53 protein-coding genes are annotated in these 57,671 nt (G+C 43.0%); 36 read left to right on the top strand and 17 right to left on the bottom strand.

Features of this window, described 5'->3' with window-relative positions:
* The first annotated feature begins 67 nt into the window (after positions 1–67).
* The 8 genes from D6V41_RS03710 (at position 68) to D6V41_RS03675 (ending at position 7,894) form a co-directional block, all read left to right on the top strand.
* Positions 68–1,231, top strand: coding sequence for a MucB/RseB C-terminal domain-containing protein (locus D6V41_RS03710; RefSeq protein WP_168710960.1), 1,164 nt, complete (start codon positions 68–70; stop codon positions 1,229–1,231).
* Complete coding sequence (locus D6V41_RS03705) at positions 1,228–1,710, top strand: SoxR reducing system RseC family protein (protein WP_136250142.1); 483 nt, start codon at positions 1,228–1,230, stop codon at positions 1,708–1,710. The genes D6V41_RS03710 and D6V41_RS03705 overlap by 4 nt, the downstream gene beginning before the upstream one ends.
* 288 nt (positions 1,711–1,998) lie before the next feature.
* Positions 1,999–3,795 carry a translation elongation factor 4 gene (gene lepA / locus D6V41_RS03700; RefSeq protein ID WP_136250141.1) on the top strand — a complete coding sequence of 599 codons (1,797 nt, stop codon included), beginning with the start codon at positions 1,999–2,001 and terminating at the stop codon, positions 3,793–3,795.
* On the top strand, positions 3,795–4,697 hold the full coding sequence (gene lepB / locus D6V41_RS03695; protein WP_136250140.1) for a signal peptidase I: 903 nt from the start codon (positions 3,795–3,797) through the stop codon (positions 4,695–4,697). Before lepA ends, lepB begins: the two co-directional genes overlap by 1 nt.
* Positions 4,697–5,404, top strand: a complete 708-nt coding sequence (gene rnc / locus D6V41_RS03690; RefSeq protein WP_421907498.1) for a ribonuclease III — start codon at positions 4,697–4,699, stop codon at positions 5,402–5,404. The genes lepB and rnc overlap by 1 nt, the downstream gene beginning before the upstream one ends.
* A complete protein-coding gene (gene era, locus D6V41_RS03685; RefSeq protein WP_136250139.1) occupies positions 5,401–6,306 on the top strand; it encodes a GTPase Era in 906 nt (301 codons plus the stop codon). The genes rnc and era overlap by 4 nt, the downstream gene beginning before the upstream one ends.
* A 38-nt stretch (positions 6,307–6,344) precedes the next feature.
* A complete protein-coding gene (gene pdxH, locus D6V41_RS03680; protein WP_136250138.1) occupies positions 6,345–6,986 on the top strand; it encodes a pyridoxamine 5'-phosphate oxidase in 642 nt (213 codons plus the stop codon).
* Between the two features lie 71 nt (positions 6,987–7,057).
* Positions 7,058–7,894 (top strand): TatD family hydrolase, encoded by an 837-nt coding sequence (locus D6V41_RS03675; protein WP_136250137.1) that lies wholly within the window; start codon positions 7,058–7,060, stop codon positions 7,892–7,894.
* Positions 7,895–7,921: 27 nt separating this feature from the next.
* Here the strand turns inward: D6V41_RS03675 and D6V41_RS03670 are convergent, their stop codons facing one another.
* The gene (locus tag D6V41_RS03670) at positions 7,922–8,761 is read right to left on the bottom strand and encodes a formate/nitrite transporter family protein (protein ID WP_136250136.1); all 840 of its coding nucleotides are present in this window, start codon (positions 8,759–8,761) and stop codon (positions 7,922–7,924) included.
* Positions 8,762–8,889: 128 nt separating this feature from the next.
* A complete protein-coding gene (locus D6V41_RS03665) occupies positions 8,890–9,696 on the bottom strand; it encodes a bacteriorhodopsin (protein WP_168710959.1) in 807 nt (268 codons plus the stop codon).
* A gap of 279 nt (positions 9,697–9,975) precedes the next feature.
* Between D6V41_RS03665 and D6V41_RS03660 the strand changes: the two genes are divergently transcribed.
* From D6V41_RS03660 to D6V41_RS03630, 7 genes are all read left to right on the top strand, one after another.
* A complete protein-coding gene (locus tag D6V41_RS03660; protein WP_241664417.1) occupies positions 9,976–11,310 on the top strand; it encodes a TrkH family potassium uptake protein in 1,335 nt (444 codons plus the stop codon).
* Positions 11,311–11,492: 182 nt separating this feature from the next.
* On the top strand, positions 11,493–12,245 hold the full coding sequence (locus tag D6V41_RS03655; protein WP_241664416.1) for a bacteriorhodopsin-like: 753 nt from the start codon (positions 11,493–11,495) through the stop codon (positions 12,243–12,245).
* 67 nt (positions 12,246–12,312) lie between these two features.
* Positions 12,313–13,164, top strand: coding sequence for a polyprenyl synthetase family protein (locus tag D6V41_RS03650; protein WP_168710958.1), 852 nt, complete (start codon positions 12,313–12,315; stop codon positions 13,162–13,164).
* Complete coding sequence (gene crtI / locus D6V41_RS03645) at positions 13,145–14,632, top strand: phytoene desaturase family protein (protein ID WP_241664415.1); 1,488 nt, start codon at positions 13,145–13,147, stop codon at positions 14,630–14,632. The genes D6V41_RS03650 and crtI overlap by 20 nt, the downstream gene beginning before the upstream one ends.
* A gap of 15 nt (positions 14,633–14,647) precedes the next feature.
* Positions 14,648–15,550 (top strand): phytoene/squalene synthase family protein, encoded by a 903-nt coding sequence (locus tag D6V41_RS03640; protein ID WP_168710957.1) that lies wholly within the window; start codon positions 14,648–14,650, stop codon positions 15,548–15,550.
* Positions 15,547–16,749, top strand: a complete 1,203-nt coding sequence (locus D6V41_RS03635; RefSeq protein WP_136250131.1) for a lycopene cyclase family protein — start codon at positions 15,547–15,549, stop codon at positions 16,747–16,749. The genes D6V41_RS03640 and D6V41_RS03635 overlap by 4 nt, the downstream gene beginning before the upstream one ends.
* Before the next feature lie 30 nt (positions 16,750–16,779).
* Complete coding sequence (locus D6V41_RS03630; protein ID WP_136250130.1) at positions 16,780–17,685, top strand: Brp/Blh family beta-carotene 15,15'-dioxygenase; 906 nt, start codon at positions 16,780–16,782, stop codon at positions 17,683–17,685.
* Here D6V41_RS03630 and idi read toward each other — a convergent pair.
* Both idi and D6V41_RS03620 read right to left on the bottom strand, forming a co-directional pair.
* Positions 17,618–18,241 (bottom strand): isopentenyl-diphosphate Delta-isomerase, encoded by a 624-nt coding sequence (gene idi, locus D6V41_RS03625; RefSeq protein ID WP_136250129.1) that lies wholly within the window; start codon positions 18,239–18,241, stop codon positions 17,618–17,620. The two genes, D6V41_RS03630 and idi, sit on opposite strands and share 68 nt — an antisense overlap.
* A gap of 114 nt (positions 18,242–18,355) precedes the next feature.
* The gene (locus tag D6V41_RS03620; RefSeq protein WP_136250128.1) at positions 18,356–18,940 is read right to left on the bottom strand and encodes an AhpA/YtjB family protein; all 585 of its coding nucleotides are present in this window, start codon (positions 18,938–18,940) and stop codon (positions 18,356–18,358) included.
* Positions 18,941–19,129: 189 nt separating this feature from the next.
* Here D6V41_RS03620 and serB point away from each other — a divergent pair, with 189 nt between their 5' ends.
* Complete coding sequence (serB, locus tag D6V41_RS03615) at positions 19,130–20,272, top strand: phosphoserine phosphatase SerB (protein ID WP_206663233.1); 1,143 nt, start codon at positions 19,130–19,132, stop codon at positions 20,270–20,272.
* A 15-nt stretch (positions 20,273–20,287) separates the two neighbouring features.
* On the opposite strand, the gene D6V41_RS03610 is transcribed toward serB, so the two are convergent.
* Positions 20,288–22,801, bottom strand: a complete 2,514-nt coding sequence (locus D6V41_RS03610; protein WP_241664442.1) for a PilZ domain-containing protein — start codon at positions 22,799–22,801, stop codon at positions 20,288–20,290.
* A 79-nt stretch (positions 22,802–22,880) separates the two neighbouring features.
* Between D6V41_RS03610 and radA the strand changes: the two genes are divergently transcribed.
* Positions 22,881–24,245 carry a DNA repair protein RadA gene (radA, locus tag D6V41_RS03605; protein ID WP_136250125.1) on the top strand — a complete coding sequence of 455 codons (1,365 nt, stop codon included), beginning with the start codon at positions 22,881–22,883 and terminating at the stop codon, positions 24,243–24,245.
* A 56-nt stretch (positions 24,246–24,301) separates the two neighbouring features.
* Here the strand turns inward: radA and ettA are convergent, their stop codons facing one another.
* A complete protein-coding gene (gene ettA / locus D6V41_RS03600; protein WP_136250124.1) occupies positions 24,302–25,966 on the bottom strand; it encodes an energy-dependent translational throttle protein EttA in 1,665 nt (554 codons plus the stop codon).
* Positions 25,967–26,269: 303 nt separating this feature from the next.
* Between ettA and lpxD the strand changes: the two genes are divergently transcribed.
* From lpxD to D6V41_RS03550, 10 genes are all read left to right on the top strand, one after another.
* Positions 26,270–27,328, top strand: coding sequence for a UDP-3-O-(3-hydroxymyristoyl)glucosamine N-acyltransferase (lpxD, locus tag D6V41_RS03595; protein ID WP_136250123.1), 1,059 nt, complete (start codon positions 26,270–26,272; stop codon positions 27,326–27,328).
* Between the two features lie 110 nt (positions 27,329–27,438).
* On the top strand, positions 27,439–28,695 hold the full coding sequence (gene glyA, locus D6V41_RS03590) for a serine hydroxymethyltransferase (RefSeq protein WP_136250122.1): 1,257 nt from the start codon (positions 27,439–27,441) through the stop codon (positions 28,693–28,695).
* 253 nt (positions 28,696–28,948) lie between these two features.
* Positions 28,949–29,407 carry a transcriptional regulator NrdR gene (nrdR, locus tag D6V41_RS03585; RefSeq protein WP_136250121.1) on the top strand — a complete coding sequence of 153 codons (459 nt, stop codon included), beginning with the start codon at positions 28,949–28,951 and terminating at the stop codon, positions 29,405–29,407.
* Positions 29,408–29,416: 9 nt separating this feature from the next.
* A complete protein-coding gene (gene ribD / locus D6V41_RS03580; RefSeq protein WP_136250120.1) occupies positions 29,417–30,616 on the top strand; it encodes a bifunctional diaminohydroxyphosphoribosylaminopyrimidine deaminase/5-amino-6-(5-phosphoribosylamino)uracil reductase RibD in 1,200 nt (399 codons plus the stop codon).
* Between the two features lie 57 nt (positions 30,617–30,673).
* The gene (locus tag D6V41_RS03575; protein WP_136250119.1) at positions 30,674–31,333 is read left to right on the top strand and encodes a riboflavin synthase; all 660 of its coding nucleotides are present in this window, start codon (positions 30,674–30,676) and stop codon (positions 31,331–31,333) included.
* Between the two features lie 91 nt (positions 31,334–31,424).
* Positions 31,425–32,531, top strand: coding sequence for a bifunctional 3,4-dihydroxy-2-butanone-4-phosphate synthase/GTP cyclohydrolase II (gene ribBA, locus D6V41_RS03570; protein ID WP_136250118.1), 1,107 nt, complete (start codon positions 31,425–31,427; stop codon positions 32,529–32,531).
* A 79-nt stretch (positions 32,532–32,610) separates the two neighbouring features.
* A complete protein-coding gene (ribH, locus tag D6V41_RS03565) occupies positions 32,611–33,084 on the top strand; it encodes a 6,7-dimethyl-8-ribityllumazine synthase (protein ID WP_136250117.1) in 474 nt (157 codons plus the stop codon).
* Positions 33,085–33,086: 2 nt separating this feature from the next.
* Positions 33,087–33,509, top strand: a complete 423-nt coding sequence (gene nusB, locus D6V41_RS03560) for a transcription antitermination factor NusB (protein WP_136250116.1) — start codon at positions 33,087–33,089, stop codon at positions 33,507–33,509.
* Between the two features lie 2 nt (positions 33,510–33,511).
* On the top strand, positions 33,512–34,486 hold the full coding sequence (gene thiL / locus D6V41_RS03555; RefSeq protein WP_136250115.1) for a thiamine-phosphate kinase: 975 nt from the start codon (positions 33,512–33,514) through the stop codon (positions 34,484–34,486).
* A gap of 50 nt (positions 34,487–34,536) precedes the next feature.
* Positions 34,537–35,031 carry a phosphatidylglycerophosphatase A family protein gene (locus D6V41_RS03550; RefSeq protein WP_136250114.1) on the top strand — a complete coding sequence of 165 codons (495 nt, stop codon included), beginning with the start codon at positions 34,537–34,539 and terminating at the stop codon, positions 35,029–35,031.
* 12 nt (positions 35,032–35,043) lie between these two features.
* Here the strand turns inward: D6V41_RS03550 and dxs are convergent, their stop codons facing one another.
* From dxs to D6V41_RS03535, 3 genes are read right to left on the bottom strand one after another with little or no spacing between them, the layout of a single operon-like run.
* Complete coding sequence (gene dxs, locus D6V41_RS03545; RefSeq protein ID WP_136250113.1) at positions 35,044–36,912, bottom strand: 1-deoxy-D-xylulose-5-phosphate synthase; 1,869 nt, start codon at positions 36,910–36,912, stop codon at positions 35,044–35,046.
* Between the two features lie 45 nt (positions 36,913–36,957).
* Positions 36,958–37,917, bottom strand: a complete 960-nt coding sequence (locus D6V41_RS03540) for a polyprenyl synthetase family protein (RefSeq protein ID WP_241664414.1) — start codon at positions 37,915–37,917, stop codon at positions 36,958–36,960.
* Positions 37,892–38,152 (bottom strand): exodeoxyribonuclease VII small subunit, encoded by a 261-nt coding sequence (locus D6V41_RS03535; protein ID WP_241664441.1) that lies wholly within the window; start codon positions 38,150–38,152, stop codon positions 37,892–37,894. Before D6V41_RS03535 ends, D6V41_RS03540 begins: the two co-directional genes overlap by 26 nt.
* A 272-nt stretch (positions 38,153–38,424) precedes the next feature.
* Between D6V41_RS03535 and pomA the strand changes: the two genes are divergently transcribed.
* Together pomA and D6V41_RS03525 are read left to right on the top strand one after the other, a co-directional pair.
* Positions 38,425–39,189, top strand: a complete 765-nt coding sequence (pomA, locus tag D6V41_RS03530; RefSeq protein ID WP_136250112.1) for a flagellar motor protein PomA — start codon at positions 38,425–38,427, stop codon at positions 39,187–39,189.
* The gene (locus D6V41_RS03525; protein ID WP_136250111.1) at positions 39,189–40,133 is read left to right on the top strand and encodes a flagellar motor protein MotB; all 945 of its coding nucleotides are present in this window, start codon (positions 39,189–39,191) and stop codon (positions 40,131–40,133) included. The genes pomA and D6V41_RS03525 overlap by 1 nt, the downstream gene beginning before the upstream one ends.
* Before the next feature lie 89 nt (positions 40,134–40,222).
* On the opposite strand, the gene D6V41_RS03520 is transcribed toward D6V41_RS03525, so the two are convergent.
* From D6V41_RS03520 to D6V41_RS03500, 5 genes are read right to left on the bottom strand one after another with little or no spacing between them, the layout of a single operon-like run.
* A complete protein-coding gene (locus D6V41_RS03520; protein ID WP_136250110.1) occupies positions 40,223–41,479 on the bottom strand; it encodes an SAM-dependent methyltransferase in 1,257 nt (418 codons plus the stop codon).
* Between the two features lie 16 nt (positions 41,480–41,495).
* A complete protein-coding gene (locus D6V41_RS03515) occupies positions 41,496–42,215 on the bottom strand; it encodes a DUF1365 domain-containing protein (protein WP_136250623.1) in 720 nt (239 codons plus the stop codon).
* A gap of 11 nt (positions 42,216–42,226) precedes the next feature.
* On the bottom strand, positions 42,227–43,507 hold the full coding sequence (locus D6V41_RS03510; protein ID WP_136250109.1) for an NAD(P)/FAD-dependent oxidoreductase: 1,281 nt from the start codon (positions 43,505–43,507) through the stop codon (positions 42,227–42,229).
* Positions 43,500–44,240 (bottom strand): SDR family NAD(P)-dependent oxidoreductase, encoded by a 741-nt coding sequence (locus tag D6V41_RS03505; protein ID WP_136250108.1) that lies wholly within the window; start codon positions 44,238–44,240, stop codon positions 43,500–43,502. The genes D6V41_RS03510 and D6V41_RS03505 overlap by 8 nt, the downstream gene beginning before the upstream one ends.
* Complete coding sequence (locus tag D6V41_RS03500; RefSeq protein WP_136250107.1) at positions 44,240–44,662, bottom strand: nuclear transport factor 2 family protein; 423 nt, start codon at positions 44,660–44,662, stop codon at positions 44,240–44,242. The genes D6V41_RS03505 and D6V41_RS03500 overlap by 1 nt, the downstream gene beginning before the upstream one ends.
* Positions 44,663–44,819: 157 nt before the next feature.
* On the opposite strand from D6V41_RS03500, the gene D6V41_RS03495 reads away from it, so the two are divergent.
* The 3 genes from D6V41_RS03495 (at position 44,820) to D6V41_RS03485 (ending at position 46,898) form a co-directional block, all read left to right on the top strand.
* A complete protein-coding gene (locus D6V41_RS03495) occupies positions 44,820–45,386 on the top strand; it encodes an LON peptidase substrate-binding domain-containing protein (protein WP_136250106.1) in 567 nt (188 codons plus the stop codon).
* Positions 45,387–45,592: 206 nt separating this feature from the next.
* Positions 45,593–46,207, top strand: coding sequence for a sigma-70 family RNA polymerase sigma factor (locus tag D6V41_RS03490; RefSeq protein WP_136250105.1), 615 nt, complete (start codon positions 45,593–45,595; stop codon positions 46,205–46,207).
* Positions 46,200–46,898, top strand: a complete 699-nt coding sequence (locus D6V41_RS03485; protein ID WP_136250104.1) for a ChrR family anti-sigma-E factor — start codon at positions 46,200–46,202, stop codon at positions 46,896–46,898. The genes D6V41_RS03490 and D6V41_RS03485 overlap by 8 nt, the downstream gene beginning before the upstream one ends.
* A gap of 57 nt (positions 46,899–46,955) precedes the next feature.
* Here the strand turns inward: D6V41_RS03485 and D6V41_RS03480 are convergent, their stop codons facing one another.
* Positions 46,956–47,723 carry an outer membrane protein assembly factor BamD gene (locus D6V41_RS03480; protein WP_136250103.1) on the bottom strand — a complete coding sequence of 256 codons (768 nt, stop codon included), beginning with the start codon at positions 47,721–47,723 and terminating at the stop codon, positions 46,956–46,958.
* A gap of 135 nt (positions 47,724–47,858) precedes the next feature.
* Here D6V41_RS03480 and rluD point away from each other — a divergent pair, with 135 nt between their 5' ends.
* The 3 genes from rluD (at position 47,859) to clpB (ending at position 52,325) form a co-directional block, all read left to right on the top strand.
* Positions 47,859–48,845, top strand: coding sequence for a 23S rRNA pseudouridine(1911/1915/1917) synthase RluD (rluD, locus tag D6V41_RS03475; protein ID WP_136250102.1), 987 nt, complete (start codon positions 47,859–47,861; stop codon positions 48,843–48,845).
* Positions 48,845–49,669, top strand: a complete 825-nt coding sequence (gene pgeF, locus D6V41_RS03470; protein ID WP_136250101.1) for a peptidoglycan editing factor PgeF — start codon at positions 48,845–48,847, stop codon at positions 49,667–49,669. The genes rluD and pgeF overlap by 1 nt, the downstream gene beginning before the upstream one ends.
* An 85-nt stretch (positions 49,670–49,754) precedes the next feature.
* A complete protein-coding gene (gene clpB, locus D6V41_RS03465) occupies positions 49,755–52,325 on the top strand; it encodes an ATP-dependent chaperone ClpB (RefSeq protein WP_136250100.1) in 2,571 nt (856 codons plus the stop codon).
* 89 nt (positions 52,326–52,414) lie between these two features.
* Here the strand turns inward: clpB and prsT are convergent, their stop codons facing one another.
* Both prsT and xdp1 read right to left on the bottom strand, forming a co-directional pair.
* A complete protein-coding gene (prsT, locus tag D6V41_RS03460; protein WP_136250099.1) occupies positions 52,415–55,192 on the bottom strand; it encodes an XrtA/PEP-CTERM system TPR-repeat protein PrsT in 2,778 nt (925 codons plus the stop codon).
* An 86-nt stretch (positions 55,193–55,278) separates the two neighbouring features.
* Positions 55,279–56,139, bottom strand: coding sequence for an exosortase-dependent surface protein XDP1 (xdp1, locus tag D6V41_RS03455; protein WP_136250098.1), 861 nt, complete (start codon positions 56,137–56,139; stop codon positions 55,279–55,281).
* 343 nt (positions 56,140–56,482) lie between these two features.
* On the opposite strand from xdp1, the gene pssA reads away from it, so the two are divergent.
* Entirely contained in the window at positions 56,483–57,319 is an 837-nt protein-coding gene (gene pssA / locus D6V41_RS03450; protein WP_136250097.1) for a CDP-diacylglycerol--serine O-phosphatidyltransferase, read from the top strand.
* Positions 57,320–57,671 lie beyond the last annotated feature (352 nt).

Below are 57,671 nucleotides of genomic sequence, written 5' to 3'. Positions count from 1 at the left end.
GAGTGATAAGTTAAAACGACTACTATGTTCTTTCGTGTAATGTTTTTTTAATATGAAGGTAAGCGCATTGAAAAACCGGATTAATCATACAGTTGCAGTGATATCCGGTTTTTTTGCATCTAAAGCACTGGTAAGCATGTGCTTGCTTTTTGCCTCTTTGAGTTTTGCACAAGTTCCCCCGAACGAAACAGCCGAGGCTCTTGAACAAGAGCCGAAAGAGAGTCAGGTCAATGATCTCGACTCATCATCACAGATGCTTGAAAATGAAGGCGAGAACAACGCAGTCAGGAATTTTGATCCCCTTTCTGCTGAATCGTGGATGCGTCGGCTGATAAACAATGTTGAAAGCTCAGCTTTTGAGATTATTTACGTTGTTACTGCGAACAAGCGCGAGACTTTGCCTTACATGTGGCGCAAAGGAAAAATGCCGGACGCCAGTCAGATTGAGCAATTAAGCTTACTTAACGGCCCGGGCTTTGAGCAAATTGCGCACCAGGGTAAAGTCAGTATATTTGAGCCTGGCTTCGCACCCTACAGCGTGCAGGGTAATAATGTTCAAGGCCCTATTCCTCAAGCTTTTATATATGAAGGGATTGATTTTACCAACGCTTATGATGTTTTATTGATGGGACGCAATCGGATAGCGGGCAGAATGGCCCAGCAAATTCGAGTAATCAGCAAAGATAAAACACGCTTTAATTATCATCTTTGGCTAGATGAACAAACGGGTTTTTTGCTCAAACTCGACATGTACAATCTGGAAGGTGACTTGCTTGAACAAATACAAATCACTCAACTTAATATCTCCGAAAACGTGAATCAAATATTTAGCCAGTTTTCCGTTGACCAACTGCCACAGGTTAATGTAAAGCAAAATGCGGCACCGCGTGAATTGATATGGCAGGTCAGCTATTTACCTGAAGGCATGAAAGTGATTAGACAGGATATTCACCGGATTGAGCGAACCGGCCAGGTAACCGAATACATGTTACTTTCAGACGGTCTCGTTGATGTATCGGTGTATGTTATGAATGCAAACAGCGCGTTTGAAGAGGACGTATCTGTGGCATCCAATAGCCATGCGGTGGTATCTAAAACTGATGGGCGTGTTCAGGTTACCGTGGTCGGTGAAGTGCCAGTTGCAACGGCAGATCGCATTGCCAATTCAATCGTTATTACCGAGCAAGCGCAAAATAACGCTGATGCAATACAAAATGGGCAGCCGCAATGATTGAAGAAATGGGGATCGTGGTTTCCGCTGAAGCGGATCATGCCTGGATTGAAACCAAGGTTAAAACAACCTGCGGTAGCTGCGCGACTAACGACAATTGCGGTACGGGACTTGTGGCAAAAGCGTTTAGCCCAAAACCAGAGCATATTCGCATAGAGACGCCTTCACCTCTAAGGGTAGGGCAGACGGTTAAAATTGGCATACCGGAACAACATTTGTTAAGTGCATCGCTATGGATGTACATCCTTCCTCTTGCTGTGCTGTTAGCAAGTGCATCTGTGCTACAAGGTTTGAGCAATCTGGCAGAGCCTCTTGTGATTGTAATTAGTTTTGTTTGCACCTTTTTATCGTACTGGGGTGTGTCGCGTCATCTTAAATCAGAGCGATTTAAGCACATGTATCATCCGGTGTTTTTAGGCGCAACAACAGACAATGGTGTATTTAAAAAGCATGAAATACCGCTCAAACGACTTGAGTAGGTTGGTCTATGTAGTTGCTTGCCAGATCGTAGGATATTGTCTTTAAAATATGGTTTGATTTACCGATTTACTGGCAGTACACACCTTGTAACACTTCGTCCACAACTAAATTGCATCTTTTTAGTCGAAATTAGGCAGTTAGACACGAGATTTGTCGCAATTTAAGCCCAAAATCGGTAATATCCGCGTACTTAAAATTATGTCTCTTTTTCCTGATTACTTGTGTGTTTTCGTTAAGTATTTTCGTTAAGTACAAGGCTCAGACTTATTTTGGATGTTTAGTCATTTATGCAGCTAAAAAATATTCGTAACTTCAGTATCATTGCTCACATCGACCATGGCAAATCAACCTTGTCCGATCGATTGATTCAGCATTGTGGCGGTTTAACCCAACGCGAAATGGCAGAGCAGGTGCTAGACTCCATGGATATTGAGCGCGAGCGCGGGATAACCATCAAAGCGCAGTCGGTTACCTTGTACTACGATGCGAAAAACGGTGAGCGTTATCAGTTGAACTTTATCGATACGCCCGGACACGTAGATTTTACATATGAAGTATCACGTTCTTTAGCTGCATGTGAAGGAGCCTTATTAGTTGTAGACGCCGGGCAGGGCGTTGAGGCCCAAACACTGGCGAATTGCTATACTGCAATTGACATGAATATGGAAGTTGTGCCAATCCTGAACAAAATTGATTTGCCACAGGCAGAGCCTGACAGGGTAGCTGAGGAAATTGAGGATATTGTTGGAATAGATGCTATTGATGCTGTGCGTTGCTCAGCTAAAACAGGACTTGGTATTGAGGATGTGCTTGAAGTAATCGTCAATCGCATTCCACCTCCTGAAGGTGATAGCGAAGCGCCGCTTGAAGCGCTGATTATCGATTCGTGGTTTGATAATTACCAGGGGGTTGTTTCCTTGGTGCGAATAGTTAATGGCGAACTGCATGCTAAAGATAAAATCCAGATCATGTCGAAAGGTGCTGTGCATCAGGCTGACAAAATCGGTGTTTTTACGCCTAAACAAACCGAAACCAAAGTGCTTAGAACGGGTGAAGTCGGGTTTATTATTGCTGGTATCAAAGAAATTCACGGTGCGCCGGTAGGAGATACCATCACGCTGGCAAAACGCCCAACCGCCAAACCTTTACCCGGCTTTAAAAAAATTAAGCCTCAAGTTTACGCTGGCTTGTTTCCAGTAAGCTCAGATGATTACGAAGACTTTCGTGATGCCCTTTCGAAACTTTCCTTAAACGATGCTTCTCTGTTTTACGAGCCTGAAAGCTCCGCAGCACTTGGTTTTGGGTTTCGAATCGGCTTTTTAGGCATGCTCCACATGGAAATCATCCAAGAGCGTCTAGAGCGTGAGTATGATCTTGATTTGATTACGACTGCACCAACGGTTGTATACGAGGTGATCACAACAAAAGGCGATACCTTGCAGGTCGATAATCCGTCTAAACTTCCTCCTATTAACGACATCGAAGAGATTAGAGAACCTATTGTTACCGCCAATATTCTCGTGCCACAGGAGTATTTGGGAAATGTGATCACACTGTGTGTTGAAAAACGCGGTGTGCAAACGCATATGTCCTATCATGGCAAGCAAGTTGCAGTGACTTATGATATGCCTATGGCAGAGGTTGTCTTAGACTTTTTTGACAGATTAAAGTCAACCAGTCGCGGATTTGCTTCATTAGACTATAATTTCACTCGCTTTCAAGCCGCAGACATGGTGCGTTTAGATATTCTAATTAACGGCGAGCGCGTAGATGCACTTGCCTTGATTACTCATAAAGATAACGCCCAATATCGCGGTCGTGATTTGGTTGAAAAGCTAAGAGAGCTTATCCCTCGGCAAATGTTTGATATTGCCATACAAGCGGCAATAGGTAACCATATTGTGGCAAGAAGCACGGTTAAGCAGCTTCGTAAAAACGTAATTGCTAAATGTTACGGTGGTGATGTGAGTCGTAAGAAAAAGCTTTTGCAGAAACAAAAAGAAGGTAAAAAACGCATGAAGCAAGTAGGTAATGTAGAATTACCGCAGGACGCGTTTTTGGCAATTTTAAAGGTTGATAATTAATGGCGAATTACTTCTCGATATTTTTAGTCGCAGCAAGCGCATTTACAGGGATGGTTTGGTTAGTTTATGCGTGGTTCATAGCGCCTAAAAAAGAAGAAGCAACTTCTACCGTTAGTGCAAATACAGCTCAAACGGGCAACTCAAGCTTTAGCTCTACAAAGCATGCGCAAGGCGTTGATGACGAGCTGCCTTGGCTGGTGGACATCAGCAAACAGTTTTTTCCTATATTTTTTGGCGTCATGATATTTCGTTCTTTCATTTATGAGCCTTTTCAAATTCCCTCTGGCTCTATGATGCCAACCCTGTTGGAAGGTGATTTTATTCTGGTTGAAAAATTCGCTTATGGATTAAAAGACCCGGTTACTCGCACGGAGTTTTTTGAAACAGGAGAAGTAAAACGCGGTGATATCGTGGTATTTAAGTATCCGCTGGATACTAACGTTGATTACATAAAACGCGTTGTCGGCTTGCCAGGCGAGACAATTATCTACAGCAATAAACAAGTGTTTATTCAAGCGCCTTGCGAGCCAGGTCAGCTTTGTGAGCGTCCTCAGCCGGTGGACCTTAAATCCTTAGGGGATTCTGAATTTAAACAACGCGGTGCCTTTTTAGATAAATTTGTTGAAACACTCGGTGAAAAGGAGCATGAGATCCTGCATTCACCTTTAACAGCCTCTGCTGCCTATAAATATGATGTGCCTGAGGGACATTACTTCGTGCTTGGCGATAATCGTGACAACAGCCAAGACAGTCGTTATTGGGGCTTCGTACCGGAAGAGAACTTAGTAGGTAAAGCTACTTTTATATGGATAAGCTTTGACTTTGACCGTAGTGAAGAGGATTTCTTACCCACTTGGTTACCAAGCGGTGTTCGTTTTGAGCGTATCGGATCTATTCATTAGTGGTTAGTAAAGAGAAACAAATAGCGAGTTTACAGCCTAAGCCACAAGCTTCATTAAACAAGCGGATAGGCTACGAGTTTGCTGATCAAATATTACTGACACAGGCACTCACTCATCGAAGTGCTGCTAAAACGCATAATGAGCGACTGGAGTTTTTAGGTGATGCCGTGCTGGGACTGTGCATCGCTGAAATTCTTTATAAGAAGTATCCCAAGCAGCCTGAAGGAAAGTTGACGCGTATGCGCTCTAATTTGGTCAAAGGTGATACGCTTGCCGGTATTGCCCGCGAGCTTGAGTTAGGTGATATGCTTCGTTTGGGATCAGGCGAGTTAAAAAGTGGCGGTCACAGGCGTGATTCAATTCTTGCCGATGCCGTTGAAGCTATACTAGGGGCGATTTATTTAGAGTCTGGCCTCGAAGCGGTTAAACAAAGCATTGAAACGCTTTTTGCAAGCCGCATAGAAAAGCTAGACCCAAACGTTCAAATAAAAGACAGCAAAACGCAGTTGCAAGAATATTTACAATCACGCCAATTGCCCTTACCTAATTATGAGGTGCTGCAAATTAGCGGCAAAGATCATGCACAAATATTTGAAGTAGCATGTGAAGTTGAAGCGTTAAATATCAGTAAAAACGCTTCAGGTAAAAGCCGACGCATAGCTGAACAAAAAGCAGCTAAATCTGTACTAGAGACAATTCATAAATGACACAAACACACTGCGGCATGGTCGCGATAGTTGGTAGGCCAAATGTAGGGAAATCTACCATCTTAAATCGGATACTTGGTCAAAAAGTGAGCATTACCTCACGGAAACCTCAGACGACCCGTCATCGGATAATGGGAATCGATACTTTAGACAATCGTCAGGCGATTTATGTCGACACGCCAGGTCTTCATGCCGATGAAAAGCGTGCGATCAACCGCTTTATGAATCGCGCTGCAGCAAGCTCCCTGGGTGAAGTATATTTGGTTCTGTTTGTTGTGGAAGGTACTCGCTGGACGGATGATGATGAGTTGGTGCTAAACAAAATTAAAGCCTCAAAGCTACCTTGCTGGCTGGTAGTGAATAAAATCGACAAAGTTGCTGAAAAAGGAGATTTGCTTGATACCCTAAGCGCGCTTAACAAAAAGCACGATTTTGCAAACATTCTTCCTGTATCTGCCAGGCAGGGAAAACAAATAGAGAATTTGCGAAAGCTAATTCTGGAATCACTTCCGGTAAGCGAATTCTATTTTCCTGAGGATTATATTACCGACCGCTCAAGCCGTTTCATGGCTGCCGAAATCATTCGCGAGAAGCTTATGCGCTTCACTGGAGACGAATTGCCTTATTCTGTTACGGTAGAGATTGAGCAATTTAAATTAACTGCAAATGGGGTGTATCACATCCATGGCTTAATATTGGTGGAGCGAGAAAGTCAAAAACGCATGGTGATTGGTAAAGGCGGTAGTCATCTTAAAACCATGGGAGCAGAAGCGCGTAAGGATATGGAAGCACTCTTTGATAATAAAGTGTTTCTGGAACTTTGGGTGAAAGTAAAATCGGGATGGGCCGATGATGAGCGCGCCTTGCGCTCTTTAGGCTATGACGGCGATCATCAAATATAGCTGGATTTTTGATTAAACAGCTTGAAAATGGAGGCGAAGTGAAAGCACTGCATGAATTTCGTAAAGAGTATACTTTAGGACGGCTTACTGAAGATTCACTCACTGAGCATCCCATTGATTTGTTTGAAGTTTGGCTAAAGGATGCTATAGATGCAAATCTTCCAGATCCGAATGCAATGACTGTTGCTACGGTCAATAGTGAAGGCCAGCCCTCACAGCGTATTGTTTTATTAAAAGACTTGTCTAAAGATGGCTTTGTTTTTTACACCAATCTCGGTAGCAATAAAGCAAAAGATCTTAAGCATAACGAAAAGGTTTCTTTACATTTTCCCTGGTATTTTTTAGAGCGACAGGTAAGTGTGCAGGGGCGGGCGGTAAAATTAAGTCGAAAAGAAGACGCCGCTTATTTTCTATCTCGCCCGAAAGAGAGTCAATTAGGAGCCTGGGCGTCACAGCAAAGTAAACCCATCTCCACTCGCGAAATGTTAATGACCCAGTTTCATCAAATGAAAGAGAAATTTGCGAAAGGGGAAATCCCGCTTCCCGACTTTTGGGGCGGTTTTCGTATTGAGCCTCAGCGAATAGAATTCTGGCAAGGTGGAGAGCATCGCCTGCACGACCGCTTTGAGTACTGCAAACAAGACGATGCAAGCTGGAAAATTCAGCGTTTAATGCCTTAACTTAATGCCTTAACTTAATTTCTTAACTTAGCGCCCTAAGATAGTAAATTAACTCAATAGAGGCTATGAATATGATAGATAGCCATTGTCATTTTGACCTTGCAGCGTTTGATGCGGACCGCAATCAAGTCATTCAAAACTGCGAAAAACAGGGATTAAGCGCGCTTTTAGTTCCTGGTTTAGGTCTTAATCAAAGCCAGGATTTAAGGTCTTTCGCGACCCAATATTCTACAGACAAGCTTCAGCTTGATATTGCCGCGGGTTTTCACCCTTATTTTTTAAAAGAAATATTCCCTGAAAGCGGCTCTTCTGAAAAATGGGAAACGGTGTGGCAAGCTCAACTCGACGGTATGTATGAGCATTTGGCGAAGTATCATGATGAATATGTAGCCGTTGGCGAATTTGGTATTGATGGCACATTAAGTACCGATCTTGAGCTTCAAATGCAGGTTTTCAGAGACCAGCTATCTTTGGCAAAGCACTTTAAAAAGCCCGTCATTTTGCACCATCGCAAGTCTCACAACGAACTCATACGCCTTTTGAAAGAAGAAGCATTTACCGGCGGCGGCGTTGTACATGCCTTTTCCGGAAGTGCGGAAATTGCTCACACCTACGTTGAACTTGGCCTGTGCCTGGGAATAGGTGGAACTATCACCTATCCTCGCGGCGCAAAAACGCGCAGAGCAATTGCAGATATCTCCTTTGATTCAATGCTGCTGGAAACGGATGCGCCAGATATGCCGATGCATGGTTATCAGGGGATGCGCAATACACCAGAGCGTTTGCATTTAGTGGCTCAAGCGCTTGCTGAGACGAAAGGTGTGTCTTTAAAAGATGTCATAAAAAATACGACGCAAACTTATCAGCGCCTATTTTACAGACAGGAAAGATTGCCAAAAACAGTATGAAATTTGATTAATTGCTATGCAACTGAGTCAGTCAATTTCGTCTTTTACCTGTCCCCAGACTAAAAATGAAAAAATAAGCGTTCCGCCAACAACGTTACCTGCCAAAACCGGAAGAAAAAATCCAAATATGGCATCGTATATTTGCAAGTTTCCAAGCCATATCAGATAGGCCATTTCGACCGAGCCAGCAACAATATGCGTGAAATCTCCAGCGGCAATTAACCAGGTGAATACCAAAACAATCAGAAAAACAGAAGACTGATATTGGGGAATCATCCACACAATGGCGGCAATAAGTATGCCCGCAGGAATGGCCCTGAAAAACCCATCTATGGGAGGCATTTTTACGGCATGCTCGCTAAGGCTTATCATTGCAGGCGTTAAGTCCGATGGGATCGCTGGTGTTAGCGCATACAATGCTGTGATCAGAAAAGCGCCAACCACGTTAGCTAGCAAAACGATTGTCCATAACCTCGCAACTCTATAAATCATATTGCGTTTGAACTCGACTATGAGTGGCAATATTGTTGTAATTGTGTTTTCAGTAAATAATTGCATTCGGCCAAGTATTACAAGCAAAAAGCCTAAGCTATAGCCGAGATTCTCTATGAGAAACGAGCCAGAGCTTTTAGGTAAATAAGTTCTGAAAATTGCTTCTCCTAACACCGAAAATGAAATGAGCACTCCTGCAGCAATACCAGACCATATCAGACTTGGAGTTGGTCGGTTTAATTCCTCTTCACCATCACGCCGTATTACTTCATAAATCATACAGGTGTTCGGTGCACTTAATTCGTCCAACACATCTTCTTTTTGTGACTGCTCAGTAGCAGGTGGCTTTGATGAAGCTTCACTTTCGTCATTCATTACGCATTTCCGAATATGAAATGCAAAACGCAGTCAACTTATATCGCACTGCGTTTTACATAGAGGCTGTTAGCAAATAGCTTTGAACAAGTAGCTCTGTTCAAGTAGCGCTGATCAACTAGCTTTGATTATGCCTGAGACTCAGCCATACCTTCCTGCTTGCTAAGCATCGTCGCTGTGACGGTTAGCATCACCCCATAAACCACCTTGGAAGATATATCTGCTATCGTGTAGATAACTTGCTGGCTAACAATGGTCGTTTCGTAGGAATATCCCATCGTCATGAAATATGGTGCGAGATACGCAATCGGATATAGCCACCAGGAAATTAAAAATAAAGGCAATATTGCGCTGAAAACACTTTTAGCGCCTCCAGACATTTTGCTTGAGCCTTCTTTTATCACGCGAGTAATGAGCACTAGAACATGTAAGAAAAATGCAGTCGAAATCAGTCCCCAAACTGCCCATAATGTAACGTCCTCATTAATTCGGCCTGGCTCATAAAACTGACCAATGTATCCGGTCAGGATCATTAAACAACCTGAGAAAGAAAACTTAAACATGTAACTGGTGCGTTGAGAACCCGTAATCTGCGCTACCCATAAGATTTGGATAAGCAGCATTGGAACGTCGATTAACCAATTAAGATACCGGTAACCGTTTGTGAATAAATCTGCACCTTCCCTCACGGTATATTCATTGCCATCAAAAGCATAGGCCTCTGTCCAACTTATTTTCTGGGTATATAGTAAAAGAAGCGCAGAAACCATCACGACTACCGACAAAATAGACGACATTTGATATTTAGGAAGGCTATCTTTGCGAGTAAGTATAAAAAATAATAAAGCGGCTGCCATGGTTGCATAACCAAGGGTAAGTATGTGATTTACAATTTCAAATCCTTCGACTGAAATTGAAGACATAGCGTTTTCCATAATCATTGCTCCTGGTGAAATTTTCCCATTTGCTACAACGATTGACTACACGTTAAATGGAGTGGATGAGTAACTGAGTCAGCATTGCTACGTTTTGGCTTTTAAAATTAGATCAGAACCTTGGTGATTTAATGAAAATAGATTCCAGTCTAATGTGAACTTTTATTCACTCTCGCACTTTTAAGCTCTAGGTACGTTTGTACTTCCATTCAAAATCCCTTCTGCTGACAGCGGCTTTTGTGGGTGACGACATATTTACGCCTTTGAGAGGAAATATGAGTGAAAACATTAATCAAGTATTTTAAAGAGGCCTCACCTTCAGTCATTTTAGTCAATGGGTATCTGTTTTTTTTATTCATCGCTTGGGGATTGCTATCTTTACCTGTCTCACAACAAGTGCCTTTAAACTGGGAGGATGTTTTTTTTATCGCAGCGTCGGCTGTGTCTACTACCGGACTTATCAGTATCGATCCAGGTAGCAGTTTTTCTTTCTTTGGTGAACTGGTCATATTAATAATTATTCAGGTTGGCGGGATTGGTTATATGACTTTCGGTTCACTTATCCTCGTTTCACTTAAAAATAAAATGTCTAAAGAATCGCTTAAATCAAGCTTGGAAATCAACCGACGTGAATTTGCCTTACCTGCAGATTTTAAAACCAGTAGTTTTGTTAAGCATGTTGTTGTGTTTAAGCTAGCGATAGAGGCGATTGGCGCATGTGTGTTGTATATATTTTTCTTTCAGTCGAATATTGAAAACCCGGCCTGGTCTGCAATTTTTCACTCTATCAGTGCTTTTTGCACGGCAGGCTTTAGCCTGATGTCTACAAATTTCGTTGCGTTTCAAAGTCACATTGGTGTCAATGTAGCAATCTCAATTTTGTCGATACTGGGTTGTATCGGATTTATCGTTTTCGTGGATCTTTGGTCAATTCTGCGTGACAGAAGCAAGGAACTGCACTTTACCAGCAAGATTATTTTGAAGGTGACTTTTTTTACTCTGATTGTAGGCACAGTATTTCTGGCCTTTGCAGACGAAAAATTGTCTGTACTGCCCGCTAAAGAGCAATGGTTAATCGCTTTTTTTCAGGTGATGACGGCTAGCACAACGGTTGGATTTAATACTTATGCCGTAGCAGATTTTAATTTAGCGATAATTTTTGTTTTGTATTTCCTAATGTTATTCGGAGCGGCTCCATCGGGTACAGGGGGAGGACTTAAGTCTACTACTCTTGCTGCTCTGATTGGGATTGTGCGAAGCACCTTAAAACGCAGAGATAAAGTCAGCATAGACAATAAAAATTTGCCCTTACAAAAATTACAGATTGCTACCAGTAGTTTTATATTTGCTCTGTTTATCTTTTTTATCGCGGTGGTTTCGTTGCTGATAACTGAAACAGCTCCTATAGAGTGGATTATGTTTGAGGTTTTATCTGCCTTGGGAACCGTCGGCCTAAGCATGGGGCTCACGTCTGAATTAAGTTTGATTGGCAAACTAATCATCGTACTTCTCATGTTTGTTGGTCGAGTCGGAATTCTTACATTCGGAATTGTTTTAAGCCTCCAGGAAGAACGTCATGAACAGGCAGATGAGGAAGATGATATCGCTGTATAAAGTACACTTAGCGAAAAGATATATTTGAGCCATTATGATCCTATCTTGACAAAACAAGCGTAAGGCAAATGTACGTCCACAAGACGCGCTCAACTCGCGTCATACCATAAGAGAGAATTGTTATGTCATTGATTACACGCTTCTCATCGCTTCAAAAGATCTTTGTCTCTAAGCATCTTTTCATGATTTCAAGCCTTCTTTTTATTGCGCTGATGCCTAGTAAAGCTCTTGCCGCCAATCTTCAGCCTGATGATTTTGTCGGTATTTCATTTTGGCTTATTTCGATGGCGTTAATGGCAGCAACGGTGTTTTTTCTATGGGAAACGCAAAGCGTGACCGCAAAGTGGAAAACATCTTTGGTGGTTTCAGCGTTGGTCACGTTTATTGCAGCAGTCCATTATTTTTACATGCGTGATGTTTGGGTTCAGACTGGAACCTCTCCAACCGTATTCAGATATATAGACTGGTTATTAACGGTTCCGCTATTAATGATTGAGTTTTATCTTATCTTACGCGCTATTGGGGCTGCCTCAGCAGGTATTTTCTGGCGCCTCTTGATAGGTACTTTGGTGATGCTTATTCCAGGCTATCTGGCAGAGGCTGGCTACATCAACATCACGATAGGTTTTGTCATTGGTATGCTTGGTTGGGCATATATTTTGTGGGAAATTTTTGCTGGAGAAGCTGGCAAAGCAGCTAAAAATAAAGCCAGTGACGCTGTTAAATATGCATACAATGCGATGCGCTGGATAGTCACCATCGGCTGGTCCATCTATCCAATTGGCTACGTTTTGGGATACATGCTAGGTGCTGCGTCACCGGAAGCGCTGAACATCGTTTACAACCTTGCAGACCTCGTTAATAAAGTCGCATTCGGCTTATTGATTTGGTATGCCGCTACGAGCGAAAGTGACAAGGAACGAACAATGAACTAGGGGTGTGGCTATCAAGCGCCGATTGCGCACACATTGATGAATGTTGGATTAAATGAGACCGAACTCAATGAAGACACGATTATCAGCTTCTAATTCTGTTTGTGACCTTATGCTTGGTGAATGTGAGCAGAATATGCAAAGAAAAGTTCACCACGATGAAGCATGTCTTTTGCATCTGAAAAATGGTGGCTCAAGAACTCGCGCTAAGATTTGTATTTCAGTTGGACAAAAGTTGCAACTGAATAAAAGTGATATTGTGAGCTTGAGTTCTTTGGTCGAATTGCTTCATAACGCATCTTTAATTCATGATGATGTACAGGATGATGATGGGCAGCGGCGCGGAAAAGCATCGATTTGGAAAGTTTTTGGAAAGTCTCGCGCCATTTGCAGTGGTGACACTATGATTACAGCGGCATTTGGTGAAATTGCAGATATAAGCAGTAGTGCCAAGTTGCCAATTGTAATTCGTGAAACCAATCGAGCCGTGCAGGAAACAATTGAAGGTCAAAATCTGGATCTAATGTGCTCCAGTGCGATCAGTTCCTCACAATATGAACTAATTGCAGCAAAAAAGTCAGGCCCATTATTCCGATTGGCGTTATCGCTTCCGCTTATCCTGGCTAATCGGCATGATTTACTGGAAAAAGTTGAGTTTGTCGCTTCTACGTTTGCTATCGCTTATCAAATTAATGATGACTTGGACGATTGGAAAGAGGATTCCTCAAGCGGTGATTTAAATCTGGTGAATATTCTGGCGGAAACACGCAACACAAAAGATGCCATATTTATAGCCAAAAATAGAGCGAGATATTTACTAAGAAAATGTAAGCAAGAGTTATCTAACTTTCCCAATGATGCCGCATCCATTGTCGTAGACTACGCAGAGACATTGATGAATCATGTTGAGGCACACCATTAACAAACATGCGGTAGTAATCGGTGCCGGCTTTGGAGGCATAGCCAGTGCCTTGAGACTTAGAGCGAAAGGCTATGAAGTGACAATAGTCGACCAGTGCTCGCGCCTGGGAGGGCGCTCTCAACAATTTGTCAAAGATGGATTTGTATACGACGCAGGCCCCACTGTGGTAACTGCACCGTTCCTTTTTGAAGAATTATTTGCGCTTTTTAATGAGCAAATGAGTGATTATTTTACGCTTATTCCGGTGGAGCCTTGGTATCGATTTGTTTATCCCGACGGCACTAAATTTGATTATGGCGGAACGGTTGAAAATACGCTTGCAGAGATCGACAAGATAAACCCTGCTGATAAAGCGGGATATTTATCGCTCCTCAAACAATCGCAAGCAATTTTTGATATTGGATTTACCGAACTCTCCGATACGCCTTTTCACAAACTCAGCACCATGCTATCGCAAGTTCCTGCTCTCATTCGTTTAAAATGTTACCGCACGGTTTGGCAAATGGTGTGCAGTTTTCTTAAACACGATAAATTAAGACAAGCCTTCTCAATTCAACCTTTACTTGTTGGCGGTAATCCTTTTGCGACGACCAGTATTTATAGTCTTATTCATTATTTAGAGCGAAAATGGGGCGTTCATTTTGCCATGGGCGGTACAGCTTCTATTGTCAACGGACTTGAAAAGTTAATGGTAAAACAGGGGATCAAGATTCAACTCAATACCGCAGTAGATTCATTGATTACTGACAACAATAAGATACATCAGGTCAAAACAGTAAACAGTACACTAAATGCTGACTTAGTTGTTTCAAATATTGACCCCAAGTTTCTGTATACCAAACTTTTAAATAAGCAAGAACAAAAATTTAGCGCGCGTGTAAAAACAAAATATGCCAGTCTCTCTATGGGGCTTTTTGTACTGTACTTTGGCACAGACAAACAATATTCTGATATCGTCCATCACACAATTTGGCTTGGAAAGCGCTATGAATCTCTTTTAAGTGATATCTTCGACAAGCACACACTCGCTGAAGACTTTTCGCTGTATCTTCATCGTCCAACTGCCAGCGATCCCTCATTGGCACCTGAAAATTGCGATTCATTTTATGTGCTCTCGCCTGTACCTAATAATCTTTCTGGAATCGATTGGACTTCGGAGAAAGACCGCTATGCACAAAAAATTCTAAGGGCGCTGGAGCGTTCAATTATGCCAGGATTATCTCAACACTTAGTGCATTACTTTGCTAAAACGCCACAAGATTTTGAAAAAGATTATTCCAGTGTCCAAGGCAGCGGTTTTTCTATTGCGCCAAGTTTTCAGCAGTCGGCCTGGTTTCGATTCCACAATCGCGCAGAAGGACCCGATAATTTATATCTATGTGGCGCCGGCACGCACCCGGGAGCAGGCATCCCTGGCGTATTATCTTCTGCAAAAGTTGTTGATAAACTTATCCCAAGTCTCACTTAAATGGATGCGTCGTCAATGACCGTTCAGAATACACAAAAGCAGGCTCTGGTTGCGCTTAAGCAATACGGCAAAACCTTTAATTTTGCAAAGCTTTTTCTCGAAAAAGAAACCGGAGATGATGCAGCTGTGTTATACCGATTTTGCAGAATCGTCGACGATATCGTTGACGAAAAAAGCTGTGAAAAAGAGGCAGGCTTGCAATTAGAGAACATTATAAAAGCGATTAAAATGCGTGACATTCACCATGAAATAGCAGGGCCTTTTTTGCAGCTTTGTAGCAAACACAAAATAGACCCTGTCTACGGGCTTCAATTAATAAAAGGCGTGTCAAAAGATTTAAACAGTGTCGCCATAGAATCTCAAGATGAACTGATTGAATATTCGTACTATGTTGCCGGAACAGTGGGATTGATGATGGCTCCAATCCTGCGTTCGCAATCTGATGGCTACCTGTTTGCCATAGATTTAGGTATTGCTATGCAGCTGACAAATATTGCCAGAGATGTTCAGGAAGATGCACAAACAAGCAGGTGTTATTTACCTAAACCGTGGATACAAAATGCAGACTGTAAAGACGTTTTTAGTACTCATCCCAAAACCAGAAAAACCTTTCAAAACGCGATAAGCAAAACGCTCGGGCTGGCAGAGTTGTATTATAATAGTGGTTTGAAGGGTTTGCATTTTTTGCCTTCAAAAAACCGTCGAGCCATTGGAATAGCAGCCTGTTTATACCGACAAATAGGTCGCAAGCTAATGAACAATAATTGCGAATACTGGAATGGCAGGACAGTAGTCTCGCCCTTCGAAAAAACGAAACTCGCCTGTTTATATCTTTATAATGAAATCACGCAAGAAGCACCTTCTGAACCGTCAGCTCACGATGCCAGACTGCATACTGCCTTAAAGTCGATAATATGACTCGCGTTAAAGATAAAGAACACTTTGACTTGATCATTGTTGGCGCCGGTGCGGCTGGGTTATCTTTACTTTTAGCACTTGCTCATAAGCGCTACAAGGGACGAATTTTAATAGTAGAGCAAAGAGAATCTTTTCAAAATGATCGGATTTGGAGTTTTTGGAAGACTAGCCATATTCCAGATTACATTAGTGATAAGCTCAACTACAAATGGAATACCTGGTCGATTGAAGCAGATAAGATATGTAACGAGCAACGTCACCCAGAATATCCGTATTGCAGTTTGCCTGCCGAAACACTGCAACAGTTAGCTCTAAATGTGATACACAAACATCCTGATTATTTGCTGGTATTTGGCCAAACCGTTGGCGAAATTACGTGCGAGAATAACCAATGGTCAATTCCCCTTAATCATGCTTGTGTGCTTGCTAATAATGTTGTGGATACTCGAATAGACAAGATTTTGAAAAACTCTGCAAATCAGGGAAATCGATTATGCATGCACCAGTGTTTTTATGGGTTTGAGGTGGAAGTAAGTCGGTCAGACGATATCTCTGAAAGAACGGTTTTACCCTTGCAAAACAAAGTCTATTTGATGCATGACATTCAAATTGTGAAAGAAGGCCTCGAATTTGTATATATCTTGCCATTTTCCAGTAAAAAAGCCTTAGTTGAGTTTACTGGATTTTATAAATACCCTGTTTCTGCACAATATTTAAAAGATAAAGCGAGCAAATACGTAAGGACGTTTTTGGGAGATATTTCCCTTAATATAGTTAGAACAGAATTTGCTTGTTTGCCGATGCAAAACGTCAAAAACAGCAGAATGGAAACTCACTATATATTTGGCGGAATAGCTGGCGGTGCAATGCGCGCTGCAAGTGGTTATAGCTTTGCCTCTATTCAAAAGTGGGCAAATGAATTGTCGAAACAAATGATTAAATATGACGCGATTAAGCCATATGACCCAATCAGTCCCTGGTATAGATGGATGGATAATATTTTTTTAAGTGCTATTTTGAATGATACAGCCTTGTCAAAAACGATATTTTTGTCTTTATCAAAAAAAGTAAAAGCGGGTACATTTGCAAGATTCATGAGTTCAGAAGCGAATTTACGTGACCTTCTTGCTATTATTTTGGCTATGCCGCTATGGCCGTTTATAAAAGCTATGTTCAGGGTAATTGTGCACTCAAAGTAGGGCCGTTAGCCCTTATAAGGCAAATTTTCCATGCAGAGAAATATCCCTACAATCCTGTCTCAGAGTTATCTTTCGCTAACGTTTCTAGTAAGTATCGTTGTCTTTTTATCCATATCCCTTCCCACATTTTTAATTATCACTGTGTTTGCCGTTCTTATATGTTTTGTTGGTATTCCTCATGGTGCTTTTGATGTGATTATTGCTTCTCGATTAGCAAAATATGGCGGTATAGGATTTGGCACTCTTTTCCTCTCTCTATATTTATTGCTTGCCCTTGTTTGCGTATTTGCCTGGCTTCAATTTCCCACCTTTTGCTTGGTCGCTTTCCTTGTGATTTCAATTTACCACTTTAGTCAAGACTGGAGAGCGCAGCTTTCGCTTTCTGCCCGGATATCGGTGGCAACGTGGTTAATTACAGCGCCGGCCATTGTATTTCAGACAGAAGTCGCTCAGATATTTGCTTTTTTGCTGCTTGAGAGTGCATCAATAAAGCTGATTGTTATAATAATGCAGGTCAGCGCCTTGATATCCATTTTGTTATTATTTTTTAATTTACGCAGTGTTTATCAACTATCGAAATGGCAAAAACTGGAAATAGTCACAATTTTTCTTAGTGCGCTAATTCTTCCGCCACTGATTCACTTTTTACTGTATTTCTGTTTTCTGCATTCTTTAAAGCATCTGAATGATATTTTTCAGTCCGAGCACTTCTCGCACGCCTCGCTGATCAAATCCGGGGTGCCGATAGCGTTAGCCACTATTGCGGCAATGGCAGCAACATTTATTTATCTGCAAAATCCGACGGAATTGACCAGTTTGAGAGAGCTTTATAATGACCGTACGTTTGAACACCTGCTTCAAGTATTGTTTATCGGCTTGTTTGCTTTAACTGTGCCCCATATGTTGTTGGTTGCGTACTGGCATCGCTGTCAATAAGGTGTGTATTTTCTCTTAAGTATGCGTTCGCTCTGTGAAAAACTTCTGGAAACCAAACAGTAAACATAGAGGGGCTATCCTTAAGGTGTATCTCAATTTTACGCGTATTCCACCACTTGGTTTGACTTACCTCATCCGGATTAATAGCAAGCCTTGCTGATTGCGCGCGACCCAATAAAATATGGTCGTACTCATGCTCTATCATATTTTTATCCAGTTTAGAAAAATAAATAAAGGGCTTTAAGCGCACAAAATCAAGCGCTGACGCAAATCCTATCTCTTCCAGGAGCCGTCGCTGCGCTGCGTCCTCAATTTTTTCTTTAGGCATTGGATGCGAGCAGCAGGTATTTGTCCATAGACCGCCGCTATGATATTTGTCGAGTGCGCGTTTTTGAAGCAGAAACTCCACCTCATTGTTTATGACACGGAAAATCAACACCGAAAACGCAAGGTGCAATTGACCGCTTTGATGAGCCCTGAGTTTATCGGAGTAACCGATGCACTTTCCGTCGGTATCTACCAACTGAACCAGAGGATTGCTAAATTTTTCATTCATGCCGTTTAAACGACCTTGCATCGGCAAAGATCAAGAAGCCTCTGTAGTCAATTGTTCACTTTGCTTTACTGTCATTGAAGCTGACCGAAGGGCACTAATAAGTCACTGACTGTTTTATTTGAACGTGCTTTGCTCCATCACATAACTGCGCTTAAATTTATAAAATAAACGCGTAGCGAGCATTGCAATAATCATCGCTAAGACAATAATAAGAATGCTTTGGGTAAACTGAGTTTGATTGAAGGCTTTGTGATGACGGATTATTTCATCACGATTTAATATAAGTTTGATATATCCGAGGGTTTCACCCTCAAACAAAATATCCTCAACAAAAACCAAGGGTTCGTAATCCTGGCTTATCAGCTCCACAATCGACAGACGATTATCTTCTCCGGTAAGGCGAACGCCCAAATCGTCGAATACAACCGCGCCCTCAATGAACATACCCTGATTAATCATTTTGATATAACTACTTATGACTTCGCTATTTTCATCGGCCATTGGCTGCGACAGCAACTTTGCCGCTTGGATTGTCAGGCTTCTGCCGAGTTGCTCAGATTCGGTTTCATACCATGCCTGAGCATTGTGAGCATGCATAACATACAAATTAATGGCAATCGCAACAGAGCAAATCAATAAAATCAAACTCGAAATACGTTTGAATATTGAGCTGTTTTGCTGATTAATTAGCTTGCTCATTAAAAAAGCTGACTCCCTTGGGCATTAGCTAAAGCCAAATTTATTGAGCAGACCTTAGATGAAAATAGAATATTTGCCAAGACTTAGTTTACTCATGTCTGTGATTGGGTATTATGGAGCACACCGCTTTTTCCAATTGTTTTAACTTATATGTACTTTGCCTATCGCTTTTCGCAAGATGATCTCAACATGCCCGCTAACCCTTTGCATTCTAACGAAAACTTGTTGCAGATGCTTAAAAATAATCAAGGCCTCAGCTGCGTAGTTGAGATAAAGCAAGCGTCAATCATCTTATATTCAAGCATGGAATTTACGCAATGCGAGCGTTTTTTAGACAAAAACGCAGCCAAGGTTTTTTCGGCAAGTGCTTTAAGTGAGCACATTAAAGCGGCTGGTGCATTGGAAAATGCACAAGGTTCATCCGTCTCGCAGCAAAGCCACAAGCAAAATCAGAAAAAACAAAGTCAGCTTTGTATCGCCAAGCATGGACTAAATATAGTCGACTTACTGCAAGCTTTACATGCGTTAGATTTAAGCGACGTATTAATTGAATTTGCCTTAAATCCTTATGCATCACATTTCGCGCTTACCGCAATAGATCTTACAATGCCAGCAAATGTCAAAGTAGAAAAGGCGAAAATACAGGAAGCATGCGCAAAGCATCGGCTAGATATTTATCAAAAGCGTGATCTTCACTTAAGCGACGCTGGTCTTCTAGTGATGGATATGGACAGTACGGTAATTGCGATGGAATGTATTGATGAAATTGCGGGTTTGGCTGGCGTTAAAGATAAAGTTTCTCAGGTGACTGAAGCGGCAATGCGCGGAGACATTCCCTTTACACAAAGCCTGCATGAACGAGTCGCCTGCCTAGAAGGAATAGATGCACAGCAACTGTACGATATTCGAAAGCGTCTTCCGTTTATGCCGAATTTTATTAGTGTAATGAAGCTGCTAAAAGCGGCAGGTTGGCGTTTAGCTATCGCATCGGGTGGTTTTACCTTTTTTGCCGACTTTGTCAAAGAAGTTGCCAGCCTGGATTATGCAATGAGCAATCAACTTGAAATTGTGAACGGCAAGCTCACGGGAAAAGTGTTAGGTGAGGTAGTGGATGCTAATAAAAAAGCGAGTATCTTACTTGAGCTGACGCAGACGCTAGGCCTAGACAGAGACAAGACCATCGCGATGGGGGACGGTGCAAATGATTTAGTAATGATGCAACAGGCCGGGCACTCCCTTGCGTATCACGCAAAACGTAAAGTAGCTGAAGCAGCCGACAATGCGGTTTATGTCGGGGGGTTTGAAGGGCTGATATTTACGATGCGTGCTTGAAGCAAGCCACTTTAATTAACCCGCATACCGCGCCATCACTTCCTCTGTAATGTCGTTTAAAAAGATACAGCCTGCTATTTCCCACATGCGCTCTTCAAAATGCGTTGCTTTGTGAATGGCATGCTGACCTAAATAAAAGAGCTCTTGCTCCAGCTTTTCTAGGTCAGGCTTCAAGCCTTTATTAATAGTGACATTAAAGGCATAAAACTCGCCATGAGCATGCGCTTGTGCAATAAACTGTTTAACGGCGTGATGACTTGCTAGCTGATATTGCCAATTAGCTACTACTCGCAGCTCCGGCAAGCTTTGCTCATGGTTAATGGCAACGTATATTTCAGTGCAAATCGGTTTTGGGTCAATACGCAGCATCCGTAGCGACTGACTGATAAAAGGGGCTTTAAGCTCTAGGTCTTGATACAGCCATTGCAAATTAACCGATGCCAGGCTGGCATCCTGATGCAAAACGCCCATCCACGGTGCTCTAACCTGATTCATGGTTGCCATAGCAGGCAAAAAGCCTTGTGGTTTCTTTTCAACGTAGGCACAAAACTGTGGTGTGGTTTTTGAATGGAGCGCACGCAGGGCGTGGCTTAAGCCTTCAATGCTTTCTTCTGCCGTAAGTGCAGGCAGCTTGTCGGTGTTATTGGCAATTAATTCGGCGAAAAACTGCTCTGCTTCACTTGTTTCGTCTTCAGAAACGGCTTCAAGATGCAAAACCTGTTTGTCATAATTGATGTGCTTAACGCGGTACTGCAAATCGTTTAAATCAAAACTGTCGGTAATATCTTGTAGCTTGGTAAAGCTAATATGTACCTTTGAGTTTAAACGATGAACAAAAGGCTCTGACAGCTCCAGTTTTAAACCACTTACAGAAATATCTTCTGAATACGCCTCAATGGTTTGTGTTGCGGTTTTAAGTATTACAGGCGTTCGCAGCACGTAACGGGTTTGTCGGCGTAACTCTGAATTTTTATGCCGACACACTTCAATATCATGCGGTGGTTTGTTCCGCGCGTGCCCAAACGCTTTTAAGTGTTTAATATGCTCGCGTTTTAGCTCTCTGCGCTGATAGCACTCTTGGCCGGCCTCGTTACTAATGTCGATAACGGAAATCATATTGCTAATTTCATTCAAACGGCCTTGTAGTCTCGGTGAAGGCGGCTTGTTAAGTTTATCAATTTCACGGCTAACGTCATTTGGCACAGAAGTGGGCGAATAAGCATCTGATGCTTGCACATCAGAGCACACAAGCTTAAACACTCGCCAACTGACCTTTCTGGAGCCATAGCTTAAAAACGTATCAGCAAGCTCGGGATATTTGGCTAATTCGGCTTCGGTGGCGGAATAAAAATAGATTTTTTCGTCTTTAACATGGTGAAAGCAATAAACAACCATGCTGGGGTAGCTGCCATTATCGTTTGCCAGTGTCGCAATCCGCTCAGGATTGAGTAAATAACCGAGGCGAAGTACTTTATCTTCATCTGTCCAATAATCGATGATGCGTTTACCGCAGCTGTTAACACTGGCGTATTTTGCAACAAACTTCGCTGAAGCTTCTGCATGCATTGTTGCATCTTTATCAATTTTAGCTGTTTTGGCTTTGAGGGCTTTTTCATTGTCTCTGACATTATGCCTAACAATAAACACTGGCAAACTTGGCGTATTGTTCGCAAAACTTTGCTCGTAGATTTTCGTACCTACGGCCATTTCCACATTGTCTAGATTAACCTTGTAACGGCGCTTGTGCAGTTTAAACAAGGTATCGATGAATTGGTCGAAAGCGTCTATATTTTCATTCGGGTCACGAGCAAGGTGTATGCTGATTTTGCCGCTGTGCCCGCTTATACCAAGCACTTTATAGGGAATAGAGGTACGGGTAATACCGCTTGCTCTGTCTACCCCTCTAAAAAGAATGCTTACCGGTTCGAAAGTCTTGATCAAGCCTTGTTGCTGCTCGTCTTTAAGTCGAATGCGCAGACCATACTTCGAGATATCGAGTGTCGTGGCATGAAGACTCTGTTTATTCGGCAAGAAGATTTCAATTTGAGTGACATAGTTTAAGCGCTCTTCTTTTCGAATGGGAAAATTTAATAGTTCCTGGCAGGGCGCCACATAGTTATCTTCCGGCTCGCTTAAGTCATAGTGTTGCAAACTGGCATTTTCTTGAATCTGAAGTTCATATTGCTGGCGCTCAGCGAGAGCGAACTCATGCATGCACTCATACACCCCAAAAGTATACTGGCCGAATTCCTTAACTAAGGTTTCAAACTCTAATATGCCATTAATATGCAAATAATGTTCAATACCTTGAAAGTTATATAGGCGGCACTCATCTTTGACTTTTGCGCGCAAATCGATAGAGCGGATGCAGGGTTTAGCCAGTCTTTTGACTTCCATTTTTACTAAAAAGCGCATATCTGAACTCAAGTCTGGTGTAAGTCGCTCAAATTCCTGGCTAAAATTAGGCTTGTTTACCAAAGGTGATAGCTTACGAATAATATCGCTATAGGGCGCTAAGTCGGGTGTCATTGTCAATTAGATAACCGCTGCTAATAGTAAAATGATATAGTTCTTACACTATCGGAAATATCTATAAAAACTAAAATAAATGGCAAAGAAAAAAACAGCGTACGTATGCAGTGACTGCGGTAGTGAACATGCAAGATGGCAAGGTCAATGCAAAGACTGTGGAGCATGGAACACCCTTTCTGAAATCGTCCTGCAAAGTGCAAAAGCAGTAAATACGCAAACAAGAAGCGGTTTTGCAGGGGTAACGGCTGCAAAAGTTGAAGTATTAAAAGACATAGACCTCACCGCATTACCGCGTTTTAGCTCTGGCTTTAAAGAGTTAGATCGCGTTTTAGGCGGCGGCATTGTGCCAGGCTCTGCGATTTTGATTGGCGGCTCGCCAGGGGCAGGTAAAAGTACTTTGCTGCTTCAGGTAATGTGTTATCTGGCGGGTAAAGGCAGTGTTTTATATGTCACCGGCGAAGAGTCTTTGCAGCAGGTAGCCATGCGGGCAAAACGTCTTCAACTCCCCGATGACCAGCTCAAACTGCTTGCAGAAACCAACGTTGAAACTATCTGTCATCTTGCGCTTGAGCATAAACCCAGTGTCATGGTTATTGATTCAATCCAAGTCATGCATATGGCTGATATCGCTTCTGCGCCCGGCGGAGTATCGCAAGTAAGAGAGAGCGCTGCGGCCTTGACCCGTTTTGCCAAACAGCATCATATTGCCATGTTTATTGTCGGCCATGTCACTAAAGACGGCAGTCTGGCCGGGCCTAAGGTACTAGAGCACTGTATTGATTGTTCTATGATGTTGGAAGGGGAGTCTGATGGACGATTCAGAACCTTACGCGGCACTAAAAACCGATTTGGGGCAATTAACGAGCTTGGTGTATTTGGGATGACAGAGCGCGGAATGAAAGAAGTCTCCAATCCCTCTGCAATTTTTTTAAATCGACAGCAAGAGCAAAGCTCAGGCAGTATCGTCATGTCGGTTTGGGAAGGCACCAGGCCGCTCTTGGTAGAGATTCAAGCGCTGGTAGACTACAGTCAAATTTCCAATCCTCGACGTGTGGCAGTGGGGCTTGATCACAATCGTCTTGCCATGCTTTTAGCCATTATGCATCGACATGGCAACGTGCAAATGCACGATCAGGATGTATTTGTGAATGTGGTAGGCGGCGTCAAAGTTAGCGAAACCAGTGCAGACTTGGCGGTGTTGCTTGCCATGCTTTCTAGCTTTAGAAACAAAATATTGCCTCAGGGACTGATTGCCTTTGGAGAGGTTGGATTGTCGGGTGAAATAAGACCTGTTCCAAATGGAACAGATCGCCTGACAGAAGCAGCTAAACATGGTTTTACGCGAGCCATTGTGCCAAAAGCGAATAAACCTAAACAAGCCATTGCGGGCATCGAGGTGATTGCCGTAGCACGACTTGCTGAAGCATTAGAGGCGCTTTAGAGAGGCCCTATAAATAGCGCCTCTAACAACTTGCTACTAATCCAGATTTACCGGATTTAGCTGATTTTTTTGTATTTCAATCGATGCGGTTCAACCACATCCTGGCCATATGTTGCTTTTAGCCAGGTTTCGTAATCATTGTAATTACCTTCGTAGAAGTTTATTTTTCCTTCATCGCGGTAATCCATGATGTGTGTAGCAACGCGATCCAAAAACCAGCGATCGTGCGAAATGACCATAACGCAGCCCGGAAATTCCAGAATGGCATTCTCAAGGGCTCGCAAGGTTTCGACGTCTAAATCGTTGGTGGGTTCGTCGAGTAATAGTACGTTTCCGCCCGCTTTTAATAACTTGGCTAAATGGACACGGTTTCGCTCACCACCCGATAAATCCTTGATGAATTTTTGCTGGTCAGTACCTTTAAAATTAAACCGCGAGCAGTAAGCGCGACTGTTAATCTCAAAGTTTCCTATTTTAATAATGTCCTGGCCATTTGAAATTTCATTAAATACCGTTGCGCTTTCGTTCATGTGGTCTCTAAACTGGTCAACGCTTGCGATTTGCACAGTATCACCAATATCGATTTTACCGGCGTCTGGAGCTTCTTTGCCTGTAAGCATTTTAAACAGGGTCGATTTACCGGCGCCGTTCGGGCCAATAATGCCAACGATTGCGCCTTTAGGTACCTTAAAGCTTAAGTTATCAATAAGCACTCTATCGCCATAGGACTTGCGCAGATTCTCGACTTCAATTACCTTGTCGCCCAGACGCTCTCCTGGCGGAATAAAGAGTTCGTTGGTTTCATTACGCTTTTGATAATCGTTCGTGCTGAGCTCTTCAAACTTGGCCATGCGCGCTTTACTTTTGGCCTGTCGACCTTTAGGGTTGCTGCGTACCCACTCAAGCTCCTGTTTGATAGATTTTTGTCTCGCATTTTCGCTACGTTCTTCTTGCTGTAAACGCGCTTCTTTTTGCTCTAGCCAGCTTGAATAATTGCCTTCCCACGGAATACCTTCACCCCGGTCAAGCTCTAAGATCCAACCTGCAACATTATCAAGGAAGTATCTATCGTGGGTAATGGCTACAACGGTACCTTCATAGTCGTGTAAAAAGCGTTCTAGCCAAGCGACAGATTCAGCATCCAAATGGTTGGTTGGCTCATCCAAAAGCAACATTTCAGGTTTTTCAAGCAAGAGCTTGCAAAGGGCTACACGGCGTTTTTCACCGCCCGATAATTTTGTGACATTCGCATCCCAGGGTGGAAGGCGAAGGGCATCTGCTGCTCTTTCAAGAGCATTATCCAGATTGTGACCGTCTTTACTTTGTATGATCGCTTCCAGTTCGCCCTGTTCTTTTGCCAGCGCATCAAAATCAGCGCCTTCTTCGGCATATTCCGCGTACACTTCGTCCAAGCGTTTGAGGGCGTAAACGACATCTTCAACGGCTTCTTCAATGTTACCGCGCACGTCTTTGTTTTCGTTGAGTTTAGGCTCTTGAGGTAAGTAGCCAATCTTAAGGCCCGGCTGAGGGCGAGCTTCACCTTCTATGTCGGTATCAATGCCTGCCATAATGCGAAGCAGGGTAGATTTACCTGCACCGTTTAAGCCCAATACGCCAATTTTAGCGCCGGGGAAAAAGCTAAGTGAAATGTTTTTAAGTATGTGGCGATTAGGTGGTACCACCTTGCCGACACGATGCATGCTATATACAAATTGCGCCATGTGTTTCTCTGTCAACGTTTTTAAAAGTGAATGGCGCGTATTGTAATCGACTTGCACAGATGATTACACCATTTGGATCTGTTTATCTGTGTTGATGCTACAAATTTTATTGACTGGCATTAAAATGCCGGCCTAAAAGCTCAGGCCTTATCCCGTCAAAGCAAAAACGAGTTGCAAAAACATGGATTAACTAAGGCAAACACACCATTAATTTGTGCTAATATCTGGCGTCTTGGACTTTCTTAAATCTAAATGCATATATTCGAATATAAACATGCGAACACATAAAGGACGACAATTAGCATGAGCGATTTATCAAAAGGCTCTCAGTCAAGCAATAGCTTCACACTGGCAGAAATCGCCAGCCATATTGGAGGTGAAGTCTCAGGCGATGCACAGCATAAAATATCGAGCATGGGCACCTTGGCCAGTGCAGACGCAAGTCAGCTATCTTTTTTATCTAACCCCAAATATACCAGCGAGCTTAAAACGAGCAAAGCTGGCGCGGTTATCCTCGCTCAGGCCCAGGCTGATGAGTACAAGGGTAACGCCATTATTCATAGCAATCCGTATGTGGGTTTTGCTTTAGCTTCGCAATTGCTGGATAGCACTCCATCACAATCCGCCGGCATCTCTGTAAACGCCAGCATTTCCCAAAGCGCATCTATCGGAAAAAATGTATCCATTGAAGCGGGCGCTGTGATTGGTAAAAACGTTGTCATTGGCGATGGCTGTCAAATTGGTGCAGGTGTTTATATTGGTGAAAACGCCCGTTTAGGCAATGATTGCATCATTCGCGCTAACGTTACTATTTATCACGGTGTTGTATTAGGAAATGAGGTATCTGTCCACAGTGGCACGGTAATTGGCGCAGATGGCTTTGGCTATGCTAACAATAAGGGAACGTGGATTAAGATACCGCAAACTGGCGCCGTTCAAATTGGTGATGGTACCGAAGTGGGTGCAAATAGCTGTATAGACAGAGGCGCGCTTGATGATACGCAAATTGGCAAAAATTGTATAATCGACAATATGGTGCAAATTGGTCATAACTGTATCATTGGCGATCACAGTTGTATTTGTGGCAGCACTGGAATTGCGGGGAGTGTCACCATAGGCAAACACGTTATTATAGCGGGTGGCGTTGGTATTAATGGTCACATCACTATTTGCGACAATGTTCAGGTAACCGGCTTTTCGATGGTGACAAAAAATATCACCGAGTCGGGCGTTTATTCATCGGGTATGCCAGCCGTGCCAACAAGAGAGTGGCAAAAGAACACTGTAAAGCTTCGTAGTATCGACAAACTTTACGAGCGTGTAAAAATCCTGGAACAGCAGCAAAGCAGTAGCGAGGCATAATTGTCGATTTTGGGTATACAAAACGCGCAAAATCGCTAAACTATCGCATATTTTTTGGAATGCAGGCATTCAGGTAGCGCTCAGTTGCGCTCACATACACAGGAGAGAACATGTTATCCAGCAATATGACCATCGCTGAATTTGACCCGGAATTAGCAGATGCAATGGCAAAAGAAAAGCAGCGCCAAGAACATCACATCGAATTAATTGCGTCAGAAAACTACTGTAGCCCGCGTGTATTAGAGGCGCAAGGCTCGCAGTTAACTAACAAATACGCAGAAGGTTATCCGGGCAAACGTTATTACGGCGGATGCGAATATGTTGATATTGCTGAAGAACTGGCCATCGAAAGAGCGAAACAGTTGTTTAGTTGCGACTACGCAAATGTGCAGCCTCACTCAGGCTCTCAGGCAAATACCGCTGTGTTTATGGCCTTGCTTGAAGCTAATGATACAGTGCTAGGCATGAGCTTGGCAGATGGTGGCCACTTAACTCATGGTTCTCATGTTAATTTCTCCGGTAAAACGTATAACGCCGTGCAGTATGGCTTGCATCCAGATACTGGCATTATTGATTATGTTGAAGTAGAACGCTTGGCCCTGGAACATAAGCCCAAGATGATCATTGGCGGATTTTCAGCGTATTCGGGTATTGTCGACTGGGCGAGATTTAGAGAAATAGCCGATAAAGTCGGTGCTTATTTGCTAGTTGATATGGCGCATGTGGCCGGATTAGTCGCAGCAGGCGAGTATCCAAGTCCACTTCCTCATGCACACGTTGTCACCACAACCACGCACAAAACACTTGCAGGCCCTCGCGGCGGTTTGATTTTATCAAATTGCGGCGACGAAACCCTGTATAAAAAGTTCAACAGCGCAGTATTTCCAGGTAATCAGGGGGGCCCTCTTTGCCATGTTATTGCTGCTAAAGCGGTTGCGTTTAAAGAAGCACTATCTGATGACTTTAAAGTGTATCAAAAACAGGTACTTAAAAACGCAAAAGCCATGGTCGCGGTTATGCAGGAGCGTGGCTATAAAATCGTATCAAACGGTACAGATAACCATCTGTTTTTACTTGATTTAATCGATAAGGACATAACAGGTAAAGATGCGGACGCTGCGCTTGGTCGCGCAAATATCACGGTTAATAAAAATTCAGTGCCAAACGACCCACGTTCTCCTTTTGTTACCAGCGGTTTAAGGATCGGCTCGCCTGCAATCACTCGACGTGGTTTTGAAGAAAGCGAAGCCAAACAAGTAGCAACCTGGATTTGCGACATTCTGGACAATATGGGCGATGATTCAGTCATTGAGCGAGTGAAATCTGAAGTTGTCGAACTTTGTGAAAAATTCCCGGTTTACAAGTAAGTCGAAACCCAACAAACACGCTCTAGGCCTCTGGCGTTGAGCTTCAATAAGTTAAATGCACAAGCCGATATCCGCTCTGCTTGTGCATTTTTATTTAAACCGATTTAGCTTATTTTAGGGCGCTTGTAGTCAGATTGTGGCTTAGAATCTTAATTTCATAGCTTCAGCCACAAATTTTAGGCTACACTATATGCCTGATTACACGCTTAAATGTGCGTTTGAATACGCTCGTTTTTCATTGCAAGGACCCATCATGTTTTGTCCCTTTTGTTCAGCCCAGGAAACTAAAGTTATTGATTCAAGGTTGGTCTCTGATGGTGCGCAGGTGCGTCGTCGCAGGCAATGCACTGAATGCGCTGAGCGTTTTACTACATTTGAAGCGGCAGAGCTTGTTATGCCACGAATTGTAAAACGGGACAACACGCGTGAACCTTTTAATGAAGAAAAACTTATGGCGGGCTTACAGCGCGCATTGGAAAAGCGTCCGGTATCTATCGAAGCGATTGAACAGTGTATGTTTAAAATTAAAGCGGCATTACGCGCAACCGGCGAGCGGGAAGTAAAAAGTGAATTTGTGGGCGAGTTAATAATGGATGCACTGAAAAAGCTGGATAAAGTCGCTTACGTGCGCTTTGCGTCTGTTTACCGCTCATTTGAGGATGTTAAGGAATTTGGTGAAGAAATCGCCAGGCTCTCTCGCGAACCTCAATAAATTGCCCGCATGTCAAATCATCATTTATCCGTTACCGACTCTACGCAAGCGAATCAAGCACATATTGATGCGCAATGTATGGCGCGCGCACTAAAACTGGCGAAAAAAGGGGAGCTCTCATGCTCGCCTAATCCGATGGTTGGCTGTGTTATCGCTGATGAAAAAGGACAGGTGTTTGGCGAGGGATATCATCAAAAGGCCGGCGAGGCGCACGCTGAAGTTTATGCCTTGCAAGCCATGCAAAATGCGAAACAAAACTTGTCAAACGCGCAACTTACGGCTTACGTCACACTCGAACCTTGCTCTCACTTTGGTCGCACACCCCCATGTGCAGACGCTTTGATTCAGGCAGGAATTAAACGCGTGGTGATAGCCAGTACCGATCCGAATCCGCGAGTGAATGGTGGCGGCATTGCGCGACTGAGGGCGGCGGGCGTTGAAGTTATCAGCGGGCTTATGCAAGCGCAAGCAGATGCACTTAATGCCGCATTTTTTACTCGGATGCGCACTAAGCGCCCACAAGTGATATTAAAGCTTGCCAGTAGTTTAGATGGAAAAACGGCGCTTAAAAACGGCGAGAGTCAGTGGATCACCTCAGCTTTTTCCCGAAAAGATGTTCAACTTGAGCGGGCTCGTTCGTGTGCAATTCTCACTGGCTCAGGAACAGCCTTATTTGATAACCCGCGCCTGAATGTGCGTTTAGAAGAGCTTGACAGTAAAGCAGCGGGATTGTTTCAAGTTCGTAAAGCTCAACCCTTAAGAGTAGTTATCGATGGCCAAAACAGCTTGCATGATCAATTGCATTTAATCAGCGACCCATTTCCCACCCTCGTTTACAACCATAGTGCAAATCAAGCGCTAGCGTCTTCAAGTGCGAACAATGTCGAGCAAGTGCAGTTGCCCCCTCAAGCTTCGTCATCAAAAAATGAGCAATATATCGACCTGGCACGTATGCTTGACGACCTGGGCCAACGCGAAGTCAATCGATTGTGGGTTGAAGGCGGCGCGAAGCTAGCCGGCGCTTTATTAGATGCTCAGTTAATTGATAGAGTCATTTTATACTTGGCACCCTGTTTTTTAGGTGGCCAAGCAAGAGAATTGTTGGCATCAAAGCCTTTGGAGAGCTTGGAAAATAAACTCAGCGGACGCATATCCTCAGTCAAGCAAATTGGCGACGATATAAAACTGAGTGTAGAACTTCGAACATAGATTTATAACTCCATCCACTTATAAATGATGTGGGGAGCACGGAACAAAGAGGCAATCATGTTTACCGGGATCATAGAAGCAGTTGGTGAGATAACAGCGTTAGATAATTTAGGCCAGGATATTCGGTTGAGTGTGCAAACTGGCAAGCTCGATATGAGTGACGTAAATCTTGGTGATAGCATTGCAACGAATGGCGTTTGTCTCACTGTGGTAGACAAAGGCGATAATTACTATAAGGCTGATGTATCTCAGGAAACCATTAAACATACCGGTTTTGCCCACTATAATCGCGGTTCAAAGGTGAATCTTGAAAAAGCGATGCGGCCTGATAGCCGCTTTGGTGGACACATTGTTTCAGGTCATGTTGACGGCGTTGGCACGGTCGAGCAAATCAATGAACACAGTCGTTATGTAGAAATTTGGGTAAAGGCACCTGATTCACTTGCAAAATATATTGCGCATAAAGGCTCAATTACCGTTGATGGAGTAAGCCTTACCGTTAACGAAGTCAAAGGCGCTTCTTTCATGTTATGGCTTATTCCACACACCCTAAAAGAAACGGTAATTGGTCATTATAAAGTAGGTACGCAAGTTAACCTGGAAGTAGATTTAATTGCTCGATACCTTGAGCGACTCATGTTGGGCGATAAAGCAGCCAATCCTGAATCACAGGTTATAAGCATGCGATTTCTGGCCGAACACGGATTTTTAAAGTAAGGCATTCTGCGCATAAATCATGAATTAAGCTCGAGCATACAAATAGTGCTCGAGCCACACATAAACACGACACACACAAACGGGTTTAACAATGGCTTTAAATACAACAGAAGAGATCATCGAAGATATCCGTCAAGGTAAAATGGTTATCTTGATGGATGATGAAGACCGAGAAAATGAAGGTGACTTGATAATGGCAGCTGAACATGTCACCGCTGAAGCGATAAATTTCATGGTCACTCACGCTCGAGGGCTGGTTTGTTTGCCTATGACAACCGAGCGATGCAGACGTTTGAAGCTACCATTGATGGTGGATAAAAACAGTGCGCAGTTTTCTACAAATTTTACGGTTTCTATTGAAGCTAGAGAAGGCGTAACAACGGGCATTTCAGCGGCTGACCGTGCGCGTACTATTCAGGCGGCAGTTGCCAAAGATGCCCAGGCAGATGACATTGTTCAACCTGGCCATATTTTCCCCCTTATTGCCAAAGAAGGTGGGGTGCTCAACCGCGCCGGTCACACCGAAGCCGGAGTAGACCTTGCGCGTTTGGCAAATTGCGAACCTGCTGCAGTTATTGTCGAAATCCTCAACGATGATGGCACCATGGCGCGTAGACCTGAGCTTGAAAAGTTTGCGCAAAAGCATAACTTAAAAATTGGCACAATTGCTGATTTGATTGAATACCGCAATCTCAACGAAACCACAATTGAACAGGTAGCCAAGTGCCACCTTCCCACCGAATATGGCGATTTCGAATTAATAACATTTAAAGATGTCATTGATGAACAAATTCATTTTGCTCTTCAAAAAGGACCCATTCATCCACAAGAGCCGACGCTCGTGCGGGTGCATTTGCACAATACCTTAAGTGATTTATTAGGTTCGACACGAGCGATAAACCGTTCTTTACCCTTGCATAAGGCCATGAAACGCATTCATGATGAAGGCGGTGTGCTGGTGCTTTTAGGTAAGCATGAAGACATCGTTGGACAAGTTAAGCAGTTTGAAGCTGAAGATAACGATGAAGTAGCAAAAGGGAAAACCTGGCAAGGCTCCTCGCGCACCGTCGGTGTGGGCAGTCAGATACTGGCAAGTTTAGGGATTAAGAAAATGCGCTTGCTGAGTAAGCCAATAAAGTATTCTGCCTTATCTGGCTATGGCTTGGAGGTTGTAGAGTACGTGCACGACGATGATTGATTAAATCACGCGTAAAAAAAGGGAATCGGCCATTTCATTATGCTATACTTCCCGCCGTTTTTTCACAGGAGCTCATTGCATGAATGTAATTGAAGGTAATATCCGCGCGACTGGCAAAAAGTTTGCTGTAGTTGTAGCCCGTTTCAACAGTTTTGTAGTTGAAAGTTTATTAGATGGCGCACTTGATACACTCGAGCGTCATGGTGAAGTTAACCCTGATGATATTACCGTTATTCGAGCGCCTGGCGCTTATGAGCTTCCTCTGGTGGCAAAAAAGGTGGCGGCAAAAGGGAAGTTTGATGCGATTATCGCGCTAGGTGCCGTAATACGTGGCGGAACCCCGCATTTTGACTTTGTCGCAGGTGAATGCAACAAAGGGTTAGCGCAAGTTTCTCTCGATGCTCAAATTCCCGTTGCTTTTGGTGTGATCACCACTGACAGCATTGAGCAAGCCATTGAGCGTTCTGGTACGAAAGCAGGAAATAAAGGCTCAGAAGCAGCACTTTCTGCTCTTGAAATGGTCAATGTTATTGACGCAATAGACGGAATGTAAGTGTGAAGCCAGCTGCACGAAAACAAGCGAGAACACTTGCTTTACAAGCACTTTATAGCTATTTAATGAGCGGAAATGATATGTCGCAGGTTGAGCTAAACATAGCCACCACCAACGATATGTCAAAAGTCGATATGGAGTATTTTCAGGCAATACTCAAGGGCGTGAGCGATAATCAAAGTGAAATTGATACCGCATATAAACCTTATTTAGGTCGTTTACCTGAAGAACTCGACCCCATAGAAAAATCAATCATGCGACTGGCGACCTTTGAGCTCGTTCATCGACCAGACACGCCGTTCAAAGTCGTCATCAACGAAGCAATAGAACTCGCTAAAACGTTTGGCGCAGAAGAAAGCCATAAATTTATAAATGGCGCGCTAGATAAAGCGGTGAAAACCCTCAGAAAACATGAAAGAAGTTAGGTTTGAACGAATTTAGATTGATACGCGATTACTTCACTGAAAACAGTTTTAGTCGCAAGGATGTGCTAATTGGGGTGGGAGATGACGCCGCAATTACACAGGTAGCGCAAGGACAGTATTTAGCCACGACAACCGATACTCTATTGGAAGGTGTTCACTTTTTAAAAGGCACAAGCCCTGAAGCAATCGCTCACAAGGCTATTGCCGTTAACTTAAGTGATTTAGCAGCAATGGGCGCAGAGCCCTCATGGATTAGCCTTTCTCTTTCATTGCCGGCGGTTGATGATGAATGGCTCGGTGCATTTTCCAATAAGTTAAAGGCGCTGACCGAGTATTTCTCTGTTCAGCTGATTGGCGGGGACACAGTCAAAGGTCAGTTGTCAATTACAATAACGGCGCAAGGTTTTGTGCCACCCGAAAGTATACTAACGCGAAGCCATGCGAAACCGGGTGATTGGATTTTTGTGACCGGAACGTTAGGTGACGCAGCGGCAGGCTTGGCGCTTTTAAAGAACGAGTTAATGATAGAAGATAAAGCCGCAAGAGATTATCTGACTGATCGGCACCATTATCCTACTCCTCGCGTTTTAGCGGGAACAACGCTCAGACGCATTGCCACCTCTTGTATTGATATATCGGATGGGCTCTTACAAGACCTGGAGCATATTGTTAGTGCTTCTGAAGTGGGCGCACTTCTGCACCTTGATAAAATACCTATATCGAAAGAATTGGGCACACACGTCAATGATTTGGAAAGTGCGCTCAAGCTTGCCTGTACCGGCGGTGATGACTATGAACTTCTGTTTACCGTGCCAGAAGAACATAGGGTGAGTATGGAAACAGCTATGTCTAGCTACAATCTTCCAGTTACCTGTATTGGTCAGGTTACCGGCGCACAGGGGAAAATTGACTTGAGGTTAAACGACTCACCGTTTTCATTTGTGTCTGTCAGCGAGAAAGGGTATCAGCACTTTTAGCACTGTTTATTCAGGCATCGCGACTCACAAAATAAGGAAATCCTTAATTCATGGACAAGCAATTACGCTCTCGCGTTTCATTAAAAAATCCTGACCATTTTTTGGGATTGGGATTTGGCTCTGGCTTAATGCCATGTATGCCAGGAACCTTTGGTTCGATTGCTGCCATTCCGATTCTACTTGCCATGAGCCATTTAAGCATTTTTTGGTTTATATTCGTGACCTGCATAGCTTGCATTTTAGGCATCCGCTTTTGTCAAAAAACTTCGGATGCGCTTGGTTTACATGATCATGGCTCCATCGTTTGGGACGAAATCGCGGGTATGATGGTGGTTTTTGTTGCAATAGATATCACACCAATGAGCCTCGCCATTGGATTCTTGCTTTTTCGATTTTTCGATATCATCAAACCTTGGCCGATTCGATTGTTCGACCGTAAAGTACATGGTGGCTTCGGTATCATGCTTGATGATATTGTCGCAGGCGCAATGGCCTGCATTTGTTTGCATTTAAGCTTATCTTGGTTTGAGTTGTTTCTGTTTTAAAGCACCAACAGACTAAAACTCTTGGATAGCTTTGACAATTCCCTCTGCGTCTATTCCTAGCTCTGCATACATTTCTTGCTGAGTGCCTTGCATAATAAACTCATCAGGTAGTCCTAAGTTCAACAAGTGCGCCAACGTCTTATTTGCATGTAACACTTGTGACACTGCGCTTCCCGCACCGCCTGCGATTGCCCCATCTTCGAGTGTCACTAATAGGTCGTGATTTTTTGCTGCATCTAAAATAGCTTGTTCGTCGATAGGTTTGACAAAGCGCATATCAATCAAGCTTGCGTCAATTTTCTCAGCTGCTTTTAGTGCCTCACCGTACAAGGTACCGAAATTCAGTATTGCGACTCGATTATCTTTTTGCTGCGTTTGGCGAATTGAGCGGGCCTTGCCTATTTCAAGAAGCTGCATATTTTCTTCTGGTACGGCGCCAATGCCGGCTCCTCGCGGATAGCGAACTGCAGCCGGTTGTGCGGCTTTATGACCGGTATAAAGCATGTTTCGACACTCAGCTTCGTCGGCTGGTGTCATAATGATCATATTGGGTATGCAGCGTAAATAGCTGATATCAAATGCACCCTGATGGGTGGGGCCATCTGCTCCTACGATGCCTGCCCGGTCAATGGCGAACAGTACCGGCAGATTCTGAATGGCCACATCATGAATAAGTTGATCGTAAGCTCGCTGCAAAAAAGTAGAGTATATCGCCACAACTGCATGTTTACCTTCGCGTGCAAGACCGGCCGCCAATGTCACTGCATGCTGCTCTGCTATGGCAACATCGAAGTACTGCTGCGGAAATCGCTGAGAAAACTTAACCATGCCAGAGCCCTCTCGCATGGCAGGGGTGATAGCGACTAAATCTTTATCTTCTTGAGCCATGTCGCATAACCAATTACCAAATATTGCTGAAAATGTCGGTAAACCCGGTTTGCTCTCTGGAAACTTTTCGGTGGTGTGATCGAATTTTGGTACGGCATGCCATTTTATAGGGTCTTGCTCTGCTTTTTCATAGCCTTTCCCTTTTTTTGTGACAATATGAAGCAACTGAGGACCTGATATTTTGCGCATATTGGCAAGCGTATCAACCATAGCGTCAACATCATGTCCATCAATTGGACCGATATAGCGAAAGCCTAGCTCTTCAAAAATAGTACCCGGCACTACCATGCCTTTAAGGTGCTCTTCTGCTTTGCTTGCAAATTCTTTTATTGGAGGCAGGTTACTGAGAATTTTCTTACCACCGTCGCGAATGCTGTTGAAGAATGAACCGGTCATCAAGCGGGCTAAGTGGCTATTAAGCGCACCCACATTCTCTGATATGGACATTTCGTTGTCGTTTAGCACTACGACCAAATCTTTTGCAATATCGCCAGCATGGTTTAATGCTTCAAAGGCAAGACCGGCAGTCATGGCACCGTCACCAATTACCGCAACCACTTTTCGGTTTTTCTGTTCTTTCTCTGCCGCAATTGCCATTCCCAGCGCCGCAGAGATCGATGTGGAGGAGTGGCCCACTGCAAAGGTATCGTACTCGCTCTCAGGCGGCCACGGGAAAGGATGTAATCCATCTTTTTGGCGAATGCTTGTCATACGCAAACGCCTTCCTGTAAGAATTTTATGCGGGTAGGCTTGGTGACCAACATCCCATACAATTCTGTCAAATGGTGTGTTGTAAACGTAGTGAAGGGCAACAGTCAGCTCTACAGTACCGAGCCCTGATGCGAAATGTCCACTGCTTTGACTGACACAGTTAAGCAAAAACTGGCGTAATTCCTTCGCAATCAGTTTTAAGTTTTGCTTGGGCTGCTGGCGCAATTCACTCGGAATATTTGCTTTGGCCAAATGTGGATAATGTGAAAGATCTAGCGTCATGCTTTAGTTCGTCTTTTTAATCTTGTTTTAATATGTTTAAGGCGCTTAAAAAGTTCGCGTCATCATATAATCAGTGAATAATACTAAATTGCGTGTATTGTACGGTAATCTGTCAAGCGCGTGTAGCGCTTCTTGGTGATGATTGTTTAATTCCTGTTTAGCACCCTCCAGACTCAGTTTACTGACAAAGGTGTTTTTATTGTTTGCCTGATCTGAACCTTGCGGTTTTCCGAGTGTTTCAGTGTCAGAAACCACATCAAGAATATCATCTTGTATCTGAAAGGCCATACCAATATGATGCGCAAAGGCCCTTAGGTTTTCTTTATCGCCTGAGGTCACCTGTTTACAAATATTGGCCCCAAACAGAACACTTGCTTCAAGCAATGCACCCGTCTTCAGACTGTGCAAATGAGAAAGTGCTTCTAACTCAATTTCCTTATTTGTTGCAAGCAAATCGAGACTTTGGCCTGCACACATTCCTCTGATCCCGCTCGCTCGAGCCAATATCTTGATTAAGTAAAGTCGCTTCGAGGATGCAAATGCTGACATTTTGAATTCACATAAAACTTCAAAGGCTAATGTTTGCAGCGCGTCACCTGCCAAAATGGCACTTGCTTCATCAAACTGTATATGACAAGTCGGTTTTCCTCGACGAAGATTGTCATCGTCCATTGCGGGTAAGTCATCGTGCACAAGCGAATAGCTATGCATGCATTCAACGGCAAGTGAGGCGCACTGAATATCGCTTTCATTCGCGCCATATAAATCAGCTACCAAACGAACAAGCAGAGGACGCATGCGTTTTCCTCCGTTAAACAAAGCATATTGCATGGCATCGAGCAAACGACTTTTGGGTAGTGCTATTTGTTGAATGAACTGATGAAAAGCGGTTTCCAGGCCTTTAATGCTTTGGGTCTGTTTTTCTTTGAGTGCCTCGTGCATGAGCGCTGTACTTACCTGTAAGTGTAAAAATATCGCATCATTCTGGGACTTGAAAGTCTTCAAGTGACTGCTTGTCGCCTTCCTGACTAAGTATTTTTACCTTTTGCTGCGCTTGCTCAAGTAGTGTTTGACTTCGACGCGCCAAGGCAATGCCGCGCTCAAAACTTTGTAAAGAAGCCTCAAGGCTAATATCACCTTGCTCCATCTGATTGACGATTGTTTCAAGCTCTTGCATGGCTTGTTCAAAGCTGAGTTCATCTGCATTCATAATTGGTAATATTTGCCCTGTTTCAATCATCAAAGGGATGATGGTCCACCTATATTAGTGTGTTGAACAATACCCAAGATGTTTACTAAATTCAATGAAATTTGCCGCATTAACCATCGCTTGTAGTCTTCTACATAACACATCGAACAAGATTTGTGCGCTTTGATATCAATACTAAATTAAAAGCGCAATCAGGCATAAAGAATGTAGCATGCTTGCCGTTAACCCAATACATAGAACAATGCATTTTTAAAATAATGCATTTCTCAATTTTTGCATTTTATTGGGTAGAGGAGTCAACCGTGGATTTAGCAACACTGATCGGCCTCATCGGCGCGCTTGGTTTTGTCATCATGGCGATGGTTCTAGGCGGCGACCTAGGCATATTTTTTAATGTACCGTCTGTACTAATAGTATTTGGCGGCTCTACTTTTGTGGTGTTAATGCAATATCCCCTTGCTCAATTTTTGGGTGCGGGCAAAATTGCTGCAAAAGCATTTGCGTTTAAAATTCAAACACCGGAAGAATTAATTGCAAAAATCGTAGAAATGGCTGACGCTGCTCGTAAAGGTGGTTTTTTGGCGCTGGAAGAAGCCGAAATTGATAATAGCTTTATGCAAAAAGGCGTAGACATGCTTGTGGATGGTCATGATGTGGATGTTGTTCGCACTACCATGGCAAAAGATATTTCAAACACCTCAGAACGCCACAGTGCTGGCAGTGTTATTTTTAAATCCTTAGGTGACGTGGCACCCGCCATGGGCATGATAGGTACGCTAATTGGTTTGGTTGCCATGCTTTCGAATATGGACGACCCTAAAGCAATCGGCCCGGCAATGGCAGTCGCACTCTTAACCACCCTTTACGGTGCCATGTTGGCAAACATTGTTTGTTTACCTATCGCATTTAAACTGGGGATCAGAGCTAATGAAGAAAAACTGAATCAATGCCTCATACTTGATGGCATTCTCGGCATTGCTGATGGTCAGAACCCGCGCGTAATAGAGGGGGTGCTTAAAGGATATTTGGCGGAAGGAAAACGCGGCGGGGCAGAGGAGTCTGAATAGTGGAAGATGAATGCCCTAAATGCCCTCCCGAAGGGCTGCCCCAATGGATGGGGACCTTTGCAGACCTGATGTCTCTGTTGATGTGCTTTTTTGTGCTCTTGCTTTCTTTTTCTGAAATGGATGTAAAAAAGTTTAAGCAAATTGCCGGTTCAATGAAGTTTGCATTTGGTGTGCAGAATAAAATCGAGCTTAAAGATATTCCCAAAGGAACAAGCGTTGTTGCGCTTGAATTCAGACCTGGTAAACCCGATCCAACCCCCATTGAAACTGTGCAACAAGTCACCCAGGATATCACCAAGCCAATGCTGAATTTTCAGGAAGGTGAAGATGAGTCCGCAGGTGGCAGGCAAAAGCAGCGAGGGCAGTTGCGTGGTGGGCAGTCACCTAATACCGCTAACGAGACGGCTTCTGCCGGCGCTGCCGCTACAAACAATGAAAATCTGGAAAAGCAACTGAAAAAAGTCCAGGAGCTAATGCAAAAAGAAATCAAGGATGGCGCGGTCGATGTAGAAAATTTAGGACAGCAAATCGTTATCCGAATACGAGAAAACGGTTCGTTTTCGGCGGGTTCTGCTTTTTTACAGCCCCAATTCATTCCGGTAATACGGCAACTTGGTGAGATTGTTGCTGACATGCCAGGAAAAATTGAGATATCAGGCCATAGTGACGGTGTTCAAATTTCAAATGAACTGTATCGCTCAAACTGGGATTTATCTGCTCAACGTGCAGTGGCAGTCGCTGAAGAATTGCGCTTGGCTGAGGGGTTTGACGAAACGCGTATGCGAGTGATTGGAAAGGCGTCAAACGAATTGGTAGACGACGGCGATTCTCCTGAAGCACGTGCGCGTAACCGCCGCGTGGAAATCACCATATCGCAAGGCGAGCCAAAGTATTCAGATCCAATTTCTGTGTTAGGAGATGAGGGTAATTCGTCAGGGCAATAGGCCATGAAACAAGATACCCGATGATTAAAGCAGAGGCTTTGCGTCATTCGTTTATTTCGCGCATGCCTCTGTTTTAGTATTAAACGGAACTAACCTCTGCTTAACTCACTGCGATGCTGAGGTTTGGCCAGCACCAACTGCACCGTGCTTATGGCTCTCTCTAAAAAGCCACCTTCGCAGTAATTTAAATAATATTGCCACATGCGCATAAAGCGTTCATCGTAACCATCTTCAAGCAAAGCTGCTTTTTGTTGCATGAAAGCCTCAAACCAATCTTTAAGCGTTTTCGCATAGTCCAAGCCGATATCGTGCACATCGCGAATGCTCATGTCAGTATACTTTTTTACATACTTGTTTATCGCAAATTGTGAAGGTAAAAATCCGCCTGGGAAAATGTGTTTTTGGATAAAGTCGACGCTGTCGGCATAGCTATCATAACGTCTGTCATCGATAGTAATTGACTGCAATAGCATTAAACCATTTTTCTTTAAAAGGCTTGAGCATTTGTCAAAAAAGTTGGCTAAATATTCTTTGCCCACCGCTTCAATCATTTCTATGGATACAAGCTTGTCATACTGACCTTCAAGCAAGCGATAGTCTTTTTTTAGTAAGGTAATTTTATCTTGTAAACCTTCACGCGCTACCCATTGCTGTGCCCAGGCGTACTGCTCTTCTGATATAGTCGTTGTAGTGACCTTACAACCGTAGTTTTTAGCCGCAAAAACCGCCAAACCTCCCCAGCCAGTGCCAATTTCCAGCAAATGATCTCGCTCGCTCAGCTTGAGTTTTTCACAAATTGCTGTCAGTTTTACCTGCTGCGCTTGAGCAAGTGAAGTATTGGCATCGGGGTAAATTGCCGCCGAATACATCATAGAACGGTCCAGGAATTTGGTATATAGCTTGTTTCCCAAATCGTAGTGTGCACCAATATTCTTTTTTGCCTGTGATTGAGAGTTACGATTCGCAAAATGCTTAACCTTCGTTGCAGGCATTGTCAGCCATTTGAATTTCTTTTCCCAGGCGTCTAAAGTCGGCAGGTTTCTGGCAAAAATGCGGATAACATTCGTTAAATTAGGGCTGTCCCAGAGTTTGTCAGTGAACGTTTCGCCCGATGCAATGGACCCACCGAGAAGCAGTTTAGGATAGGCTGAAGGATGAAGAACATTTACCTGCGCTTTTAAATCTGTTTCCTCCTGGCCAAGTACGGCAATTACCTGGCCATTTTCCATCACCGTCAATTGCCCTTCAGGAAGTTGCTTTAACGCACCTATAAACATAGAACGGCAGGTTTTTTCCCAAAATGAGATGGACTCAGTCGTTTGAAATGTTTGTTCACCATGTGACATGTATCGATTCCTTACTTCACGGATGCGTATATATAGGTACGCGTTTAATAAATAGTTTTAATGCCTGCCAGTATATGCCAGCAAGCGTTTTAAGTGTCATGCTTGGGATAGATAGAAGCATTCGCCTCAACCAGTGTGAATTAAGCGGTACTTTCTGTAAGTCCAGGGCAGCCTCAAAATGCTTTGTCGTTTTGCTGCAGCTTAAGTGCAATCGCAACGTATCGCTTGGTTGTGCGACGCGCCAATGATAAGTCATATCGATTGGATTAAATGGTGATACATGGAAGGCTTTTTCGCAATCTTTTTGCTGAGCCAAGTCTACCAAATAATGATGTCGCTCATTCCACGGCGTGTTAGATACTTCTGCAAGCATATGAGTAAATTCTTTGTTTTGATTCCTGAGATAGTAAAAATTGACAGGACTAAAATAAAGGCCGAAGGTTCTTATCTGACCAAGGAAAAATACGTCGCCGTCTAAACTACTGCCATTTAACTCGCTCATTTTTTTGAGCACTGCGTTTTCAAGCGGTATTCTAGGGTCGCCCAGATAATCCTTACGACAAAAATTCACGATGCTCTTTTTGATTGCTCTGTCGCTAAACCCTTTCACATGATAGGTTAAAGATTCAAGTTCGCTTAACTTTATCCAGTACAGATAGATTTGATAAGAAAATGCATGTTGCTTTGGGACAACGCGTTTGTGAAACACGCTTCCTTTGTAAATTGCACTTTCCAGTTCCAACTCTGTCACAATTGAGCTCCAAAGCGAGTGCACACATCCAAAGCGCTTCTAACGCCATCTTCATGAAATCCGTTATACCAATAAGCGCCGCAAAAATGTAAACCTTCTTTTCCGCAAATTGTGTCTCTAAGTTGCTGCGCCTTCACCATCTCAGGACTGAATTGCGGATGCGCATAGTAATAGGTGCCCAAGATTTTATCTTCGTCGATGGCCTTGGTGTTATTCAGTGTGACGCAAAATGTGGTGTCACTTTCGATTCGCTGCAAAATATTCATATTATAGGATACTGCCGCAGGTGCTTGATGTTCACCTTCCTTACCTTTTATCCGATAATTCCAACTTGCCCATGCTAATTTGCGTTGCGGTAAAACAGCGGTATCGGTGTGCAGAACCACCTCGTTCATCGCATAGGGAATTGCCCCTAAAATCTGCTTGAGGCTGTGAGCATGATTGTCTTCGAAGGATTCAAGATCCAGCATCTTTAAAGCTTGGTCACTATGACATGCCAGCACTACCTCATCGAAGCGATAATCTCCATTTGCGGTACTTAGCACATAAGCATTTTCTGTTTTGGTAATTCGCTTTACTGCGCAATTAAGACTAATTTTTTCCTCAAAACTTTCTGTGAGCGGCTTAATATACTGCGAAGAGCCTCCAATGAGTGTGTACCATTGAGGGCGATTTGTAACGTTTAACAAACCGTGATTGTTGAAAAACTTAAGAAAAAAACTTAAGGGAAAATTAGCAGACGCTTCAAGGCTGGTTGACCAAATGGCAGCGCACATCGGCAATATATAATTTTGAATAAATTGCTCGCTCAGTTTGTGCTGACGAATAAATTGCAAAAGGGTGATGTTGTTAGTGTCGATATCTTCTCTGATGGCTTGTTTACACACTTTATTAAATTTTAAAATGTCCAAAACCAAGCGGTAAAAAGATGGGGATATCAGATTTCGACGCTGTGCAAAAAGGCTATTAAGGTTATTTCCATTGTATTCCAAACCCGATGTTTCATTTCTGACACTGAAGCTCATCTCGGTTGCTTGTGATTTGACTTCAAGTTGCTTCATTAGTTTTATAAAATTCGGGTAAGTCCAGTCGTTGTAAACAATAAACCCTGTATCAATTGCATACGTCTTATTATTTACCTCGACTGTTTTGGTTGCAGTATGGCCGCCAATATAGTCATTTGCTTCAAATACATGAATGTTAGCTACCTTGTTAAGCAGATAGGCGCTTGTTAATCCAGAAATACCGCTGCCGACAATGGCAATTTTCTTAGTCATTATTTTTCTTTCTCTTGGTTTTTTTGCGCATGCCTATGCAAATTTTGCGCTGTAGGAATTCAGGTAAAAAGTTTAAAAATCGTATAAATGCACTGAATCGTTTTGGAAAATAAATTGCAGACGAGTCGCTAAGTATTCCATCAAGCATATATTTTGCTGCAGCTTCTGAGCTTATTGCCATTGGCATTTCAAAATCATTTTTGTCCGTTAAAGGTGTTTTAACAAAGCCAGGAGAAATACTTTGTATTTTAATACCTTTAGAAGCCAAATCTACTTCAAAACTTTTAGCAATGTAATGCAACGCTGCCTTACTCCCGCCATATGCCTGGGAGCGAGTAAAGGGCAACAAGCGAGCCAAGCTATCTACAAAGGCAATTTTGTTTCCGCGCTCCGCATTAGGAAGTAAGGCAGTGATGACGTTTACTGCCCCAAATACATTTATCTCAAATACTCGGCGAAACATATCTGGCTCAACATCGTTGATGTCTACGTATTCACAGGTGCCAGCATTGATTACAGCAATGTCGAATTTGATATCGCGCAAAGCATCTTTTGTTGCCTCAAAATCAGTAGCGTCAAAACGACAGCCCGTTATTCTTGCTTTGCTTGAAAGCTCTTCGAGTTTTTCTTCATTGCGTCCGCACGCAATGACTTCATGGCCTTCTTCAGCAGCGTAAATCGCCAGTGACTCGCCAATTCCGGACGTTGCGCCTGTAATTAAAATTTTAGCCATTACTGCAAACTCCTTTTGATTTTTTTAATGATTCTGCCGAGCAAGGGCACATGTTCATACACCATTTCGCCTAAATCGTAATAATCTCGATGAAATACGATCTTGTCGTTTTCAACAGTAAGCAATGTAATGCCGTCCACTGCTACAGGATTTCCTTTATTTATGCGAGAAGAAGTAAATCGCATAGTCCAATTGACAACAAATCCATCTTCGCCCGCCGATTTTTTGTTGTGTATCTCAAACTCGCAGTATTTAGCGTTTTTCAGCAGTTTGGAGAAATAATGCTCTACTGCTTCTAGGCCCTTATGTCTCGCTATCGGGTCTATAAAAACCACGTCGTTACTGTAGATGGTTTTAAGCGATTCAACCTGCATAGACGCCAAGTCGGTATAAAAACGTGAGAAAGACTCAATAACAGACATGTCACTTCTAATGGTTAGCAATTGATTTGTAAATGTTTTACTACACCGATTATAGTCAAGATCATCATATTAATTATTTTTAATCGAGAGCAAGAACGATCTAAGTGCGCTGCTTATTAGTACAAATTTCATATTTGTCAAATTAGGTGTTAAGCGTATGAAAGTACCGCTCTTTCCCTTGTCTTCACATGTGCTACCTGAAGGGAGAATGGCGCTACGAATTTTTGAGCCAAGATATACTCGCATGATTAAGGAAGTTTGTGCATCAAACTCTGGTTTTGTAGTTTGCATGATCAATAGTGCCGGAGAAAAATCAAACAATACGCACATTTTTCCCCTAGGCACGTTTTGTACTGTTATTGATTTTGACGTGCTTGAAGATGGATTACTCGGCGTAACAATTGAAGGACAGTATTGCGTCAGTATCAGTGATATTGAAACTCAGCACGATGAATTGCGAGTAGGGCATGTTGAGAAATCAGCAATGTGGCGCTGTTCTTCAGACATTACCGAAGTAAAGATAATGGCAGAGCGTCTAAAAGAAATATTCGACCGCTATCCCGAGGTAAGTGGCTTATACAATAAATTTCGATTCGATGATCCTGCCTGGGTAATTAATCGGTGGTTGGAATTGCTTCCGGTTGGGGCGCAGCAAAAGCAACATTTCTTAACGCAGCAAAGTTGCGACAAGGTAGTCAAGTATCTTTCTCAGTTAATCGAGTGAACTTCGGATAGCGATAGCGGGTGCTATATTTACTGCCGCTGTCGTCTCCAAGGTAATCTTTGAAAAATAATCTTGAAATTATTTGACGTACAGAATGATGATATTAGCAAGGCAAGGAACATTAAATAGATTTAACTATCTAGGCAGATTTCTTTCGCTATACTGAAATCCACACTATAGTTATTAATACTTTTAAGGTGACTTGAATGCTTATTGGAATTCCGTTGGAAGACAAGAAACACGACTCTACTAAACCAAAAGATTGTGCTGCCGAGATGTCTGCCCATTTGGATACTGTGGCAAAAGAAAGATGTAAGCTCTCCTTTTCTAAAGTCTTTGGTTACTTTGCACCACGTTTACGCTCATATGCGCTTAAACAAATGGGGAATGAAGCACTTGCCATGGAGCTAGTTCAAGATACAATGTCAAACGTGTGGCAAAAGGCTCACCTGTTTAATTCAGAGAAAGGGTCTCCCTCAACGTGGATTTTCACGATTGCTCGAAACATCCGCTTTGACATGTTACGCAAGCTTCAAAATCGAAAAGAAGACGTTTGTTCAGATGATTTATGGCCAGTCTTGTGCGAACAAACGGCGGATTTGAACGAAGCTCCGCTCGATGAACAAGTTACGCTTGAACAGGTTGGTCAGTTTTTTGAAAACCTACCGCTAAAGCAAAAAGCAGTAATTGAAGCGATTTACATTGATGGGAAATCGCAACAAGAAGTGGCTGATGAGTTAGAAATACCTCTTGGCACAGTGAAGTCGCGTACCAGACTCGCTTTGCAAAGACTTAAGGAAATGCTTAAAGAACATGATTAGATTTCACCCAACCAGCCGCGCTTTGGCTGGTTTTGCTGAAGGCCTAATTGCGCCGAATGAATCGCTTGTTGTTTCTGCCCATTGCGACATGTGTCATTCGTGCAGAAATAAAGTGAAGACCATGGCAGAATCTGTCGCTCAAGCTTATTTGTCGGAACCCTCACAAACGTCAAACGCAGTGGACAACGAATTAGCTAACATGTTTGACGCCATTGTTAGCCGCCCGGAAATTGAAATCAGGTCTAAACGCACATCGGCAGATTTTAGAAAGACTGTTAAGGTAAACGGCAAGTCCTTTACCGTTCCACAATCCTTGCAGCGCTATGCCGCCAGTATGGGTTCATGGTCCCAATTAATTGGAAAACTGTGGCAAGCGCCGGTAATGATTGGCGGCAAAAATCTCGCTAATTTCATTTATATGGAAAAAGGCGGTAGCGTACCTGAGCACACTCATATCGGTAATGAGCTTACTTTGGTCATCGATGGTACCTTTTCTGATGGACTAAATGCTTATGAAACCGGTGATTTCATTGCGCTTTCAACAAGCGATACTCATACGCCAGCGGCCAATATGCACGAGGGGTGCCTTGTTTTTAGTATTATTGATGAGCCTCTTCACTTTACCAGCGGGTGGGCTAAACTTATCAACCCACTGAGTCATTTATACTTCAAGGTATCTACAAAAAATTAAAAAAGCAGCGTGACGCTGCTTTTTTAATTCTGAATCTCATCGACTTGCTAGACTTGATTATCGAATAAACTCGCTGTCTGGAAAATTCAAACGTAGTGTTTTAACCGCATTATCACGCAAGTCATCCAAGCCGAGCTCATCATAACTGGCAACCATTATCTCTAAGGCAGGTCTGATTTGCGGAGTGTCTGGATAATGCTCAAGTACATAGCGTCCGCGATTAGCGGCAGCTACGTACGCTTCTCTTCTCATATAAAATCTGGCCACTTCAATCTCGTATTTTGCCAAGCGATTTTTAATAGCCAGCATGCGCTGCTTGGCATCAACCGCATATTTAGAATCAGGATACTTTTCGATTAGCCTTCTAAAATCTTCAAACGCCTCTTTGGATTTTGAAGGATCTCTATCATCTCGTTCAACATTCATCAGAGACTGGAAAAGATTGGCGTCCTGTTCCATGTTTGTCACGCCACGCATGTAAAGGGCATAATCCACATCTGCATGATTGGGGTTTAAACGGACAAAGCGGTCTATCGTAGCCAAGGCCTGGTCACTATTTCCAGACTTATAATAGCTGTATATTAAATCCAGCTGGACCTGATGAGATAGGGGACCAAAGGGAAAACGCGAATCGATACTGCTCAAGACTTCTGCAGCAGCAGCGAAATTACCATTGTCCATGTTACGTTTTGCTTGTTCATATAAGGCGGTCACGCCCTGATTAGCGAGCATCTCGCGCTCTTCTTCTTCAGAGCTACTACACCCCGTTAACCCTATCACAGCGATACTTATTAATATCGCAAGGCGATTTCTGACTTCCTTCATATTTGCGTCTTTTCTCTTACTGCGTTAATTACTGAGCATTTTACTACAGATACTAGACACTGACATCAAAAGTTACGTCTGCTTTTATTGTCAGCACTTGATATACTGTGCATATGTTTTCGAATGATGTTGTTTATGAATCAGCAAGTCAAACCTATTTCACTGTCGAACGAGATTCCGCTTGATGCATTTAACTTAAGACTAGACCAATGCATTGCACATTTGTTCCCGGATTATTCACGTTCAAAACTCAAAGAATGGATTATACAAGGTTGCGTAAAGGTCAATGGCGAGGTCATTACGAGCCCACGGCATAAAGTAAAAGGGGCAGAATTAGTTTCTATTGAGGCGCAACAGCAAGTTCAGGTAGAGGATGAACCACAACAAATTGATTTGGATATACGATATGAAGATGAGCAAATCCTTATTATTAACAAACCAGCTGGATTAGTTGTCCATCCCGGGGCTGGCAATCAATCAGGCACCTTGCTTAATGCTTTGTTAGCGCATGTACCGGATATCAAAAATGTTCCGCGTGCGGGAATTGTCCATCGTCTCGACAAAGAGACGACCGGATTAATGGTTGTGGCTAAAACCTTAAATGCGCAAACCAAGCTTGTTGATCAACTGCAGCAAAGAGCAATGGGAAGAGAGTACGAAGCGGTTGTAATGGGAAATTTAATAGCGGGTGGCAGCGTAGATGAGAACATTGGACGACACGCCAGCAAACGAACGCTCATGGCAGTAAGAGAGAATGGGAAACCGGCCGTTACGCATTATCGTGTGAAGAAAAAATTTCGAGCGCACACCTATTTGCGACTAAAACTTGAAACAGGTCGTACACACCAAATTCGCGTGCACATGGCCTACATTAAACATCCATTGGTTGGCGATGTGCAATATGGTGGGCGAACGCGGCTTCCTAAACATGCCAGCAATGCTTTTATCGATTGTTTAAGAGGATTCAAACGTCAGGCCTTACATGCGATTAAGTTAAGTCTTCATCACCCAGAAACAAACGAATTAATGACGTGGGAAGCTCCTTTGCCTGAAGACTTTACGCAACTATTAGCACAACTTGAAGCCGATGCGAAAGAGAATGGCTATGGCGAATTTAATTAGTGAATAAATTTATTTTCCCTGCTAATCCCATTGCGCCTCGTGTGCTCTGTTTTACAACAACCAAGCGCCCGGGAGCTAGCGCTGGTGATTTTGCCGAAAACAATTTGGCTGAGCACGTTGGCGATGATGCACAAGCGGTTGCTAAAAACCGTCATTCCTTAAATCTTGATTTGGCAGAATTATTGAATAGTTCACCAGAAGATAAAAATCATATAAGCCCAAAAGAAATCGCTTATCTAAATCAGGTTCACTCCAATAAAGTCGCCGATTTCTCGCAAGATAATTGGGCGGATGAAGATTATGATGGTTGTTATTCCAAGCTTTTGTGTCAGCCAATTGCTGTGATGACTGCCGATTGCTTGCCAGTAGTGCTTGCCAGTCTTACAAGTTCTGAGTATGCCGTTGTTCATGCTGGTTGGAAAGGCTTGAAAAATGGGATATTACAAAACGCTTTAAACAAATTTAAGGCCCATCCAGAGGAGATTTCAGCCTGGATAGGCCCATCAATTTGCCAGACGCACTTTGAGGTAAACGAGGAGGTGGCGAAACAATTTTCAGCTTATGCCGATGCTATCTCATTTAATGCGCAAACACAGAAATATCACATTGATTTAAACGAAATCGCAAAATCTCAGCTGGCAAACATGGGCTTGCACTTGATTTCGCTAAGTGGTGTCTGCACGTATTGCGATCCACGCTTATACTCCTATCGACAAGCAACCCATCAGAAGCTTCAGCAAATAAGTGCAGGGGCTTCGAAAAACAACGTAGATCAAGGTCTTGTAGCCTGTGGTAGAGTGGCAACCGTAGTCCTTAGATATTGATGTTGATCATAAAATCATCACATTTGTCTTGAAATGACCCCCTTTAATACCCATAAAGCTGGTATGGATTTTTAGGAGATCAAATATGCGTTTAGACAAATTTACCAGCAAGTTTCAACTGGCTATTTCTGACGCTCAGTCGTTGGCATTGGGTCGCGACAATCAGTATATAGAACCTGTTCATTTAATGTCTGCTTTGCTGAATCAGCAAGGCGGAAGCGTTAGACCTTTGCTGGATCAAACAAAAATTAACGTAAATAGTTTACGCTCGGCTTTAGCTGAAGCCATTGATAAATTACCAAAAATAGAAGGCTTTGGAGGCGATGTACAGCTAGGCAGAGATACAGTTAAGTTGTTGAATATGAGCGATAAAATTGCTCAAAAACGTAAAGATGATTACATCACATCAGAAGTGTTTGTTTTAGCCGCCGTAGAAGATGGTGGACAACTCGGTAATATACTTAAGCAACTCGGTTTGGATAAATCGCAACTCGAGCAAGCGATTGATAATCTCAGAGGGGGTCAAAAGGTTACTGACCAAAACGCAGAAGATGTGCGTCAGGCTCTTGAGAAATACACGATGGATTTAACAGAGCGTGCCGAGCAAGGAAAACTCGATCCTGTAATCGGTCGTGACGATGAAATAAGAAGAACGGTGCAGGTGCTTCAACGACGTACCAAGAACAACCCTGTTTTAATCGGTGAGCCTGGCGTGGGTAAAACGGCGATAGTAGAAGGCCTTGCACAACGTATTATTAATGGGGAAGTACCTGAGGGCCTTAAGAATAAACGTGTGTTGTCACTTGATATGGGCGCTTTACTCGCGGGTGCGAAGTATCGCGGTGAGTTTGAGGAGCGTCTAAAAGCGGTATTGAACGAATTATCGAAAGAAGAGGGCAGAGTAATTCTGTTTATCGATGAACTTCACACCATGGTTGGTGCAGGAAAAGCTGATGGTGCGATGGACGCCGGTAATATGCTAAAACCCGCACTTGCCCGTGGTGAATTGCATTGTGTCGGAGCGACAACCTTAGACGAGTATCGACAATACATAGAAAAGGATGCGGCACTTGAACGCCGTTTTCAAAAAGTGTTGGTGGATCAACCAAGCGTAGAGGATACCATCGCCATACTTCGAGGTCTAAAAGAGCGCTATGAGCTGCACCATTCAGTAGATATTACCGATCCCGCCATTGTTGCAGCGGCTAGCTTATCTCATCGTTACATCAGTGACAGACAATTACCTGACAAGGCGATAGATTTAATCGATGAAGCAGCATCAAGTATTCGAATGCAAATTGACTCCAAACCAGAAGAAATGGATCGCCTGGAGCGCAGAATTATTCAGTTAAAGCTTGAAGAGCAAGCCTTGGCAAAAGAAACCGATGCAGCGAGTCACAAACGTCTGGAGACTATTGAACTTGAACGAGAACAACTAGAGCTGAAATTTTCTGAGTTAGAGAAGATCTGGAACCGCGAAAAAGATGCCATGCAGGGGACCCAAGGAATAAAAGCCGAGCTAGAGCAAGCAAAACTTGATCTGGAAATCGCAAGGCGTGCATCTGATTTGAATCGAATGTCGGAATTACAATATGGGAAAATCCCTGCTCTCGAACAGCGCCTGGAGCAAGCGTCAGAAAATGAGGGGGCAGAAAATACCCTTCTTAAAAACAAAGTAACCGATGTAGAAATTGCAGACGTGCTTTCTCGCTGGACAGGTATTCCTGTAAGCAAAATGCTGGAAAGTGAAAAAGAAAAACTGGTTAGTATGGAGGAAGTGCTTAGCAAGCGAGTAGTAGGACAGGAAGAAGCGGTTAAGGCTGTGTCTAACGCAATTCGTCGATCGCGCGCTGGCCTGGCTGACCCTGATAAACCTTTAGGTTCTTTCCTGTTTTTGGGACCTACTGGTGTGGGGAAAACCGAGCTGTGTAAGGCTCTGGCTAGCTTTATGTTTGATACCGAGCAAGCATTGGTTCGAATTGATATGTCCGAATTTATGGAGAAACACTCCGTTGCCAGACTCGTGGGCGCACCTCCAGGATATGTTGGTTACGAAGAGGGGGGATACTTAACTGAAGCCGTCCGCCGAAAACCCTATTCTGTAATATTGCTCGATGAAGTTGAAAAGGCACACCCTGATGTCTTTAACATTCTTTTGCAAGTGCTGGATGACGGCCGTTTAACTGATGGCCAAGGAAGAACGGTAGACTTTAAAAATACGCTTATTATCATGACCTCTAATTTAGGTTCAGATATTATTCAGTCGCAAGCGGGCGAAGATAATTACGAGCAAATGAAAACCAGTGTAATGCAGGTGGTCGGGAGTCACTTCAGGCCTGAATTTATTAACCGTGTTGACGACATTGTTGTGTTTCATCCTCTGGCAAGAGAACAAATTAAAGCCATTGCTAAAATTCAGCTCGCCGGATTGCGTCAACGCTTACATGAAATGAACTTAAAATTGGAAATTAGTGGTGCAGCACTTGATAAAATAGCTGAAGCGGGATTTGATCCGGTATTTGGTGCAAGACCCTTAAAACGGGCTATTCAAACGAATATTGAAAATCCGCTGGCTGAAAAGCTTTTATCTTCGCGTGAAGACATTGGCGATACTGTCAGAGTTGACGTAGATGAGGAAAAATTAACAATATCCTAAATAAAAAGCAGCTAAATTGTTAAGCAGCTAATCTGCTTATATTAACCAGCCCACCGACAGGCGCTAGTTCCATCGGTGGGTTTCTTTTTTTAGGGCAAATTTGCCAACAGTGCCTCTGCCTCACCTCTATAATCAAAATCACCGAATTGCTCGAGTAAATTGTTTAGTTCACGCTTTGCCTCTGTTGTTCTTCCCAACTGATGCAAGGCGTAAGCAATATGATAACGAACTGCCGTATCGGCAGTGTTCATTGCAAAAGACTGGCGCAGGTAATTCAGGCCTTGTTCAAACTGGCCCATCTTCACAAGCGCCCAGCCAAGTGTATCTAATATTGATTGATTAGTCGGCAAACGGTTATATGCAATTTGTGCTGCGTCATACGCTTGTTGAAAATCTTCTTTTTGTAAATAAACGTAAGCTAAGTTGTTCAATACAAAAGGTAAAAGGCGATAATCTTCATTTTCAATAAGCTGTTGATACAGCGCTAGCGCATTATCATATTCGTTTTTTTCAAGATACAGATCTGCAAGGAGGTTTGTAAGCAAATCATTGCCTTTGTCTTGTTGAATAGCATTTTTAGCAAAAGTGATAAACGCTTCTTGTTCAATTCCTCTTAGCGCTAATTGAAAGCGTTTTATTGCCGCTTGATTAAAACGAGGATCTAATTCCAAGGCGTTTTGGTAATATTGACTGGCTTGTTGAGCATTATTATCTTTCATTGCGAGGTCGCCGAACAAAAGAGATAGATCCGGAGTTTGCCCATACTGTTTTTCCAGTGTCTTTATATAATCCAAAGCATTGGGATCATTTGCATTTATAAGCGTCCTTGCCTTTTCTAACTGGGCAAGATAGTTATTCGGTGCTAATTCGAGCGAGCGATTTATGCTTTTAATCGCCCCCGATAAATCGCGGGCACGTCGTTGGATGATGCTAAGATCAAGCAAAGCGGCTGCGTCATCCACGTAGATTCCGTAAAGTGTATTTAAGTCACTTTTAGCCGATTCGTATTTTTCGGCTGCGATATATATCTCAGCTCGTTGGGCTATAAATTCGGGACTCAAAAAATTGTCTTTGATAATTGGATTAATAAGTTTTACAGCTTCTTCGTATTCCCCTTGAATTTTTAATATATCAATTAACTCGATAAGCGTTGCCTGATGCTGTCTGTCTAATTGAAAGATTTTTTCAATAAAGGTTTTTGCTTGTTCCAAGTTGCCTGCGTTTTTTTCCAGGCGGGTAAGCATAAGCATTACGTCAATTTGTAGTGGATTTTCAGTATGTAAAACTCCAAGCATTCGTCTTGCTTCATTGATACTACCCGATTCCATAAGGACTGAGGCATAATTAAATCGCGCAGAATAATGATTGGGGGATAGATCAAGGATTTCACGCAAAATCGTTCTAGCCTTCTGATTTTGCTGTTGTTTAATGTAGATGCTAGCGAGCAAATTTTTGAAATCCACGCTAGACGCATCTTGGCTAACCAATTTTTCTGTTATCGACATCGCTTTATCAAGCTGATTCGTTTCTATGGCGAGAAGCGCTTTTTCTAGTTGAATGACAAGTTGTTCAGACTCAACACTTTCAAGTACCTTGAGCGCCTGCTCCGGACGGCCCCTCGCAGCGAGTGAGCGAGCTTTGAGCGCAACAAAGGCGGTTTGCTCGGAAAGCTCAGATTCGATTTGTGAAACTAAAAGCGCGCATTTATGGACGAGCTTTGCTCGAATATACAAGTCACACAGTTTTTGACTTAGAGATAGATCTGACTTAACGCGTTTTTCGAACTTTTCTATTAAGGGAATAGCTGAAGCGAAGCTGCCCTCTGCAGCATAGATATCGCTTAACAGCATGTTAGCGTTGAAATTATTTGGTTGGCGATTTAAATATGTCAATAAGTCTTGTCTGGCGGCCTCCAAATTTCCCGTTGCATAGTTTGCCATAGCACTGATGAAAAGCAGACCCTCGCCCCGCTGCATCGCGTCGCTATCGATAAGCGATAAATAGGAGACTAATTCATCTAATGTTTGAGCGGCTTGTTCATTTTCACCGCTCTCCCTTTGAACGTAGCTTAGCAAAAACTTGGCCATGGGCTCTTCTGGCGAGGTTTCTAGAATTGAATTTAAACTGCTTCGTGCCTTCTCCAATTGATTCGTACGAATATAGGCAGAGACTAAATCGCGTAAAACGAGCGGCTGGTCTGAATCAATACCTAAAGCATTTTCCAGGGTTTCAATAAACTTATTGGTGTCGCCCAATAGCGCATATATATTTGCAAGCGTTCGTAAGGCTTCACTATTATCTGGTGATGCATTTACAGCTTCCCTAGCTAATTCTAAAGCCTTTTCAAGATTGTCCTGCTGCGCGTAAAACTTTGCGTAAGCGTCTAATATGGCAGAGTTATTGTTATCTAGCTTTAGCGCCTGATCAAATCGTTTGTAGGCGTCCTCGCTTTGCTCAAGTGCTGCGTGAGCTTTAGCTTGTGCGGCGTAAAGAAACGCACGGTTTTTATTTGATAAGCCTCGTTCTGAGAGCGTTAGTATTTCTTCAAAGCGGCCTTCTACCAAAAGTGAATTGGCTAAATATTCACTAACCAGGTTGGGATCAGCCCCTGCGCTAAGCGCTTCATAAAATTCAGAAATCGCATCATCATAAATAAAAGATAGAGTGAGCACTTTTCCCATCAATATCTTACTGGGTAAGTGCGACGGGTCTTCATTTAAACTATTTTTTAAATGAATATAAGCCTCATCAAACTGGCCGCTATCAAATGCGATATTTGCTTGTTCATATTTATCATTAACTTGAGCCAGAAGCTGAGTAGAAAAGACACTTACAATTAAAAAGAGGACGAAAAGGAGATACTTCATAAAAACAAACTCATTACAAACTTACTTTATTGTACACGAAAAAAAAGGTGGGAAATTACCCACCTTTTATACATAGGAATTTATGCTTAGGCTTTTCGTCTGATCCAAAGCGCAGCACCAAACATAAGTGCAACCATACCTATAGGAGCGCTTACATTGTTTTGACCGGTAGTTCTTTTCGCAAAAGATACACCGGCTATTTTTATGTGATCGGTAATATGACCAGCATTACGCTCAACAGCGTGGGCCGCGCCTATCAACCAATAGCGAGAAAAAATGCTAGAGCCGTTAGTGATAGGAATATGGCCGTTGCTTCCATTTGTTCTGAAATCTGAACCTATGTTCGACCAACCATCGTGAAGGATGCTTGCCCAAGTGTCTGTTGAACTAAATGGATTGCTTGATAGAGTCCCTGAACCTGTATAAGCCATTGCTGAAGCACCAGCGTTGTTTCGATTTCTGCTCGTAGCACCGCTGTTATCGAGATTCGTATATGAGTAATTCCAGCCAGTATTGATACTTGATATATTTACTGCCTCGCTGAAAGACAGAAGAATCATATCGTAATCTTGCATGTTGTTATCAACAGAATGATTGGGCGTATCGTCACCCTCATCCTTATTGATATTCCCAAGTCCGTTGTTCCCATAGCTTGTTAACTGTGTACGTTGAATACACTTATCTTGAACATCTCCTGGACCGCCTGGGTTGTCCATACAACTTGTTCTTCCGCCGTGCAAAGACGATGACCATGCGGTAATTTGTAGGTCAACTCCATGCTTAGTGCCTGTAAGCACATTTGCCGTAACAATTCCGTCGCTGGTGATGTGTGTACTATCTAAATCTCCGCTAGGAGTAAAATCCCAATGACTAACAGTAGACGAGGCCGCGGAAAATGTAGATAACGTTATTAAAAGTGAGGCTATTCCTAAGTGCTTGAACTTCATAGTGCTTCCATATTATTTTTTGCTACTAATTTCCTGCAAAATTCGAACCAAAAACATAATAAATATATTTTTCAATTGCTTGCAGATGAATATAAGGCTTGCGAAACCACGTTTGTAAAAATACCTGACGATTGTCGCAGATAAGATACACATCAGTTTTAGTATACTTGATAATCAACTTTACTTCACATAAATTTATATCTTTTTGCGTGGTTTACCTCCTGATATTGCGAACGAGCAGTGAACGCTTAATCAACAAACCCCTTCAGATAATGTTTATAAAGGCGATGATGCTATGTGTTATCGTCTAAAATGCGTTAAACTCTTATAAAAAAGGAGAGTTATGAACAACAACCAGACCAAACGACGAGGTATTTACCTATTACCTAACTTGCTGACAACCGCTGGATTGTTTTCCGGTTTTTATGCCGTTGTTATGTCAATGAATGGCAATTTCGAAAGCGCAGCCATTGCAATATTCGTTGCCATGATTTTTGATGGATTAGATGGGCGAGTCGCGCGAATAACCAATACGCAATCTGCGTTTGGTGCAGAATATGATTCCATGGCCGACATGGTTTCGTTTGGTGTAGCCCCGGCATTGGTCGCTTATAACTATGGACTAACTGACTTGGGTAAAATTGGCTGGTTAGCAGCGTTTATATATGTTGCCGGGGCCGCATTAAGACTTGCAAGGTTTAATACTCAAGTAGCCACCGCAGACAAGCGTTTTTTTCAAGGACTCGCGTCACCTGCTGCTGCAGCCTTGGTGGCGGGCATGGTATGGTGCGGAATTGATTATGATTTAGCCGGAGACGATGTTAGCTGGCTGGTAGCATTAATTACAGGTTTTGCCGGGCTACTAATGGTAAGCAACTTTAAATACAATAGTTTTAAAGAAGTTGACTGGCATGGCAAGGTTCCATTTGTTGCTATACTCGTAGTGATTTTAGTGTTTATTATTGTTGCTACTGCTCCATCATTGGTTTTATTTATAGTCTTTGTTCTTTACACCATCGCAGGGCCATTTAATACTTTTCGAACGGTCGACAAGGTTACGCTTGAGGATGTTGTGGGCGAAGCAGACGAAGATGCAGACTTCATCGATAGTACATCAAATGATGATAAAGAATCTGAAGTAAAAGAGAACAAATCAACTAGCCCAAAAGAAAAGTCGTAGAAAGCTAAGCTTGGTTGATTGAGATATGAATAGTTAACCAGCGAAAGGTATGTGCGAACCTAAGTATAGAAGCAATACCTGCCTTTTGTTCGAAAATTAAGCGCTCAGATAAAAAATATTAATTTTGTGTTGACCCAGAATCTGATGTCTGTAGAATGCGCGCTCGCTTCAGGGAGAAGACGAAATAAAAGCCACTGGTGATTTAATCAACGCTTTTATCTATCCCTTTAACGATGCGGCGTTCAGCAAAAATGAAATATAAAAATATTTGATAAAAAGCTTGACACCAGATGCGATTAAAGTAGAATTCGCATCCCGCTTGAGAAGGCGGCAAAAAAACGTCATTGTCACG

This window comes from Ningiella ruwaisensis (assembly GCF_004798935.1).
Lineage (GTDB): Bacteria > Pseudomonadota > Gammaproteobacteria > Enterobacterales > Alteromonadaceae > Glaciecola > Glaciecola ruwaisensis.
This window is presented reverse-complemented; position numbering and strand designations above follow the sequence as displayed.

Bases quoted from the DNA above. Each gene is read 5' to 3' on its own strand.
- D6V41_RS03705 (WP_136250142.1), top strand. From the start codon at position 1,228: ATGATTGAAGAAATGGGGATCGTGGTTTCCGCTGAAGCGGATCATGCC.
- lepA (WP_136250141.1), top strand. From the start codon at position 1,999: ATGCAGCTAAAAAATATTCGTAACTTCAGTATCATTGCTCACATCGAC.
- lepB (WP_136250140.1), top strand. From the start codon at position 3,795: ATGGCGAATTACTTCTCGATATTTTTAGTCGCAGCAAGCGCATTTACA.
- era (WP_136250139.1), top strand. From the start codon at position 5,401: ATGACACAAACACACTGCGGCATGGTCGCGATAGTTGGTAGGCCAAAT.
- D6V41_RS03675 (WP_136250137.1), top strand. From the start codon at position 7,058: ATGATAGATAGCCATTGTCATTTTGACCTTGCAGCGTTTGATGCGGAC.
- D6V41_RS03670 (WP_136250136.1), bottom strand. From the start codon at position 8,761: ATGAATGACGAAAGTGAAGCTTCATCAAAGCCACCTGCTACTGAGCAG.
- D6V41_RS03665 (WP_168710959.1), bottom strand. From the start codon at position 9,696: ATGGAAAACGCTATGTCTTCAATTTCAGTCGAAGGATTTGAAATTGTA.
- D6V41_RS03655 (WP_241664416.1), top strand. From the start codon at position 11,493: ATGATTTCAAGCCTTCTTTTTATTGCGCTGATGCCTAGTAAAGCTCTT.
- D6V41_RS03650 (WP_168710958.1), top strand. From the start codon at position 12,313: ATGAAGACACGATTATCAGCTTCTAATTCTGTTTGTGACCTTATGCTT.
- crtI (WP_241664415.1), top strand. From the start codon at position 13,145: ATGTTGAGGCACACCATTAACAAACATGCGGTAGTAATCGGTGCCGGC.
- D6V41_RS03640 (WP_168710957.1), top strand. From the start codon at position 14,648: ATGACCGTTCAGAATACACAAAAGCAGGCTCTGGTTGCGCTTAAGCAA.
- D6V41_RS03635 (WP_136250131.1), top strand. From the start codon at position 15,547: ATGACTCGCGTTAAAGATAAAGAACACTTTGACTTGATCATTGTTGGC.
- D6V41_RS03630 (WP_136250130.1), top strand. From the start codon at position 16,780: ATGCAGAGAAATATCCCTACAATCCTGTCTCAGAGTTATCTTTCGCTA.
- idi (WP_136250129.1), bottom strand. From the start codon at position 18,241: ATGAATGAAAAATTTAGCAATCCTCTGGTTCAGTTGGTAGATACCGAC.
- D6V41_RS03620 (WP_136250128.1), bottom strand. From the start codon at position 18,940: ATGAGCAAGCTAATTAATCAGCAAAACAGCTCAATATTCAAACGTATT.
- serB (WP_206663233.1), top strand. From the start codon at position 19,130: ATGCCCGCTAACCCTTTGCATTCTAACGAAAACTTGTTGCAGATGCTT.
- D6V41_RS03610 (WP_241664442.1), bottom strand. From the start codon at position 22,801: ATGACACCCGACTTAGCGCCCTATAGCGATATTATTCGTAAGCTATCA.
- radA (WP_136250125.1), top strand. From the start codon at position 22,881: ATGGCAAAGAAAAAAACAGCGTACGTATGCAGTGACTGCGGTAGTGAA.
- ettA (WP_136250124.1), bottom strand. From the start codon at position 25,966: ATGGCGCAATTTGTATATAGCATGCATCGTGTCGGCAAGGTGGTACCA.
- lpxD (WP_136250123.1), top strand. From the start codon at position 26,270: ATGAGCGATTTATCAAAAGGCTCTCAGTCAAGCAATAGCTTCACACTG.
- glyA (WP_136250122.1), top strand. From the start codon at position 27,439: ATGTTATCCAGCAATATGACCATCGCTGAATTTGACCCGGAATTAGCA.
- nrdR (WP_136250121.1), top strand. From the start codon at position 28,949: ATGTTTTGTCCCTTTTGTTCAGCCCAGGAAACTAAAGTTATTGATTCA.
- ribD (WP_136250120.1), top strand. From the start codon at position 29,417: ATGTCAAATCATCATTTATCCGTTACCGACTCTACGCAAGCGAATCAA.
- D6V41_RS03575 (WP_136250119.1), top strand. From the start codon at position 30,674: ATGTTTACCGGGATCATAGAAGCAGTTGGTGAGATAACAGCGTTAGAT.
- ribBA (WP_136250118.1), top strand. From the start codon at position 31,425: ATGGCTTTAAATACAACAGAAGAGATCATCGAAGATATCCGTCAAGGT.
- ribH (WP_136250117.1), top strand. From the start codon at position 32,611: ATGAATGTAATTGAAGGTAATATCCGCGCGACTGGCAAAAAGTTTGCT.
- D6V41_RS03550 (WP_136250114.1), top strand. From the start codon at position 34,537: ATGGACAAGCAATTACGCTCTCGCGTTTCATTAAAAAATCCTGACCAT.
- dxs (WP_136250113.1), bottom strand. From the start codon at position 36,912: ATGACGCTAGATCTTTCACATTATCCACATTTGGCCAAAGCAAATATT.
- D6V41_RS03535 (WP_241664441.1), bottom strand. From the start codon at position 38,152: ATGATTGAAACAGGGCAAATATTACCAATTATGAATGCAGATGAACTC.
- D6V41_RS03520 (WP_136250110.1), bottom strand. From the start codon at position 41,479: ATGTCACATGGTGAACAAACATTTCAAACGACTGAGTCCATCTCATTT.
- D6V41_RS03510 (WP_136250109.1), bottom strand. From the start codon at position 43,507: ATGACTAAGAAAATTGCCATTGTCGGCAGCGGTATTTCTGGATTAACA.
- D6V41_RS03505 (WP_136250108.1), bottom strand. From the start codon at position 44,240: ATGGCTAAAATTTTAATTACAGGCGCAACGTCCGGAATTGGCGAGTCA.
- D6V41_RS03500 (WP_136250107.1), bottom strand. From the start codon at position 44,662: ATGTCTGTTATTGAGTCTTTCTCACGTTTTTATACCGACTTGGCGTCT.
- D6V41_RS03495 (WP_136250106.1), top strand. From the start codon at position 44,820: ATGAAAGTACCGCTCTTTCCCTTGTCTTCACATGTGCTACCTGAAGGG.
- D6V41_RS03490 (WP_136250105.1), top strand. From the start codon at position 45,593: ATGCTTATTGGAATTCCGTTGGAAGACAAGAAACACGACTCTACTAAA.
- D6V41_RS03485 (WP_136250104.1), top strand. From the start codon at position 46,200: ATGATTAGATTTCACCCAACCAGCCGCGCTTTGGCTGGTTTTGCTGAA.
- D6V41_RS03480 (WP_136250103.1), bottom strand. From the start codon at position 47,723: ATGAAGGAAGTCAGAAATCGCCTTGCGATATTAATAAGTATCGCTGTG.
- rluD (WP_136250102.1), top strand. From the start codon at position 47,859: ATGAATCAGCAAGTCAAACCTATTTCACTGTCGAACGAGATTCCGCTT.
- clpB (WP_136250100.1), top strand. From the start codon at position 49,755: ATGCGTTTAGACAAATTTACCAGCAAGTTTCAACTGGCTATTTCTGAC.
- prsT (WP_136250099.1), bottom strand. From the start codon at position 55,192: ATGAAGTATCTCCTTTTCGTCCTCTTTTTAATTGTAAGTGTCTTTTCT.
- xdp1 (WP_136250098.1), bottom strand. From the start codon at position 56,139: ATGAAGTTCAAGCACTTAGGAATAGCCTCACTTTTAATAACGTTATCT.
- pssA (WP_136250097.1), top strand. From the start codon at position 56,483: ATGAACAACAACCAGACCAAACGACGAGGTATTTACCTATTACCTAAC.